Source organism: Streptacidiphilus alkalitolerans, assembly GCF_042511045.1.
Lineage (GTDB): Bacteria > Actinomycetota > Actinomycetes > Streptomycetales > Streptomycetaceae > Streptacidiphilus > Streptacidiphilus alkalitolerans.
This window is the reverse complement of record NZ_JBHEZX010000019.1, coordinates 57,420-113,771: the sequence shown is the minus strand read 5'-3', so window position 1 is coordinate 113,771 and position 56,352 is coordinate 57,420. Positions and strand designations below refer to the sequence as shown.

Annotated in this window: 49 protein-coding genes and 1 tRNA gene (1 of these 50 cut by a window edge); 27 read left to right on the top strand and 23 right to left on the bottom strand. The window is 71.4% G+C overall.

Going from position 1 to position 56,352, the window contains the following annotated elements; genetic code table 11:
- Positions 1-39: 39 nt before the first annotated feature.
- The 3 genes from ACEZDG_RS31885 to ACEZDG_RS31875 form a co-directional block, all read right to left on the bottom strand.
- Positions 40-1,503, bottom strand: a complete 1,464-nt coding sequence (locus ACEZDG_RS31885) for a DUF2079 domain-containing protein (protein ID WP_380516459.1) — start codon at positions 1,501-1,503, stop codon at positions 40-42.
- A gap of 124 nt (positions 1,504-1,627) precedes the next feature.
- Positions 1,628-4,060, bottom strand: coding sequence for an HAD-IC family P-type ATPase (locus ACEZDG_RS31880; protein WP_380516456.1), 2,433 nt, complete (start codon positions 4,058-4,060; stop codon positions 1,628-1,630).
- 118 nt (positions 4,061-4,178) lie between these two features.
- Entirely contained in the window at positions 4,179-4,469 is a 291-nt protein-coding gene (locus ACEZDG_RS31875) for a DUF2530 domain-containing protein (protein ID WP_380516453.1), read from the bottom strand.
- A 213-nt stretch (positions 4,470-4,682) separates the two neighbouring features.
- Here ACEZDG_RS31875 and ACEZDG_RS31870 point away from each other — a divergent pair, with 213 nt between their 5' ends.
- From ACEZDG_RS31870 to ACEZDG_RS31850, 5 genes are all read left to right on the top strand, one after another.
- Complete coding sequence (locus ACEZDG_RS31870) at positions 4,683-6,146, top strand: NCS2 family permease (protein ID WP_380516451.1); 1,464 nt, start codon at positions 4,683-4,685, stop codon at positions 6,144-6,146.
- Positions 6,147-7,194: 1,048 nt separating this feature from the next.
- Entirely contained in the window at positions 7,195-8,247 is a 1,053-nt protein-coding gene (locus tag ACEZDG_RS31865) for a hypothetical protein (protein ID WP_380516449.1), read from the top strand.
- 416 nt (positions 8,248-8,663) lie between these two features.
- On the top strand, positions 8,664-10,304 hold the full coding sequence (locus tag ACEZDG_RS31860; RefSeq protein WP_380516446.1) for an LPXTG cell wall anchor domain-containing protein: 1,641 nt from the start codon (positions 8,664-8,666) through the stop codon (positions 10,302-10,304).
- Between the two features lie 144 nt (positions 10,305-10,448).
- Positions 10,449-10,883 (top strand): MarR family winged helix-turn-helix transcriptional regulator, encoded by a 435-nt coding sequence (locus ACEZDG_RS31855; RefSeq protein WP_380516444.1) that lies wholly within the window; start codon positions 10,449-10,451, stop codon positions 10,881-10,883.
- A 158-nt stretch (positions 10,884-11,041) separates the two neighbouring features.
- The gene (locus ACEZDG_RS31850) at positions 11,042-12,430 is read left to right on the top strand and encodes an MFS transporter (protein ID WP_380516572.1); all 1,389 of its coding nucleotides are present in this window, start codon (positions 11,042-11,044) and stop codon (positions 12,428-12,430) included.
- A gap of 697 nt (positions 12,431-13,127) precedes the next feature.
- Here ACEZDG_RS31850 and ACEZDG_RS31845 read toward each other — a convergent pair.
- Positions 13,128-13,607 carry a GNAT family N-acetyltransferase gene (locus ACEZDG_RS31845; RefSeq protein WP_380516441.1) on the bottom strand — a complete coding sequence of 160 codons (480 nt, stop codon included), beginning with the start codon at positions 13,605-13,607 and terminating at the stop codon, positions 13,128-13,130.
- 97 nt (positions 13,608-13,704) lie between these two features.
- Between ACEZDG_RS31845 and thpR the strand changes: the two genes are divergently transcribed.
- Positions 13,705-14,289, top strand: a complete 585-nt coding sequence (gene thpR, locus ACEZDG_RS31840; RefSeq protein ID WP_380516439.1) for an RNA 2',3'-cyclic phosphodiesterase — start codon at positions 13,705-13,707, stop codon at positions 14,287-14,289.
- 101 nt (positions 14,290-14,390) lie between these two features.
- Here thpR and ACEZDG_RS31835 read toward each other — a convergent pair whose 3' ends face one another.
- Complete coding sequence (locus tag ACEZDG_RS31835; RefSeq protein ID WP_380516436.1) at positions 14,391-15,602, bottom strand: thiolase C-terminal domain-containing protein; 1,212 nt, start codon at positions 15,600-15,602, stop codon at positions 14,391-14,393.
- A gap of 168 nt (positions 15,603-15,770) precedes the next feature.
- Here ACEZDG_RS31835 and ACEZDG_RS31830 point away from each other — a divergent pair, with 168 nt between their 5' ends.
- Both ACEZDG_RS31830 and ACEZDG_RS31825 read left to right on the top strand, forming a co-directional pair.
- The gene (locus tag ACEZDG_RS31830) at positions 15,771-17,069 is read left to right on the top strand and encodes an acyl-CoA dehydrogenase family protein (protein ID WP_380516434.1); all 1,299 of its coding nucleotides are present in this window, start codon (positions 15,771-15,773) and stop codon (positions 17,067-17,069) included.
- 5 nt (positions 17,070-17,074) lie between these two features.
- On the top strand, positions 17,075-17,698 hold the full coding sequence (locus tag ACEZDG_RS31825; RefSeq protein ID WP_380516432.1) for a nitroreductase family deazaflavin-dependent oxidoreductase: 624 nt from the start codon (positions 17,075-17,077) through the stop codon (positions 17,696-17,698).
- A 131-nt stretch (positions 17,699-17,829) separates the two neighbouring features.
- Here ACEZDG_RS31825 and ACEZDG_RS31820 read toward each other — a convergent pair whose 3' ends face one another.
- Entirely contained in the window at positions 17,830-18,477 is a 648-nt protein-coding gene (locus ACEZDG_RS31820; protein WP_380516429.1) for a TetR/AcrR family transcriptional regulator, read from the bottom strand.
- Positions 18,478-18,535: 58 nt separating this feature from the next.
- On the bottom strand, positions 18,536-19,921 hold the full coding sequence (locus ACEZDG_RS31815) for a class I SAM-dependent methyltransferase (RefSeq protein ID WP_380516427.1): 1,386 nt from the start codon (positions 19,919-19,921) through the stop codon (positions 18,536-18,538).
- Positions 19,922-20,151: 230 nt separating this feature from the next.
- Here ACEZDG_RS31815 and ACEZDG_RS31810 point away from each other — a divergent pair, with 230 nt between their 5' ends.
- Positions 20,152-22,623, top strand: coding sequence for a serine/threonine-protein kinase (locus ACEZDG_RS31810; protein WP_380516424.1), 2,472 nt, complete (start codon positions 20,152-20,154; stop codon positions 22,621-22,623).
- 407 nt (positions 22,624-23,030) lie between these two features.
- Here the strand turns inward: ACEZDG_RS31810 and galE are convergent, their stop codons facing one another.
- Genes galE through ACEZDG_RS31795 form a run of 3 tightly spaced genes read right to left on the bottom strand, consistent with a single transcriptional unit; the run spans position 23,031 to position 25,701 of the window.
- Complete coding sequence (gene galE, locus ACEZDG_RS31805; RefSeq protein ID WP_380516421.1) at positions 23,031-24,020, bottom strand: UDP-glucose 4-epimerase GalE; 990 nt, start codon at positions 24,018-24,020, stop codon at positions 23,031-23,033.
- Positions 24,021-24,061: 41 nt separating this feature from the next.
- A complete protein-coding gene (locus ACEZDG_RS31800; protein ID WP_380516419.1) occupies positions 24,062-24,547 on the bottom strand; it encodes a Zn-ribbon domain-containing OB-fold protein in 486 nt (161 codons plus the stop codon).
- Positions 24,548-24,558: 11 nt separating this feature from the next.
- The gene (locus ACEZDG_RS31795; protein WP_380516417.1) at positions 24,559-25,701 is read right to left on the bottom strand and encodes a lipid-transfer protein; all 1,143 of its coding nucleotides are present in this window, start codon (positions 25,699-25,701) and stop codon (positions 24,559-24,561) included.
- Positions 25,702-25,850: 149 nt separating this feature from the next.
- On the opposite strand from ACEZDG_RS31795, the gene ACEZDG_RS31790 reads away from it, so the two are divergent.
- The 5 genes from ACEZDG_RS31790 to ACEZDG_RS31770 all read left to right on the top strand — a co-directional run bounded on the left by ACEZDG_RS31790 (position 25,851) and on the right by ACEZDG_RS31770 (position 32,557).
- Complete coding sequence (locus ACEZDG_RS31790) at positions 25,851-27,497, top strand: FadD3 family acyl-CoA ligase (protein ID WP_380516414.1); 1,647 nt, start codon at positions 25,851-25,853, stop codon at positions 27,495-27,497.
- A 74-nt stretch (positions 27,498-27,571) separates the two neighbouring features.
- Entirely contained in the window at positions 27,572-28,867 is a 1,296-nt protein-coding gene (locus tag ACEZDG_RS31785; protein ID WP_380516411.1) for a glycosyltransferase, read from the top strand.
- 168 nt (positions 28,868-29,035) lie between these two features.
- Positions 29,036-31,000 carry a phosphocholine-specific phospholipase C gene (locus ACEZDG_RS31780; RefSeq protein ID WP_380516409.1) on the top strand — a complete coding sequence of 655 codons (1,965 nt, stop codon included), beginning with the start codon at positions 29,036-29,038 and terminating at the stop codon, positions 30,998-31,000.
- A 385-nt stretch (positions 31,001-31,385) separates the two neighbouring features.
- The gene (locus tag ACEZDG_RS31775) at positions 31,386-32,357 is read left to right on the top strand and encodes a sigma-70 family RNA polymerase sigma factor (protein ID WP_380516407.1); all 972 of its coding nucleotides are present in this window, start codon (positions 31,386-31,388) and stop codon (positions 32,355-32,357) included.
- Positions 32,358-32,377: 20 nt separating this feature from the next.
- On the top strand, positions 32,378-32,557 hold the full coding sequence (locus tag ACEZDG_RS31770; protein WP_380516405.1) for a hypothetical protein: 180 nt from the start codon (positions 32,378-32,380) through the stop codon (positions 32,555-32,557).
- A 106-nt stretch (positions 32,558-32,663) separates the two neighbouring features.
- Here ACEZDG_RS31770 and mscL read toward each other — a convergent pair whose 3' ends face one another.
- The 5 genes from mscL to ACEZDG_RS31745 all read right to left on the bottom strand — a co-directional run bounded on the left by mscL (position 32,664) and on the right by ACEZDG_RS31745 (position 36,957).
- A complete protein-coding gene (mscL, locus tag ACEZDG_RS31765) occupies positions 32,664-33,089 on the bottom strand; it encodes a large conductance mechanosensitive channel protein MscL (protein WP_380516402.1) in 426 nt (141 codons plus the stop codon).
- Positions 33,090-33,285: 196 nt separating this feature from the next.
- The gene (locus ACEZDG_RS31760; RefSeq protein WP_380516399.1) at positions 33,286-33,873 is read right to left on the bottom strand and encodes a hypothetical protein; all 588 of its coding nucleotides are present in this window, start codon (positions 33,871-33,873) and stop codon (positions 33,286-33,288) included.
- Positions 33,874-34,095: 222 nt separating this feature from the next.
- Positions 34,096-34,947 carry an S-methyl-5'-thioadenosine phosphorylase gene (locus ACEZDG_RS31755; protein ID WP_380516397.1) on the bottom strand — a complete coding sequence of 284 codons (852 nt, stop codon included), beginning with the start codon at positions 34,945-34,947 and terminating at the stop codon, positions 34,096-34,098.
- An 18-nt stretch (positions 34,948-34,965) separates the two neighbouring features.
- Positions 34,966-35,322: an FmdB family zinc ribbon protein gene (locus ACEZDG_RS31750; RefSeq protein ID WP_380516394.1), complete on the bottom strand. Its 357-nt coding sequence runs from the start codon at positions 35,320-35,322 to the stop codon at positions 34,966-34,968.
- Between the two features lie 141 nt (positions 35,323-35,463).
- Entirely contained in the window at positions 35,464-36,957 is a 1,494-nt protein-coding gene (locus ACEZDG_RS31745) for a potassium/proton antiporter (protein ID WP_380516391.1), read from the bottom strand.
- Between the two features lie 198 nt (positions 36,958-37,155).
- Here ACEZDG_RS31745 and ACEZDG_RS31740 point away from each other — a divergent pair, with 198 nt between their 5' ends.
- Positions 37,156-39,939: a penicillin acylase family protein gene (locus tag ACEZDG_RS31740; protein ID WP_380516389.1), complete on the top strand. Its 2,784-nt coding sequence runs from the start codon at positions 37,156-37,158 to the stop codon at positions 39,937-39,939.
- 7 nt (positions 39,940-39,946) lie between these two features.
- Here the strand turns inward: ACEZDG_RS31740 and ACEZDG_RS31735 are convergent, their stop codons facing one another.
- Positions 39,947-40,558: a 5-formyltetrahydrofolate cyclo-ligase gene (locus ACEZDG_RS31735; protein ID WP_380516387.1), complete on the bottom strand. Its 612-nt coding sequence runs from the start codon at positions 40,556-40,558 to the stop codon at positions 39,947-39,949.
- A 73-nt stretch (positions 40,559-40,631) separates the two neighbouring features.
- Between ACEZDG_RS31735 and ACEZDG_RS31730 the strand changes: the two genes are divergently transcribed.
- The 8 genes from ACEZDG_RS31730 to ACEZDG_RS31695 all read left to right on the top strand — a co-directional run bounded on the left by ACEZDG_RS31730 (position 40,632) and on the right by ACEZDG_RS31695 (position 47,339).
- Positions 40,632-41,552 carry a GGDEF domain-containing protein gene (locus tag ACEZDG_RS31730; protein ID WP_380516384.1) on the top strand — a complete coding sequence of 307 codons (921 nt, stop codon included), beginning with the start codon at positions 40,632-40,634 and terminating at the stop codon, positions 41,550-41,552.
- Between the two features lie 31 nt (positions 41,553-41,583).
- A complete protein-coding gene (locus ACEZDG_RS31725; protein WP_380516382.1) occupies positions 41,584-42,552 on the top strand; it encodes a UTP--glucose-1-phosphate uridylyltransferase in 969 nt (322 codons plus the stop codon).
- 66 nt (positions 42,553-42,618) lie between these two features.
- Positions 42,619-44,040: a molybdotransferase-like divisome protein Glp gene (glp, locus tag ACEZDG_RS31720; RefSeq protein WP_380516379.1), complete on the top strand. Its 1,422-nt coding sequence runs from the start codon at positions 42,619-42,621 to the stop codon at positions 44,038-44,040.
- A gap of 95 nt (positions 44,041-44,135) precedes the next feature.
- Entirely contained in the window at positions 44,136-44,585 is a 450-nt protein-coding gene (moaC, locus tag ACEZDG_RS31715) for a cyclic pyranopterin monophosphate synthase MoaC (protein WP_380516569.1), read from the top strand.
- A 125-nt stretch (positions 44,586-44,710) separates the two neighbouring features.
- Entirely contained in the window at positions 44,711-45,199 is a 489-nt protein-coding gene (locus tag ACEZDG_RS31710; RefSeq protein ID WP_380516376.1) for a MogA/MoaB family molybdenum cofactor biosynthesis protein, read from the top strand.
- The gene (locus tag ACEZDG_RS31705; RefSeq protein WP_380516566.1) at positions 45,196-45,816 is read left to right on the top strand and encodes a GNAT family N-acetyltransferase; all 621 of its coding nucleotides are present in this window, start codon (positions 45,196-45,198) and stop codon (positions 45,814-45,816) included. Before ACEZDG_RS31710 ends, ACEZDG_RS31705 begins: the two co-directional genes overlap by 4 nt.
- A gap of 134 nt (positions 45,817-45,950) precedes the next feature.
- Entirely contained in the window at positions 45,951-47,195 is a 1,245-nt protein-coding gene (gene sepX, locus ACEZDG_RS31700) for a divisome protein SepX/GlpR (RefSeq protein ID WP_380516373.1), read from the top strand.
- A gap of 67 nt (positions 47,196-47,262) precedes the next feature.
- A tRNA-Ala gene (locus ACEZDG_RS31695) sits at positions 47,263-47,339 on the top strand.
- A 99-nt stretch (positions 47,340-47,438) separates the two neighbouring features.
- On the opposite strand, the gene ACEZDG_RS31690 is transcribed toward ACEZDG_RS31695, so the two are convergent.
- Together ACEZDG_RS31690 and ACEZDG_RS31685 are read right to left on the bottom strand one after the other, a co-directional pair.
- A complete protein-coding gene (locus tag ACEZDG_RS31690; protein WP_380516371.1) occupies positions 47,439-48,221 on the bottom strand; it encodes a class I SAM-dependent methyltransferase in 783 nt (260 codons plus the stop codon).
- Positions 48,222-48,264: 43 nt separating this feature from the next.
- Complete coding sequence (locus ACEZDG_RS31685) at positions 48,265-48,870, bottom strand: DUF4190 domain-containing protein (protein ID WP_380516368.1); 606 nt, start codon at positions 48,868-48,870, stop codon at positions 48,265-48,267.
- Positions 48,871-49,186: 316 nt separating this feature from the next.
- On the opposite strand from ACEZDG_RS31685, the gene ACEZDG_RS31680 reads away from it, so the two are divergent.
- Positions 49,187-50,605 carry a cation:proton antiporter gene (locus tag ACEZDG_RS31680; protein ID WP_380516365.1) on the top strand — a complete coding sequence of 473 codons (1,419 nt, stop codon included), beginning with the start codon at positions 49,187-49,189 and terminating at the stop codon, positions 50,603-50,605.
- Here the strand turns inward: ACEZDG_RS31680 and ACEZDG_RS31675 are convergent.
- The 5 genes from ACEZDG_RS31675 to ACEZDG_RS31655 form a co-directional block, all read right to left on the bottom strand.
- On the bottom strand, positions 50,589-51,140 hold the full coding sequence (locus ACEZDG_RS31675; protein WP_380516362.1) for an adenylate kinase: 552 nt from the start codon (positions 51,138-51,140) through the stop codon (positions 50,589-50,591). The two genes, ACEZDG_RS31680 and ACEZDG_RS31675, sit on opposite strands and share 17 nt — an antisense overlap.
- Before the next feature lie 217 nt (positions 51,141-51,357).
- Positions 51,358-52,068 (bottom strand): hypothetical protein, encoded by a 711-nt coding sequence (locus ACEZDG_RS31670; RefSeq protein ID WP_380516360.1) that lies wholly within the window; start codon positions 52,066-52,068, stop codon positions 51,358-51,360.
- 132 nt (positions 52,069-52,200) lie between these two features.
- Complete coding sequence (locus ACEZDG_RS31665) at positions 52,201-54,105, bottom strand: hypothetical protein (RefSeq protein WP_380516357.1); 1,905 nt, start codon at positions 54,103-54,105, stop codon at positions 52,201-52,203.
- Positions 54,106-54,228: 123 nt separating this feature from the next.
- Positions 54,229-54,447, bottom strand: a complete 219-nt coding sequence (locus tag ACEZDG_RS31660; protein WP_380516355.1) for a hypothetical protein — start codon at positions 54,445-54,447, stop codon at positions 54,229-54,231.
- Positions 54,448-54,531: 84 nt separating this feature from the next.
- Positions 54,532-54,747 (bottom strand): hypothetical protein, encoded by a 216-nt coding sequence (locus ACEZDG_RS31655; RefSeq protein ID WP_380516352.1) that lies wholly within the window; start codon positions 54,745-54,747, stop codon positions 54,532-54,534.
- Between the two features lie 281 nt (positions 54,748-55,028).
- On the opposite strand from ACEZDG_RS31655, the gene ACEZDG_RS31650 reads away from it, so the two are divergent.
- From ACEZDG_RS31650 to ACEZDG_RS31640, 3 genes are all read left to right on the top strand, one after another.
- Complete coding sequence (locus tag ACEZDG_RS31650; RefSeq protein ID WP_380516350.1) at positions 55,029-55,490, top strand: helix-turn-helix domain-containing protein; 462 nt, start codon at positions 55,029-55,031, stop codon at positions 55,488-55,490.
- Between the two features lie 177 nt (positions 55,491-55,667).
- The gene (locus tag ACEZDG_RS31645) at positions 55,668-55,928 is read left to right on the top strand and encodes a hypothetical protein (protein ID WP_380516347.1); all 261 of its coding nucleotides are present in this window, start codon (positions 55,668-55,670) and stop codon (positions 55,926-55,928) included.
- A gap of 99 nt (positions 55,929-56,027) precedes the next feature.
- Positions 56,028-56,352, top strand: the start of a protein-coding gene (locus tag ACEZDG_RS31640; RefSeq protein ID WP_380516345.1) for a response regulator transcription factor. 395 nt of this gene lie beyond the right edge of the window; the window shows 325 of its 720 coding nt (coding positions 1-325); it begins with the start codon at positions 56,028-56,030; its stop codon lies off the right edge, out of view.

Below are 56,352 nucleotides of genomic sequence, written 5' to 3'. Positions count from 1 at the left end.
GGTTCCAGGAGGCCCGGCGGGTTACGGGGGCCCGGCCGGTCAGCCGCTGACCAGCTGGGCCACCTGGAACTGCCCCTCGTTGAAGATCACCTTGTAGGTGGCGTTCGGGTACTCCTGCTTCGCGTACGCGGCCACGTCCGTGGGCGGGCTGGACCAGCCGTAGGAGAGGTCGAGCGCGAAGTACTGCGCGGGCTGGGTCGGCCCGGTGCCGACCCAGTACAGCTTGGTGCGGGTCGCCAGATGGTCCATCAGCGTGATGTTGGCCTCGACCGTCGCCCCGTCCGGGATGGTCGCCGCCGCGCGCTTCAGCATGGCCACCCGGTCGGCGGAGTTGAGCACCGACGGGTCGTTGGCGTTGGTGATCGGCAGCGCCCAGACCACGCAGAGGGTCACCGAGATCGCGATGACCGCCGGGAGCGCGGCCTTGGTGGCGTAGGAGCGGAGCCACTCGATCCGGCCGGCGTCGGCCCGCTGGATGCCGTCGATGACGGCCAGGAACAGGATCGGCATCAGCACCGCGTTGTAGTGCCAGTTCAGGTCCCAGTAGTACTCCACCGAGCCGGTGAAGCGCCAGAACATCGTCGGCAGCACCAGCAGGACCAGCGGCGAGCGCAGCGCCATGAACGCGGTGATGGCGAGCAGATAGCCGGCCGTGTGCAGCTTGATCACCGGTGTGACCATGGTGTTCAGGGTGTGCAGCGGGTCCCCGAACAGCGACTGCACGATCGAGCCGCCGGGCAGGTTCGCCGCGTAGTCGTAGTGGTCGTGGATGTTGAAGTGCGGGATGACCACGTTCAGGGTGAGCAGGAACATCAGCGGGCCGAACACCGTCAGCAGGATCCCGACCGTCCACTGCCGCTGCAGCAGCAGGACCACGCCGACGACGGCCACGGTCAGCCCCATGTCCTCCTTGACCAGGACCAGCGGCAGCGCCCAGAACGCCGCCGGGTACCAGCGCTTCAGCACCAGGTTGCGCATCACCATCGCCAGCAGCGGCACACCGAAGGCGATCTCGTGGAAGCCGGCGTCGGCGGCCCGCTGCAGTCCGAAGGACAGCCCGTAGGCGAAGCCGAAGGCCAGTCCCTTGGCCCGGGTGGTCACCTCGGCCACGGTCTTCGAGACGATGCCGACCGACCAGCCGAACAGCGCGGCCTGCCCGACCAGCAGCGTGACGGTGGAGGGGAACAGCAGGTAGAACGGGCCGAGCAGGGCGATGATCGGGCTGAAGTGGTCGCCCAGGATGTTGTAGCCGACGCCCTTGATGGTGACGATCGGCGCACGCAGGTGCGCGTACTGGTCCACTTCCTGGACGAAGATCGAGTTGTCCCAGGACATGGACGCGTAGTGGGTGTAGCGCATGATCGAGATCGTCGAGTAGACGAGCACGAACAGTGCGGCCAGCACCAGGTGCGGCCAGAGGGCACTACCGGGGACGAAGCGCCGGAACCGGGATTCGGCCGGAACGCCGATGTCCGCAGCGGGCGCATCGGTGTCGGTGGTCATGGTCTCCCCAGGGCGCGGCTCGAACGGATCTGCCCAGCACGGTACAGGGGATATCTGTGCCGCAAGGAGATCCGGGGCGGAATTTCCGACCTGACATGTCAGGTCGGGTGCTCAGGCCCGGTCCTCAGGCCTGCTCTCCGGTGGGACGCATCAGCCGCCAGGCGAGTTCCAGCACCAGCCCGGCGACCAGGGCGATGCCCACCGCCGTCCAGGGGTCGCGATAGCCGTGCAGGTCGAGCTGGAAGAAGTCCTGCAGCCAGGGGACGACCAGCACGATCCCGAATCCCGCGGCCATCCCGATCACCAGCACCACCCGCCACCAGGTGTACGGCCGCGCGATGATCGCCAGCACCCACAGCGCGACCAGGAACAGCGTCACCGTGGTGGAACTGGTGTCGGCGACCTGCCCGGTCGCATGGTCGGCCCGCGCCAGCAGATAGCAGGTGAACGAGGCCGTCCCGGCGATCAGCCCGGCCGGGATCGCGAAGCGCAGCACCCGCCGGACGAAGCCCTCCCTGGCCCGCTCGTTGTTGGGCGCCAGCGCCAGAAAGAAGCCGGGAATGCCGATGGTCAGCGCGCTCAGCACGGTGGAGTGCCGGGGCAGGAACGGGTACGGCACCCGACAGATGATCACCGCCAGCGCCAGCAGCACCGAGTAGACCGTCTTCACCAGGAACAGGTTGGCCACCCGCTCGATGTTGCCGATCACCCGGCGCCCCTCGGCGACCACCAGCGGCAGCGTGGAGAAGCTGTTGTCCAGCAGCACGATCTGGGCGACCGCGCGGGTGGCCTCGCTACCGGCACCCATGGCGACGCCGATGTCGGCGTCCTTGAGCGCGAGCACGTCGTTGACGCCGTCCCCGGTCATCGCGACATGGTGGCCGCGCGACTGCAGCGCGCCGACCATGTCGCGCTTCTGCTGCGGGGTGACCCGGCCGAAGACCGAGTGCTGCTCCACCACGTCGGCGAGCAGCTCCGGATCGGTCGGCAGGGTGCGGGCGTCCACCGGGTCGTCGGCGCCGGGCAGGCCCAGGGTGGCGGCGACCGCGCCGACCGAGACCGCGTTGTCGCCGGAGATGACCTTGGCGGAGACGTTCTGCTGGGCGAAGAAGGCGAGCGTCTGCCCCGCGTCCGGGCGCAGCCGCTGGCGCAGCACCACCAGGGCCACCGGGGCCAGGTCCAGCGCGGGGTCCGGCGCGTCCAGCGAGGTGCTGCTGCGTCCGAGCAGCAGCACCCGCAGGCCCTGCGCGCCCAGCTGGTCCACCTCGGCCAGGGCCGGGTGCCCGGCCGGGAGCAGCACGTCGGGCGCGCCCAGCAGCCAGGTCGCGTCCTCGCCGTCCGGCCCCTGCAGGGTCGCCCCGGACCACTTGCGGGCGGAGGAGAAGGGGGCCGCCTGGAGCACCCGTCGGCCCTGGCCGGGCGGGTAGGCGTCGATGATCGCCTGCAGGCTGGCATTGGGCCTGGCGTCCGCGGTCCCCAGCAGCCCCAGCACCTGCTCGACCAGCGCACGGTCGGCGTCGGCGCCGGCGCCGCTGCCGTCTTCCTCGCTGCTACCGTCCTCCGGGCCGGAGGACAGCACGCGCAGCTCGGCGATGTCCATGCCGCCCTCGGTGAGGGTGCCGGTCTTGTCCAGGCAGACGGTGTCCACCCGGGCCAGGCCCTCGATCGCGGGCAGCTCCTGCACCAGGCACTGCCGCCGCCCGAGCCGGACCACGCCGATGGCGAAGGCCATGGAGGTCAGCAGGACCAGTCCCTCCGGGACCATCGGGACGATCCCGGCGACCATCCGCCGCACCGCCTCCGGCACGTCCTGCTTGTTGACGTACAGCTGACTGAGGATCAGGCCGATCGCGGTGGGGATCAGCAGCCAGGTGATGTAGCGCAGGATCGTGTCGATGCCGCTGCGCAGCTCCGAGGAGACCAGGGTGAACCGGCTGGCCTCCTCGGCCAGCTGCGCGGCGTAGGCCTCGCGGCCGACCCTGGTGGTGGTGAAGGACCCGGAGCCGGCGACGACGAAGCTGCCGGAGAGGATCGGATCGCCGACCTGCTTGTGCACCGGGTCGGCCTCACCGGTGAGCAGCGACTCATCGATCTCCAGCCCCTCGGCCTCGCTGACCTGGCCGTCCACGGTGATCCGGTCGCCGGAGCCCAGCTCGACCAGGTCGCCGAGGACGATCTCGGCATTGGTCAGCTCCACGCTCCTGCCGTCCCGGCGGACCCGGGGGTGGGCCTCGCCGACCACGGCCAGGTTGTCCAGGGTGCGCTTGGCGCGCAGCTCCTGGACGATCCCGATGCCGGTGTTGGCGACGATGATGAAGCCGAAGAGGCTGTCCTGCAGCGGCCCGACCACCACGATCACGGCGAACAGGCAGCCGATGATGGCGTTGAACCGGGTCAGCACATTGGCCCGGACGATCTCGGTGGTGGAGCGGCTGGAGCGCACCGGTACGTCGTTGACCTCGCCGCGGGCCACCCGCTCGGCGACCTCCGCGCCGGTCAGACCGGTCGGTGCGGCTGTTGCGAGGTCGGCTGCGGCGGGTCCGGCCGGTGAGGTCATGCCCCCGAGCCTAGGCGGACGGCCGCCGCCGTGCTGCCGGGCTTACGCCGACGGGGTCCCGCCCGACGGAAACTCCCACGCCGTCAGACGCCTTGCGCCGACGGAATCTCCCACGCCGTCAGCTGCCCTGCGCGGTGGGGGTCTCGGTCGCTGCGGGGGCCTCGGCCGCGGCGGCCCTGGAGCGGGCGATCGCTTCCCGCCGGGCCCGGCAGTACCAGATGCCGATCAGCCCCAGCCCGAACCCGGCCAGGCAGGTCCACAGCCACTTGATGTCACCGTGCGCGGACAGCCGGCTGTGGAACGGGAGCAGCACCAGGAAGCCGACCAGCCACAGCACGGTGCCGCCGGTCACGATGGCGACATCGTTGGCCTCCATCGGAGGTGCGGCGGGCAGCTTGGTCGTCTTCACGGGGACAAGAGTACGGGGGGCGGTCAGGGGCGGCGGTCGACACCCCCGTTCGGTCGATCTTTGGATGTTCGCACAGTCTACGCGCGCAGATAGCCGATCCCGTTTATGCGATTCATACTGACCGTTCCGGATCGAGCGGCGAGCCTTCTTGACGTTTCGTGCTCGGACTTTGATCCATCGGTACGTCCAGCACTGTGCACAAAGGAACTACACATGTCATCCGTGGCCACGGCGAAGGCTGAGCCCTCCGAGCCCGGCGGCGGCTCCACCCCGCCCCGCAACGCCCTCGACCGCTACTTCCGGGTCTCGGAGCGCGGCTCCTCGTTCGCCCGGGAGATCCGTGGCGGTGCTGCCACCTTCTTTACGATGGCGTACATCATCGTGCTGAATCCGATCATCCTGTCCTCCGCCACGGACAAGTTCGGTCATCACCTGAATGGCGGTCAGCTGGTCACCGCCACGGTGATCACCGCGGCCTTCACCACCCTGCTGATGGGTGTCATTGGCAACATCCCGCTGGCGCTGGCGGCCGGCCTCGGCACCAACAGCATCGTCGCGCTGCAGCTGGCGCCCAAGATGAGCTGGCCGGACGCGATGGGCATGGTGGTCCTGGCCGGTCTCGCGATCATGCTGCTGGTCGCCACCGGGCTGCGCGAGCGGGTGATGAGCGCGGTCCCGCTGGGGCTGCGCAAGGCCATCGCCATCGGCATCGGCCTGTTCATCGCGCTGATCGGCCTGGTCGACGGCGGTTTTGTCACCCGGATCCCGGACGCCGCGCACACCACCGTCCCGCTGCAGCTGGGCAACGACGGCCACCTCAACGGCTGGCCGGTGCTGATCTTCATCGTCGCCGCGCTGCTCACCGTGGTGCTGATGGCCCGCAAGATCCCCGGCGCCATCCTGGTCAGCATCGTCGCCGCGACCGTGCTCGCCGTGGTGGTCGACAAGGTCGCGCACGTCCCGGCCGCGCAGTGGGGCCTGACCGTCCCGGAGATCCCGCACAGCATCGTGGCCACCCCGGACTTCGGCCTGATCGGCAAGGTCAGCCTGTTCGGCGGCTTCCACCAGGTCGGCATCCTCACCGGCATCCTGTTCGTCTTCACCGTGCTGCTGTCCTGCTTCTTCGACGCGATGGGCACCATCCTCGGCGTCAGCGACGAGGCCCACCTGCTGGACAAGGACGGCAACCTGCCCGGCATGAGCAAGGTGCTGATGGTGGACGGCATCGCCACCGCCGTCGGCGGCGCGACCTCCAGCTCCGCCAACACCTGCTTCGTCGAGTCCACCGCCGGCGTCGGCGAGGGCGCCCGCACCGGCCTGGCCAGCGTCGTCACCGGACTGTTCTTCGTGGTCGCACTGTTCCTCACCCCGCTGGCCACCATGGTCCCGACCCAGGCGGCCACCCCGGTCCTGGTCGTCGTCGGCTTCCTGATCCTGTCCAACAGCATCCGCGACATCGACTGGTCCGACTTCACCCTGGCCGTCCCGGCCTTCCTCACCATGGTGATCATGCCGTTCACCTACTCGATCACCACCGGGATTGGTATCGGGTTCATCACGTACGCGGTGCTGAGCGTGGCCACCGGCCAGTGGCGCCGGGTGGCGGTGCCGCTCTACGTGGTGGCGGCCGTGTTTGTCTTCTACTACCTGATGCCAGCGCTGGGGCTGGGTCAGTAGTAGCTGCGAGCGCTACAAAGACTCGGCCCCTGAACCCCTTCGTACGGGTTCAGGGGCCGCGTGCTGTGCGCTGGTGCTGGGCGGTGGGGTGGGCTTGGGGGCTCTCCTGGACTGCTCAGAGCGCGGGTATCGGCCCACGTCAGAAATGGCTCCCCCGAAGACCTGGTCAGACGCGCTGACTACCACGAGCAGCAGGACCGCTTCAATAGCGCCTCAATCCTTCGGGCTGAGGTGGCTGCGGATTGCGCCCGGGTCCTGAGAACTGACCGCCCCGACACCTTGACCAGCCGTGACAATCACGCAGGGTTCACCAAGCAAGCGAAGAAGCGGAAGTAGAGCTTCGTGCCGGGAGTGGGTGGAAACGAACGAACACTGCGGTGGAAGCGCGGTTCATCGGTGCTCGGGGTTGGTTGTCACGGTGGGCGGCCATCGCCGTCCGGCCGGGATCGGCCGGAGGCCGCTATGCCCGGCCGGGGCGGCAGGGGCCGCCCTTGAGTAAGTAAAGGTTGATTGCGACACGTGGTGTCATCGCACCTCGCCTACACCTTCTGCGCTGGTCCCTACCTTGAGAGCCCCTATGCAGGCTCCCCAGCATCTGGAGCATCGCTCTCCGACGCACCACCCGTGACTCCCGTCGTCCGCTGGCCTCGTCGGCTTCGCGTGATCACGAATCGTGCAACATGCGACTGTGCCAATGTCCTGCCTTCGCCTTGCGGTGATCACCGGGCGAAGAGTAAAGCCAGACAGTCGCAATCGGTCGTTTCATGTTCGATGAAAGCCTCCGAAGCCTAGGCACAGTCCCCTACAGTCTTGGGAGAGGTGCCCGGTCCATCCAAGGCGGGATCTTGTAGTCTGCCGTGCCCTGTCGTATGTCTAAAAGAACGACTGAGATAATGCGGTCTCTGCCCTCGGCACTAGCCGGAACATGCAGCGACAGTAAAATGAATCAAGTTTCCCATAGTCTTATTTTGGTGCGATGGCTATATTGGTCTGAGGCTTAAATTAACCCTGGATGGTAAATTATGGCAAGCCGGACTCGGGTTGCACTATGGACTGCCGTGATCGGCGCGGTGGGTGTCATTATCGCCGCAATAATTACCGGCGGATACGGCCTTATCGGGGCGCAGCATTCGGGCAACTCTATCAACCAAAATTCTACTGGCGGCTCAAACAATGCCTGCCAGAACAATTCGACTTGCAATGGACACTGACGATTGCGAGCGGGGGGGTTATGCACATAAAGAGAAGTATCGCCAGCATATTAATATTTTCTTGTATTGCATTGGGAGGCTGCACGACCGGTGGCTCCAAGGCGGACCAGAAATCCGGATCCGGAAACAATATAGCCTGTCAGGCGCACTCGGTGTGCAACAACGTGCCTGTTCCGACGGAGCAGTCAAAACCTTCGCAATCGGCTTCTGCTGTGACCGTGACGGACGAAAATGGAATCCACTGGGTAAGTGGCCAGTTCTCCTCCGGCGGTGGCCTTGTAATAAATAGCACGGTTAAGGAAGGATTTGCTGGCTGCCCCGGAGGGAGCGGCTATGTATACCCGACGGGCTCAGGAATAACCAAATCGATGCCACCAGCCACTGGGCCGAAGCGCGGCGGGAGCACCTGGGATCAAAACCCGAGTGCGTTTGGGGCGGTTCCTGCCAGCTCGGTTCGTATTGAGATCTATCTCACTGGCCCTTCGGATCATGCAGTTGTCATTACGGGCCTGCAATTCCATGTCCACTCGCGGAAGCCAGCGCCTGAGGGAACTTGGCTCTACTACCCCGGCGAGTGCGGTGGCAGCGTAAACTACCATTACGCCAAGGTGGACCTCGATACCGCCGCGCCTTATTTTCTCCCGTACAAACCACCATCCGATGAGAGCACGGACCAGCTCAGGTTTCCTTACACTGCTACGGCCAACGATCCAGAAACACTGCTGGTTGACCTCGTGACAGATCACACTGACTGCACCTGGGACGTGACACTGAGTTGGGTCGACGGTGGAATGAGCAAGACCGCGCTAATCGACGACAATGGCAAGCCGTTCGAGCTAACTTCGGTGACCGGCATGACTCAGAAGAGGTGGCCGGTGCCGACAGGCTGACATGCGCCCCTGGCTGACTTGTTCACTGACAAGCGTGACAAGTCACCATGCCGGGGCCCTGCTCTTATCCAGTGGCTGTGCTACTGCTGGCCGTGGGCGGTGGCGAGGATGGCGTATGCCTTGCCGGGGGTCACGTCCGGGTGCCTGATCAGAGGGGTGCCGACCATCCGTTCCAGGGGCAGGACCATGCGGTACAAGGCGCGAATGCCGCTGGGGTCGCAGCGGTGTTCGCCTTCTACTGCCTGATGCCGGCCCACGGGTTGGGTCAGTAGGGACGGATACCGTTTGGGTAACACTTCTCCGTGATTCGTCAACGAATGTCCGGATCCAGTGTTTCTGCACCCCGGCCGACCGGCCCCGGAATCCTTTCTGGTCCCTATGCTCCGCAGGGATATCCCTGTGAACGAAGGACCCTGATGGGACGCATACACATCCGGCGGTCGGCCGCCGCCGCGGTTGCCGTGCTCACGGCCACGACCGGTCTGTTCGTCGGCCTGACGGTCGCGCCGGCGACGGCGGCCGGAGCGCGTTTCCTGGTCGAGCCCGACTTCGGCCGCACGGTTCCGGTCCGGGCGGACGGCAACGGCGCGGCATACCGCCCGCTCGACGTGTACTTCGAAGCATTCGGCCATGAGCTGCTGGGTGTGAAGGTGGCGGTGGACGGTTCGGCCCTGAAGGGATTCGCCGAACTGGCGCTGCCGCGAGGCTGCGCCTACACCACGGACCACCTGCACGAGCTGTGCTCGCTCGGGGATTCGCCGTCGGGCTTCGGCACTTTCGCCGTGGGCGTCCGGGCGACGGTCGGTGCGGTGGCGGGCCGCCACGGCGACGTGCGGTTCAAGGTGACGGCCAGGAATGCGACCGAGCAGTCGTCCGGTGCGGCCGACAGCGTCGGCGTCACCGTGGGGGACGGTCCGGACCTCGCGATCAACGACCTGGGCGACGAGATCAAGGCCCCGGCCGGCTCGACCACCGCCCTGCCGCTCCAGGTGACCAACGTCGGCAGCAGCGACGCCAAGGGCGTCTCCGTGTTCGTGCACGACGAGTACCAGATCGCCACCGTCCCGGGCGACTTCAGCAATTGCTCCTACGAGACGTACGCCGGCGCCCGCCGCGGGGTGATCTGCACCTTCCCCGATGCCGTGGTGAAGCCGGGGGAGACCTTCGTCCTGTCCACCCCCCTCGCGGTGACCGTTCCCGCGGGCGGACACGCCGACGCGGTCTACTACGGCGTGGGAACGCTCGCTGACGGCGCGACCGGCGACGGGGACTGGGCCAAGGGCACCGGCGGCGTCCTGTCGCTGGTCAAGGCCGTCCGCCCGCAGGGCAAGGCGGCCGTGCCCGATCCCGGCACGGACATCGACGACCGGAACAACCGCTACACGACCGGCCTCGACACCGGGATCGTGGCGGATGCCTCCGGCGTCGGCGGCACGCTCAACGGGACCGTCGGCAAGGTCGGCAAGGCGATCGTCGGCGTCCGCAACACCGGGACCGTCACGCTCAGCACGCTGCGCCAGGTCGGCGATCCGGGCGAGGGCACGGCCGCGGTCTATGTGTCCTTCCCTGCCGAGGTGGCGGTCACCAGCGTTCCCAGCGCCTGCAAGACGGCGGAAGCCGGCCCCGAAGGCCTGGCCGCGTCCGGCGACGGTGTGCCGCACCCGTACGTGTGTGTGACCCGGCAGGTGCTCAAGCCCGGGCAGCAGATGGTCTTCACCTTCGGCATCAAGCCGCTCAAGGTTCTGAGCAGGGCCTACGCGGGTGTGGTGGTGCTGGCTGCCGAGGACAACGGCGCCAACTACGACAACAACGTGGCCAAGCTCTACATCAACGCTGCCAAGGCCGGAGCGAAGCCGACGACTCCGGCGCCCAGCTCCGGTTCCGGGGCGGCCACGGCGACTGCCTCCGCCTCGACCTCTTCCGGCGGCGGGTCGCTGGCGGCCACCGGTGGCGGCAGTGACACGACGCCGATGATGCTGGCCGGCGCGGCGGCGATCGTGCTCGGCGCGGGTGCGGTCGTGGTGGTCCGCCGGCGTCGGGTCGGCGAGCACGGCTGACGCCGTAGCCGTACGGCCTGCGTGGTTCCGGCCAGGGTGGCCGCTTCTTCCTCGGCTTCGAGGGGGAGCGGCCACCCTGCTGTGGTTTCCGGGGCCGGTGCAACTGATTTTACTTAGGCTGGGTAATGAGTTAGGCTAACAATCATGCCTGAGTTCTCCGAGAGCGACGCCGCCGCGGTCAGTACGCTGCGGTCCGCCGTGATGCGGCTCTCCCGGCGCCTGCGCAACCAGCGCGTCGAGGAGTCGCTGACGCCCACCGAGATGCAGGTGCTGGCGACCCTCGCCCGCTGCGGCAGCGCGTCGCCGGGCGAACTGGCCCGCAAGGAGCACGTCCAGCCGCCGTCGATGACCCGGATCATCGCGATGCTGGAGGAGAAGGGCCTGGTGCGGCGCGAGCCGCACCCCGACGACCGGCGCCAGGTCGTCGTCAGCAGTACCGAGCAGGCCGAGAGCATTCTCAACCAGAGCCGGGCCAAACGTGACGCCTGGCTCGCCGAGCTCGCCGGGGGACTCACCGAGGAGGAGTGGGCGCTGCTGCGCGCCGCCGCTCCGGTACTGGAGCGCCTCGCGCAACTGTGAGCCGCCAGAAGAACGCACAACCGATCCACCACAAGCCAGGGGACAAGCTATTGCCTGCACAAACCGGAGACACCACGCGCCGCAACCTTCCGAACGACACCACCAGCACCACCAGCACGGTCAGTCCCGCGACCGAGGCCGACACGGCCGACGCCCCGCTGCTGAACGACACCGTCGTCCCGTGTGACGACGACCCCGACGAACGCACCGGCGAATCCGCCGTCGAGCACGCGGGTGGGACCGAGCCCAAGCGGGGGATGTTCTCGGCCCTCGGCAACCGCAACTACCGCTACTTCTTCATCGGCCAGGTCGTCTCCAACTCCGGCACCTGGGTCCAGCGAATAGCGCAGGACTGGCTCGTCCTCAGCATCACCGGCAGCGCCTTCGCGGTCGGTGTGACCACCGCGATGCAGTTCCTGCCCATGCTCCTGTTCGGCCTGTTCGGCGGGGTCCTCGCCGACCGCTTCCCCAAGCGCCAGCTGCTGATGGCCACTCAGGCCGCGATGGGCCTGCTCGCCGCCGGCCTCGCCGTGCTGACCCTGACCGGCAACATCCAGGTCTGGCACATCTACCTGTTCGCCTTCATGCTCGGCATGGTCACCGTGGTCGACAACCCGACCCGGCAGACCTTCGTCTCGGAGATGGTCGGCAAGAAGGACCTCGGCAACGCGGTCAGCCTCAACGCCGCCAACTTCCAGACCGCCCGGCTGATCGGCCCGGCCGTGGCCGGTGTGCTGATGGCCGCGGTCGGCGCGGGGTACGCCTTCGCGGTGAACGCCGTCTCCTTCGGCGCGGTGATCCTCGGCCTGCTCGCGATGCGCGGCGCCGAACTCCACCGCACCCCGCGGATCCCGCGCGAGAAGGGGCAGTTGCGGGCCGGGCTGCACTATGTCGCCGGGCGCCCCGACCTGATCTGGCCGATCGTGCTGATCGGCTTCATCGGCACCTTCGGGTTCAACTTCGCGACCATCCTGTCCGCCTTCTCGTACTCGGTCTTCCACGTCGGCCCCGGCCTCTACGGGCTGCTGAACACCGCGATGGCGGTCGGCTCGCTGGTCGGCGCGCTGCTGGCGGCCCGCCGCAGCAGGCCCCGGCTGCGGCTGCTGGTCGGCGCGGCGCTGGCCTTCGGCATCCTGGAGTCGGTGGCGGCGCTCGCGCCCGACTACTGGACCTTCGCGGCGCTGCTGACCCTGGTCGGACTGTTCGGCGTGAGCCTGAACACGGCGGCGAACTCGCTGATCCAGCTGCGGACCGACCCGGCGATGCGGGGACGGGTGATGAGCCTGTTCATGATGGTCTTCACCGGCGGCACCCCGCTGGGCGCACCGCTGGTCGGCTGGATCACCGAGCAGTACGGGCCGCGGGTCGGCCTGCTCGCCTGCGGCCTGGTCTCCGGGGCGGCGGCGGCCGGGATCGGCCTGATCCTGGCCCGGATCGGCAACCTCAGGCTGCGGCTCGACCTGCACCGCGGGCCCGAGCACCAGCTGGTGACCTTCGTCCCGCGCCAGCGCACCGACCTGGACGTGAACGTCGCCGCAGCGGCCTGACGCCTCCGGCGGGGGTGCGGGTGCGCTGGCGCGCGGACGTGAGGCGGGCCGGGCGGGGCCGGGGCGGGCGGGGGTGGGCTGGGGTAGGCGGGGTGCGGCCCTGCCGGGCCTGCCCGCGCTATGCCCAGGCCCCTGCCGGGGGTGCGGCCCTGCCGGGGGTGCGGCCCTGCCGGGCCCGCCCGCGCTATGCCCAGGCCCCTGCCGGGGGTGCGGCCCTGCCGGGGGTGCGGCCCTGCCGGGCCCGCCCGCGCTATGCCCAGGCCCCTGCCGGGGTGCGGCCCTGCCGCGCCCTGCCCGTGCCACGCCCCGGCTCCTACCGGGCCCGCCCATGCCGAACCCGGGGTGTCTCAGCGAGCACCTGCCCGTCCGGGCCCTTACGGCGGCCGTCGGTCGAACCTGGAGTCTGCAAGGTCAGCTCCTCCAAGTGCCTGGGCATCCTGCCCGACCCGTCCGCGCCGTGCCCTGGGGGCCCTGCTCGGTCGGCCTCCGGCATGCCCTGGCTCAGCTGCGCCTGCTGCGCGTGCTCCGGCCAAGCCCTGGCCTTGCCGCCGTGCTTTCCAACTGCCCGCCTCCGTCTCCGCCTGCCCGCACCGTCCCCGCCTCCGGCCGTCCCCGCCTCCGCCCGCCCGCGCCGTCCCGCCTCCGGCCGCCTCCGCCGTCCGGACTGCGCGCCGCAGGCGGTCCGCGGGTCAGTCGGTCAGGCGAGGCGTTGGGCGAGGAGCATGCCGGGCCAGTCCGGTTCTCCCTTGCGGGAGACGGTGAATGGCTCCACCTCGGTGAAGCCCTGGCTGCGGTAATAGGCCCGCAGTTTGCCGTCGTCACCGGCGTAGCAGTCGACCCGCAGCAGGCCGAGCCCCTGCCGCCGCGCCTCCGCGCGGGCCTCGTCCAGCAGGGCACTGCCGACGCCGTGGTTCTTGAGGCGGCGTTCGGTCGCCAGCAGGGTCACGTACAGCTCGGGCTCGTCGGCCGGACGGACGTACGAGGCCGGGGTCCCGGACAGCGAGATCACTCCGGCGAGCTCGCCGTCCAGCACGGCGACCCGTGCCTCGCCGCGTTCGATCCGGCCTGCCGCCCGTCCCACCAGCGCGGGACGGGTGGACCAGGGCTCGGTGCCCCACTGGGCGGTGCGCCCCTGGGCGACCAGCCATTCGACGGTGCCGTCCAGAATCCTCAACACGGCCCGGAGGTCTCGGGCTTCAGCCTTTCGTATCTCCATACGATCTTTCTATCTGTCAGCCCTTCCGCTGCGGAAGGGCGTGGCTGAGACTGCCCCCATGAGACTCTTCGCCGCCGTCGTGCCGCCCCCGGCTGCGATCGGGGAACTGGCCGCCGCCGTCACCTCGCTGCAGACGCTGCCGCAGGCCGCCCCGCTGCGCTGGACCGCCGAGTCGACCTGGCACCTGACCCTCGCGTTCCTGGGCCAGGTCGACGCCGCTGACCTGGACGCCCTCGGCGGACGCCTCGCCGAGGCCGCCGCGACCGTCGACCGTACGAGTCGGCTGAGATTGGCCGGTGGCGGACGCTTCGGCGAACGCGCCCTGTGGGCCGGTGTCCAGGGCGACACCCACGCGCTCGGCCGCCTCGCCGAGGAGGTCGCGGCTGCTGCCAGGGCCACCGGCATCGCCGTGGACGAGCGTCCGTTCCGGGCCCACCTCACCCTCGCCCGCAGCGGCGCCTCCCGGGCCGGCGGCCCGGCCCCGGCGGGAACGGACCTGGCGCCGCTGGTCGCTGCGCTCGCGGACTTCTCCGGGACGGCCTGGCCGGCGGCCGAGCTGCTGCTGATGCGCAGTCACTTGGGCGTGGGCCCGGCGCACTACGAGACAGTGGGGAAGTGGCCGCTCGGAGCCACCCGAACCTAGGGCTACGCCCCCGGCCCACTCCAGGCCGGGGCCACGGCCTCACCCCCGCGCTGCACTCCCCGGTCGCACCCCGCCTCGGACACCGCCCCGCACCGTCGCCCTCAGCGTCCCAGCACCATCGTCGCTGAGGAGCAGAACCAGCCGCCGGTGCCGCTGACCAGGGCGAGCTCGGGGAGCGAGCCGTCGCGGCGGCGGACCTGGCGGTCCTCGGGGTACTCGCCGCGCAGCTGGCGGACGGCCTCGGTGATCAGGAAGAGCCCGCGCATCCCAGGGTGGCAGGCGCTGAGCCCGCCGCCGTCGGTGTTGACCGGCAGCTCGCCGTCCCGGAGCAGCCGTCCGTGCTTGGCGTCCACGAAGGGGCCGCCGTCCCCCTTGGCGCAGAAGCCCAGGTCCTCCAGGGCGACCAGCGGCATGTAGCTGAAGGCGTCGTAGAGCTCGGCGAGGTCGATGTCGGCGGGGGCGACCCCGGCCCGCCGGTAGGCGAGGCGGCCGGAGACGGCGGCGGGGGAGACGGTGAAGTCCTCCCACTCGGACATCAGGTTGTGGCTGAGGTGCTCGCCGGTGCCGAGCACCCAGACCGGGTCGTGCGGGGTGTCCGGCACGTACTCCTCGGCGGCGAACAGCACCGCGCAGCCGCCGTCGGAGCGGATGCAGCAGTGCAGCTTGGTGAAGGGGGAGGCGATCTCCGGCCCGGCCAGCACCTGCTCCACCGTCAGCGGGTCCCGGTACATCGCCTCCGGGTTGCTCGCCGCGTTGGCGCGGGCCTGGACGGCGACGCCCGCGAGCTGCTCCAGGGTGGTGCCGTACTCGTGCATGTGGCGGCGGGCGGCCATGGCGTACTTGGCGATCAGGGTGTGCCCGTACGGGGCCTCGAACTGCTGCGGGCCGCGTGCGCCGAGGGAGATCCCGGCGGTGCGGCGGCGGGCCTTGAGGTCGGCGCGGGCGGTGGAGCCGTAGACCAGCAGCACGGCGTTGGCGTGTCCGGCGGCTATCGCGTCGGCGGCGTGCGCGGCCATGACCTCCCAGGTGGAGCCGCCGACCGAGGTGGAGTCGGTCCAGGTGGGGCGCAGCCCGAGGTACTCGGAGACCTCGACCGGGGCGAGCAGCCCGAGGCCGGCCGAGGCCACGCCGTCGACGACCGAGCGCGGAAGTCCGGAGTCGGCGAGGGCGCGGCGCGCGGCCTGGGCGTGCAGCTGGAACGGGGTGGCGTCGTCCACCCGTCCGCAGGCGGAGTGGGCGACGCCGACGACGGCGACCCGGCGCCGGCGCGGCGAGTCTTCCGGTACCGGGGAGTGCAGCGACGGTGCGGGCACGGGCGGATCAACTCCCTTGGGGGACGTCGCGGGCAGGAATCCGTTCGAGAGCAAGAATCTGACGGTACATCAGATTTGCTGTGCTGTGCCCCTGTGCCCGACCGGCCGGTCCTTCTAGGATGACGGATCGTCAGATCGAAGCACAGGCTGCAGAAGGCTGGAGACGTCATGGATCCCGCACTCACCCCGGAACAGGACGCCGTCCGCCGCACCCTCCGCGAGGCACTGGCGAAGAACTGCGGCCCCGAGCAGGTGCGCGCCGCGGCGGCGGGCCCCGAGGGCTACGACCGGGCGCTGTGGCAGCAGCTGTCGGAGCAGCTCGGCCTGCCCGGCCTCGCCCTCCCGGCCGAGTACGGCGGCGCCGGCCTCGGCCCGGTCGAACTGGCCCTGGCCTGCGAGGAGACCGGGCGGGCGCTGCTGCCCTCCCCGCTGCTGGCCTCCTCGGTGCTGGCCGCCACGCTGATCGACCTGCTCGGCACCGACGAGCAGCGGGCCGCCCTGCTGCCCGGCCTCGCCTCCGGCGAGCGCACGGCGGCGCTGGTCCTCGCCGCCTCCCCGGCGTTCGCCCTTGGCCTGATCCCGGTCGACCGGGGCGACGGCCTCCCGGACGGGACGGCGGCCGGCGGCGGCCGGGCCGGAGGCATCCAGGCCCGCCCGGCCCCGGAGCAGCCGGACGCTTCCCGGACCCCGGCGGCCCCGGCGGCCCCGCAGGCCCCGCCGGCCGGCCCCGGCGCCGACTGGCTGCTCTACGGCGAGGCGGAGCAGGCGCTGGACGGGGCCCGCGCCGACCTGCTGGTCGTCGCCGCCCACACCGGCGGCTTCCCGCGCAGCCGCACCGTCCTCTTCCTGGTGCAGGGGGACGCACCTGAGGCCAGGCGGAGCAGGCTCGCGGCGATGGACCACACCCGCGCCCTCGGCCGGGTCGAACTGCGCGACGCCCCCGCCGTGCCGCTGGGCGACCCGGCCCGCGACGCCGGGCCGGCGCTGGCCCGGACCGGGCTGCTGGCGGCGGTGGCGATCGCCGCGGAGGCGGTCGGCGCGGCGGACCAGTGCCTGGCCAGGACCGTGGAGTATGTGCAGGTCAGGAAGCAGTTCGAGCGCGCGGTCGGCTCGTTCCAGGCGGTGAAGCACCGGCTCGCGGATGTCTATGTCGCGGTGGAGACCGCACGCTCGGCGGTCCACTACGCCGCCTGGGCGCTGGAGCAGGGCGAGGACGAGGGGACGGCGGTCCCGCTGGCGCTCGCCCATGCGCTGGACGCGCTGCGGACCGCCGCCGCCGAGGCGATCCAGCTGCACGGCGGCATCGCCATCACCTGGGAGCACGACGCCCACCTCTACTTCAAGCGGGCCGCCTCCGACGAGCTGCTGTTCGGGCCGCCGCACCTGCTGCGCACCCTCGCCGCCGAACGCGCGGCGCTGTTCTCCCGTCCGCGCGTGCGGAGCGGCCAGGTCTCCAGGAAGGGATGATCCCCATGGCTACGGCACACACCCCCCGTCCGCCCCGGTCCCGGCAGGAGGCCCTGGTCCAGAAGGTGTCCTCGACCGTGCTCTTCGCCCGGATCGCCCCGCACCTGCTGCCGCCGCTGGACAAGGCGGTGCACCGGCTCAGCGGCGGAAAGGTGATGATCAGCCAGTACATGCTGCCGTCGGTGTTCCTGACCACCACCGGACGCCGCAGCGGCGAGCCCCGGGTGGCGCCGCTGGCCTGCCTGCCGGAGCGCGGCGGCAGCTTCCTGGTGGTCGGCAGCAACTTCGGTCGCACCGACCATCCGGCCTGGACCGGCAACCTGCTGGCCGAACCCAGGGCGCTGGTCGAGCACCGGGGCCGTACGGTGCAGGTCACGGCGGTGCTGCTGGCCGGGGAGGAGCGAGAGCTCGCTTGGGCGGCGCTGCTCCGGATGTGGCCGCCGTACGCGGCCTACCAGGCCCGGATCGACCGGCAGATCCGGATCTTCCGGCTGACCCCCGCCGCCGTCGAAAGGCCCGCCGCCGCCGAGGGGCCCGGTGCCGCTGAGGGGCCCGCCGTCGAGGGCCCCGCCGTCGAAGGACCCGAGCCCGGGACAAGCGAAGGGCGGCCAGCTCCGGTGAAGGAGTGACCGCCCTTGAGGTGGACGTGGGTGCGGGACTCGAACCGGGATACCTCCCCCGAGGCAACCAGGAGGCTCAACCCGGCCGGACAGGCGGCCGGGGCCCGCGAACCCAGGACTGTGCTGCTGCCGTCCGACTGCTACTTCGGCGGTTTCTTCCCGGTCATGCCCAGGTAGACCAGGAGCGCCAGGCTGGGCTTGAGCTCCTTGGCCTTGACGCCCCAGGAGTCGAATCCCTTCTGGTGCTCGGCGACGGCGGCCAGCATGGCCACCAGGGAGCCGGCGACGGCCGGTGCACTGACCGACTTGTCCGCCTTCCCGGTGTCCTGCATGACCTTGAGGGAGTCCGTGAGCGAGTTGGTCACGGCGTTGAGGATCTTCATACGGATCTTGAAGAACCGCTTGTCCCCTTCCGCCGATCCCAGCGTCACCACGCGGAGAATGGCCTCGTTGTCGCGCCAGAAGTTGAGGAAGCCTTCCACAAGCTCCTCAGCCGTCTGGTAGCCGGACTTGCCGGCCCACGACTTCTCGGCGACCAGATCCTTGAGGGCGGCGCCTTCCCGGGCCATTCCGTCCGCGATCTCGAGGACAGCGCCCTCGACGTCGGGGAAGTACTGGTAGAACGTTGCGGGGGAGGTACCGGCCATCCGGGCGACGTCGATGACCTTGACGTCCCGGTAGGGCGATGTGCTGAGCATCTCGCTAAGGCATTCGAGCAGCTTCTGCCGCGTCGCTTGCCCGCGTCGCCCGGCGACACGCCCGTCGACGGTGCGAACTTGTCCTGTCATGCCGTCAGTTTACCGTGGCAAGATCTCCGCGCTATTCGGCGGTGTGCCAAATGGTCCGTCAGGCTGACGGGGCGCCGGTTCCGGGGGCCTGGTCCGGCCCTGAGACACCGGCAGACGGGGCCCCGGCCCGAGGGTCCGTCAGCCACTCGGCCCGGGTCGGCGGCAGCCCGCTGTCCCCCTCCGGACCGGTGCGCACGGCCAGGATCTGGTTCACCCCGATCCGGTTCTCCTCGAAGGCCAGCGCCGAGGCCGCCATGTAGAGCCGCCAGACCCGGGCCCGGCCCAGGGTGCTGAGCTTCACCGCCCGCTCCCAGTCCTGCTCCAGGTTGTCGACCCAGGCCCGCAGGGTCTGCGCGTAGTGCTCGCGCAGCGACTCCACGTCCCTGATCTCGAACCCCGCCTCCTCCAGCAGGCTGACGGTGTTCCCGATCGGCGAGAGGTCCCCGTCCGGGAAGACGTAGGCCGCGATGAAGGGGCTGATTCGGTAGGGCTCGCCGGGCAGGTTGGGGCGCCGGGCGATCTGGTGGTTCAGCAGCCGGCCGCCGGGGGCGAGCAGCCCGTAGAGGGTGGTCCCGTAGCGGCGGAACTGCTCCGAGCCGACGTGCTCGGCCATGCCGATGCTGGAGATCGCGTCGTACGGGCCGTCGTCCACCTCGCGGTAGTCCTGCAGCCTGACCGTCAGCCGGTCGCTCAGCCCGGCCTCGGCGATCCGCTCCCGTGCCCCCTGCGCCTGCTCGGCGGAGAGGGTGACGCCCACCCCCTCGACGCCGTAGTGCTGGGCGGCGTGCAGCAGCAGCGAGCCCCAGCCGCAGCCCACGTCCAGCAGCCGCATGCCGGGGCGCAGCCCGAGCTTGCGGCAGACCAGGTCGAGCTTGGCCTCCTGGGCCGCCTCCAGCGAGGTGGTCCCGGTCGGCCAGTAGGCGCAGGAGTAGACCATGGAGGGGCCGAGGACCAGCCGGTAGAAGTCGTTGCCGACGTCGTAGTGGTGGCTGATGGCGCTGCGGTCCCGGTGCAGCGAGTGCCGGGTGCCGGCCTGCCGGACCCGGGTGGCCTCCTCCGGCGGCAGCGGCGGCCGGGGGCCGATCACCCCGGTGCCGAGGGCGGTGCGCAGCAGCCGGCGCCCCTGCGGGCCGACCAGGTCCCGGGCGCTGGGGCGCAGCGTCACCGCGTGGGTCTGCGCGACCAGCCGGGCCAGCGCGCCCAGCAGGTCGTAGAGGTCGCTGGAGGGGTCCAGCTCAAGATCCCCGGAGACATAGGCCCGGGCCAGGCCCAGCTCGTCCGGGCGCCACAGCAGGTGCCGCAGCGCGCGCCGGTTGCGCAGCACCAGCAGCGGGGCGCCCGGAGGCCCTGCTTCCGCTCCGTCCCAGGTCCGGAGCCTGATCGGCAGCTCCGCCCCGAGAAGGTCCTCCAGTACAGGGACCAGTTGCTCGGCCGCACCAGCCATACCGTTCCTCCACCCTCGCCCGTCAAGGTCAATCTAACTCTCCTGCAACGTTCTTCCGGGCAGTCGGACACGTTGCCGGGCCGGTGTCCACTTCCGTGGGGTACTGGTGCGTACGGGATATCGAGCCTGATTTTGTCGGGCCTGGTTGGCCCTGGCACGGGTCGGCGTTGGACAATCAGGCCAGCGGGCCGCTGCGGCGGCCGCTGACGTACGCGGTACCAAACGGGGAGGTGGCTGACGACGTGGACCAGCTGACGGCGCACGATCCCAGGCGGATCGGCGCCTTCGAGGTGCTGGGGCGCCTCGGCGCGGGCGGAATGGGCCTGGTGTACCTGGCCAGGTCCTCCGCGGGCCGGCGCGTCGCGATCAAGACCGTGCGCGCGGAACTGGCCGAGGACCAGCTGTTCCGGGTCCGCTTCGCCCGTGAGATCGCGGCGGCCCGCACCGTCAGCGGCTTCTACACCGCCGCCGTGGTCGACGCGGACGCGGACGCGCCCGTGCCCTGGCTCGCCACCGCCTACATCCCGGCCCCCTCGCTGGAGGACCTGGTCGCCGAGTGCGGCCCGATGCCGGTGGACGCGGTGCGCTGGCTGATCGCCGGGATCGCCGAGGCGCTGCAGTCGATCCACGCCGCGGGTCTTGTCCACCGCGACCTCAAGCCCTCCAATGTGCTGGTCACCGAGGACGGTCCGCGGGTGATCGACTTCGGCATCGCCGCCGGGGTCTCGCACACCCGGCTGACCATGACCAACGTCGCCGTCGGCACCCCCGCCTACATGTCGCCCGAGCAGGCCAGGGACAGCCGCAGCGTGACCGGGGCCAGCGACGTCTTCTCGCTGGGCTCGCTGCTGGTGTACTCCGCGACCGGGCATGCGCCGTACCACGGGTCCAACCCGGTGGAGACGGTGTTCATGCTGCTCAGGGAGTCCCCGGACCTGTCCGGTCTGGCCCCCGACCTGGCTCCGCTGGTCAAGGCCTGCATGCGTCCGGCGCCCGAGCGGCGGCCGACCCCGGCCCAGATCCAGGCCGAGCTGGCCCCGCACCTGTTCTCCAACGGGGACGGTGGCGGCGACGACCGCGACTGGCTGCCGCCGGCGGCGCAGGAGCTGATCGACCGCAAGCGGGGGCGGAGACCCAGCGGCGGGCTGGTGGGCGCGGCCTCGGCGGCGTTCGCCCCCGCGCCCGCGCCGGTGCCTGCCCCCGGGCCCGGTCCGGCGCCGGTGTCCGCACCGTTCGACCCGCGGACCTCGCACCCGGGCCAGCCGCAGCCGCACGCCCCGGTCCACCCGCAGTCGCAGCCGCAGTCGCACGTCCAGCCGCAGCCGCATGCCCAGCCGCAGCCCTCGGCGCTGGACGACCATCTGCCGACCAAGCGGGTCTACCCGCCGGGCGGCGGCGCCCGCCGGCACGCCGGGGCGCCGGACGCCGAGGCCTCCGCACCGGTGGTGCAGCTGGTCGGCGGCTCCTCGGTCGGGCCCGGCGTCAAGGCGGCTCCGCCCGCCGACCCGGCCCAGGGCGACCCGGTGCCGCACCCCGGCACCGGCTGGGTGCGCCGGATCCCGGCGCAGCCGGAGGCCGCCGCGGTGCCGGTGCCGCCCACGTCGGGAGCCCGCTGGCGGCCGTGGCGGTTCCGGATGTCCAACGACGTGTGGGGTGTGCCGCAGGTCAGCGATGGTGTGCTCTATGTCACCAGCTTCGAGGTGCACGCCTTCACCATCTCCAGCGGTCGCCGCCGCTTCAAGACCCGCGATGTGGCCTGGGCGATGGCCGTCGCCGACGGCCAGGTGCACGCCGCCGACGGCCCCGCCCTGTTCACCCTCTCCGCGGACGAAGGCGCCGAGCGCTGGCGGGTCGCCCTGGACGGCTGGACCTACTCGCTGGACGCCGGAGCCGGCGCGGTGGTCGCGGGGACCCGCGGCGGCGGGGTCCAGGTCCGCTCGGCGATCGACGGCAGCCAGATGTGGCAGGCCGCGGACGCCCAGCAGGACTACGAGAGCCAGCAGTCCGGGCCCTGCGTGGTCGGCGAGTCGGTCTACTACTACGGCGGCGGACGGCTCCGCGCCGTCGACCTGACCACCGGGCGGCTGCGCTGGACCCACCCGGTCGGCGAGGACGTCCCGTCCCGTCCGGTGCTGCGGCACGGCCTGCTGCACCTCACCTCCGGCACCAGGATCCTGGCCCTGGACGAGGAGACCGGCGCGGAGCGCTGGCGCTTCGACGCCCCGGTGGTGCTGTTCACTCCGCCGACCCTGGACGAGCAGGGCGGCCTCTACGCCGCCGACTACCTCGGCGCGGTGTTCGCCCTGGACGCGGCCACCGGCGCGCAGCGCTGGCGGGCCCGTACCGGGGGCCGCCAGGGGGTGGACCCGGTGGTGGTCGAGGACGGCACGGTCCTGGTCGGCAGCGGTGACACGGTCTACGCCTTCGACGCCCGCCAGGGCGAGGAGCGGTGGCGCTACAGCGCCCGCGGCGACCTCACCGGCGCCCCGGCGGCGGCGGGCGGCCTGGTCCACCTCGGCAGCAGGGACCACTCCGTGCACACCCTGGACCTGCAGACCGGCCGGCTCCGTTGGAAGCTCGACACCGGCGGCGAGATCACCGGCTCCCCGGTCGCCGTCGACGGCCGGGTGTTCGCCTGCAGCAAGGACCGCTGCGTCTACGCCCTGGACGCCGCCCTCGGCACAGCCACCTCCACCGGCTGACGCCGGGCCCGGGGCGAGGGCCCGCGCCGGGACAGGGTTGGGAGCAGGGTCGGGAGCAGGGACCCGGCTCCGGGCAGGAGCAGGGCCGGGGCCAGGAGCTGAGTCGGGGCCAGGCCTGCGGCCGACCCGGAGACCGGCTCAGGGCCAGGGCCGGCGGGGGAAAGCCAGGACCCGGCTCAGGGCCTGGGGCCGGTCCGGGGGAAGGCCCGTGGCCGGGCCGGGGCAGGGTCAGAACCGGGAGCCGGGTCGGGGTCGGGGTCGGGAACCGGGGCCGGGGTCGGGAGCCGGTCCGCGGCCTGGGGCCGGTCCGGGGGAAGGCCGGTGGCCGGGCCAGGGCCAGAACCGGAAGCCGGTTCAGGGTCGGGGTCAGGGCCCGGGAGCCGGTCCCGGGCCGGCAGCCGGACGGCTCAGGCCGACGCCCCGCCGCCGCTGCCGTGGTGGTGCTGCCAGCCGGCCCAGGCGGAGGTGATCATCGCGTCGAGGTCGTACTCGGCCGTCCAGCCGAGTTCCTTGGCGATCAGGTCGGCGGAGGCCACCACCCGGGCCGGGTCGCCGGCCCGGCGGGCGACCACCTCGCCGGTCGCGTCGAGCCCGGTGACCCGGCCGATGGCGTCCAGCATCTCGCGGACCGAGACGCCCTCGCCGCGGCCGATGTTGAGGACCAGTTCGGTCCCCTCCCGGTCGGCTTCGAGCCGCCGCACCGCGGCCACATGCGCGGTGGCGACGTCGGCGATGTGGATGTAGTCGCGGACGCAGGTGCCGTCGGGGGTGGGGTAGTCCGCGCCGAAGACCAGCGGGGGCAGCCCGGCCGCCAGCCGCTGGAAGACCATCGGCACCAGGTTGAAGACGCCCGGATCGCCCAGCTCGGGGCTCGCCGCCCCGGCCACGTTGAAGTAGCGCAGCGACACCGTGCCCAGGCCGTGGGCCCGCCCGGTCGCCCGGACCAGCCACTCCCCGGCCAGTTTGGTCTCGCCGTAGGGGCTCATCGGCAGGCAGGGGGTGTCCTCGGTGACGATCTCCACGTCCGGCATGCCGTAGACCGCCGCGGAGGAGGACAGCAGGAAGCTCCGCACCCCCGCCTCGGCCGAGGCAGTCAGCACCACCCGCAGTCCCTCGACGTTCTCGTGGTAGTACCGCAGCGGCTGCGCGACCGACTCGCCGACCTGCTTCTTGCCCGCGATGTGCAGCACCCCGGTAACCTGATGCTCCGTCAATACCCGGTCCAGCAGCGGGCGGTCCAGCGTCGATCCGGTGACCAGCGGGACCCCGGCCGGGAGCCGGGAGGCGTCCCCCGTGCTGAGGTCGTCCAGCACGACGACGGCGCGCCCGTCCGCGGCCATGGCCCGTACGACATGCGCCCCGATGAAGCCTGCACCGCCTGTGATCAGCCAAGTCATACGCTCAGGCTAACGGCGGCCGGGCCCGGCCGACCGCGGGGTCACCCGTTCAGGAGAGCCCAGCGCGGAACTACCACCCCGGGGATCAGGGTCTGGTATACCGCCTGGACCGGTGCTCCGATCCGCAGCCGCGAGGCCGGGACCGCGTTCCAGGGGGCGTCGGGACGGCGGACCGAGGGGGTCAGCGTGCCGACCAGGCGGATCGCCGGATCGTCGTCCAGTTCGACCAGCGCGACCGGGTAGGGGGCCTGTTCCGCGTAGGCGGGGAGCAGCGGCGGGTGCGCGATGACGAAGGACCAGATCCGCCCGCGTCCGGAGGTGGGCTGCCAATCGTCGGCGAAGCTGTGGCAGCGCGGGCAGGCGGGCCGGGGCGGGAACCGCCGCAGTCCGCATTCGGCGCAGGCCTGCACCCGCAGCTCGCCGCGCAGCGCGTACTCCCAGAAGGGCTCGCCGTCGGCGTCGGGCCAGGGCAGCAGCAGGCCGTCGACCAGCCCGCCGGCCGCGTTCACGGTGTCGATCACGGACATGTCCGGTCCTCTCAGTTGCGCAGCAGCAGGGCCGAGGTGGGGACGCCCTCCCCGGCGGTGACCAGGCAGGTCGCGGCGTCCGGGACCTGGGAGGTGGAGCTGCCGCGAAGCTGCCGCACCCCCTCGTTGATCAGGTTGAAGCCGTGCACATAGCCCTCGGAGAGGCCGCCGCCCGCGGTGTTGATCGGGAGCCGGCCGCCGAGCTCCAGCGCGCCGCCCTCGGTGAAGGCCGCCCCCTCCCCGCGGGCGCAGAATCCGTAGCCCTCCAGCGAGAGCGGGATCAGCGGGGTGAAGGCGTCGTAGATCTGGGCGGTGTCCACATCCTGTGGACCGAGGTCGGCGGCCTTCCACAGCTGCCGGGCGGCGGTCCAGGCGGGGCCGGTCAACGGGTCGTCGTTCCAGTAGTTGACCATCCCGTGGTGCTGGGCCGGGAGGCCCTGCGCGGCGGAGTGGACATAGACCGGCTTCCGCCGGCAGTCCCTGGCCCGTTCGGCGCTGACCACGACGCAGGCCAGCGCCCCGTCCGTCTCCAGGCAGTTGTCGTAGAGGCAGAGCGGTTCGGAGATCCAGCGGGCGTCCATGTACATCTCCCGGGTCAGCGGGCGCTCGTACATCACTGCGTCGGGGTTCTGGTTGGCGCGGTTGCGGCAGGCCAGGGCGACGTTGAAGAGGTGGTCCCGGGTGGCCCCGTACTCGTGCATGTAGCGGCGGGCCAGCATGCCGATCTCGTCGGCCGGCCGCAGCAGCCCGAACGGACGGGTCCACTGGGCCGGGGTGGGCAGCTGCACCGAGGTGCTGGTCCACGGCCGGACGCCGGAGCCGCGCTTGCGGGAGCGCCAGGCGACGCCGACCGTGGCCTGGCCGGTGGCGACGGCCATGGCGAGGTGGGCGACGGTGGCGCAGGAGCCGCCGCCGCCGAAGCCGGTGCGGCTGAAGAAGGTGATGTCGCCGGCCCCGATGGACTTGGCGAGCTCGACCTCGTCGGTCTCCTCCATGGTGTAGGAGGCCAGGCCGTCGACCTCGGCGGGGTCGATCCCGGCGTCGTCGAGGGCGGCCAGCACGGCCCGGGCGGCGAGGGTCTTCTCGGGTTCGTCGAGGTGCTTGGCAAAGCGGGTCTGTCCGATGCCGACGATCGCCGTGCGGTCCTTGAGCATGGGTTCTCCCGACCGGTCCAGATCTGACGTCCCGTCAGAATAGGTGGCCGGAGGTCTGGCCGGAAGCCCGCTGCCGATCTAATCTGACGATGCGTCACAACGGTCTGAACGGCCGTACGTTGAAGTGACTTCGGTGGTCGGTGAAGCGGATGGTCGGGGAAGCGGAGGGTCCGGTGCGCGGAGATCTGGAGTGGGGCACCGTCCCCCTGCTGGTGCGCAGGGCGGCCGAGCGGTACGGCGACCGCGAGGCCGTGGTCGGCCCGCGTACCAGGATCAGCTACCGCGAGCTGGGGGTACGGGTCGAGCGCGCGGCGGCGGCGGTGATGGCGGCCGGGATCCGCCCCGGCGACCGGGTCGGGATCTGGGCGCCCAACACCCCGGACTACGTGGTCGCCGCGCTTGGCGCGCTCGCCGCGGGAGGCGTGCTGGTCCCGCTGGGCACCAGGCTCAAGGGGGCCGAGGCGGTCGACCTGCTCCGCCGCACCCGGGCCGCGCTGCTGTTCGTCACCGACGCCTTCCTGGGCGTCAGCTATGTCTCGGCGCTGCGCTCGGCGGCCGGCGGCGCGGGCCCGCACGGCAGCGGCCCGCTGCGCGACCTGCCCGACCTGCGCACGGCCGTCGTCCTCGGCGACCGGGATGAGGCGGGGGAGGGGTTCCAGCACTGGCGCGGCTTCCTCGCCGCCGCCGCGCAGCTCCCGGACCGCGCGGTGCGGGAGCGGGCCGACGCGGTCCGCCCGGAGGACCCGGCCGACATCATGTTCACCTCCGGCACCACCGGGCTCCCCAAGGGCGCGATCACCACCCACGCCCAGTCCCTGCGTGCCTTCGCCACCTGGGCCGAACTCGCCGGGCTGGTCGAGGGCGACCGCTATCTGGTGGTCAACCCGTTCACCCACACCTTCGGCTGGAAGGCCGGGGTGCTCGCCTCGCTGATGCGCGGCGCGGTGGTCCTGCCGCAGCCGGTGTTCGACGCCGGGGCGGTGCTCGCCAAGATCTCCAGCGAACAGGTCACCGTGCTGCCCGGCGCCCCCACCGTCTACCAGTCGCTGCTGGACCACCCGGGCCGGGCCGGGTACGACCTGCGCTCGCTGCGGCTGGCGGTCACCGGCGCGGCCGTGGTCCCGCTGGAGCTGGTCACCCGGATCCGCGAGGAGCTGGGCTTCCGCACCGTGCTCACCGCCTACGGACTCACCGAGTCCTGCGGACTGGTCACCATGGGCCGCCGCGGCGACGACCCCGGGCTGATCGCCGCCACCTCCGGCCGGGCCGTCCCCGGCGTCACCGTCCGGATCGCGGACGGGGAGTCCGGGTCGAACCTGGCCCAGCCCCCGGGCACCCCCGGCGAGGTGCAGGTGCGCGGCTACACCGTGATGCGCGAGTACTTCGAGGACCCGGCGGGCACCGAGGAGGCTTTCACCGACGACGGCTGGCTGCGGACCGGCGACATCGGCGTGCTGGACGCGGACGGCAACCTGCGGATCACCGACCGGCTCAAGGACATGTTCACGGTGGGCGGCTTCAACGCCTACCCGGCCGAGATCGAGCAGGTGCTGTCCCGGCATCCGCTGGTCGCGGACGTCGCCGTGGTGGGGATGGCCGACCCGAGGCTGGGCGAGGTCGGCAAGGCCTTCGTGGTCGCCTCCGGCAGTCTGGACGGGGCCGAGCTGATCGCCTGGTCGCGGCGGGAGATGGCCAACTACAAGGTGCCGCGCCAGGTCGAGTTCGTCACCGAGCTGCCGAGGAACGCCTCCGGCAAGGTGCTGAAAGGCATGCTGCGGGCCGGCACCGTGCAGTAGCCCCCGGCAGGCTTCTCACGCCTGCCCTATGCCTGGCACAGGCTCAGCACAGGCCGGTGCCGAACCGTGGAGGCATGAGCCAACCGACAGCGCTGGCAGGCGGTTCCGCCGCCCAGCCCCAGGCCCAGGCTGAGCCGCAGCCGCAGCCGCCGACCCAGACCAAGGTCCAGCCGCAGCCCCACGCGGGCGCGCAGGCGGCGCCCCTGGCCAGCACGGTGGAGATCGTCGTCCCGGTGTACAACGAGGAGCGGGTCCTGGCCGCGAGCGTCAGACGGCTGCACGCCTATCTCCTGGCGACCTTCCCCTACCGCTTCACCATCACCGTCGCGGACAACGCCAGCACCGACGCCACCTGGCAGGTCGCCTCCGAACTCAGCGCCGAGCTGCCGGGGGTACGGGCCGTCCACCTGGACCAGAAGGGCCGCGGACGCGCCCTGCGCCATGTCTGGAGCCGCAGCGAGGCCGATGTCGTCAGCTACATGGACGTGGACCTCTCCACCGGCCTGGACGCCTTCCTGCCGCTGGTCGCCCCGCTGCTGTCCGGGCACAGCGACCTCGCCATCGGCAGCCGACTGCACCGGGGCTCGGCCGTGGTCCGCGGCCCCAAGCGCGAGTTCATCTCCCGCACGTACAACCTGATGCTGCGCACCACCATGGCGGCCAGGTTCTCCGACGCCCAGTGCGGTTTCAAGGCCGCCAGGACGGACGTGGTCAAGGCCCTGCTCGACGCGGTCGAGGACCAGACCTGGTTCTTCGACACCGAGCTGCTGCTGCTCGCCGAGCGCAGCGGCCTGCGGATCCATGAGGTCCCGGTCGACTGGGTGGACGACCCGGACAGCCGGGTCGACATCGTCCGCACGGTCAGGGACGACCTCAAGGGCATGTGGCGGGTCGCCAGGAAGACGCTGAGCGGGGCCACCCGGCTGCCGGTGCCGCCCCGGGTCCAGCAGGCGCAGCTGCCGCCGGCGATGAAGTGGCAGCTCTCCAGCTTCGCGGTGATCGGGGTGGTCAGCACCCTCGCCTATCTGGCGTTGTATCTGATTCTCCGTCAACTGAGCCCGGCCGTGCTGGCCAACGGCATCGCCCTGTTCGCCACCGCGATCGCCAACACCGCCGCCAACCGTCGCTTCACCTTCGGGGTCACCGGAACCCGGGACGCGCTCAAGCACCAGGTCGAGGGCGGTATCGCCTTCCTGATCGGGCTGGTGCTGAGCACCGCCACCCTCGCCCTGGTCAGGGTCGCCGCCCCGGCGGCCTCGCACCTGGTCGAACTCGCGGCGCTGGTCGGCGCCAACGCCCTGTCCACCGTGGTCCGCTTCCTGCTGCTGCGGGTGTGGGTGTTCCATCCCGGACGGCACTCCGGCCGCTGAAGACCCTGAAGGCCCTGAGGATCCTGGCCATTGATAACAGAATGGTAACTGGTACGGACCAAACGTCCAGTCGTGTTCATGCCGACGCCACTCCACTCCGCACGGCGCGTCACCTCCCCGCCGGAAAGTTGCGAAAGCCCCCTCGCTTCCGTGCTTCCGGAGGAACTCATGCCTTCGCTCTCCCGCCGCACCTTCCTCGGTGCGAGCGCCGCCGCGACCGCCGCAGTCGGCGTCAACGCGCTGCCCGCGTCCGTGCTCCGAGCCGCCGCCGCGACGACGTCCGGATCCGGCTCGATCAACGACATCGCGCATGTGGTGATCTTCATGCAGGAGAACCGCTCCTTCGACCACTACTACGGCAAGCTCTCCGGCGTCCGCGGCTTCGGAGACACCTCGCTGCTGCGCTTCCCGAACGGCTCCGACGTGTTCCACCAGACCACCAGCGGTCCGAGCGGCGGCAGCGTGCTCCAGCCGTGGCACCTCGACACCGCCACCACCAACGCGCAGCGCATCGTGGACCTGGACCACTCCTGGTCCGGCACCCACTCGGCCTGGAACGGCGGCCTCTACAACAACTGGATCCCCGCCAAGACCAAGACCACGATGGGCTACTACGCCCGCGCCGACATCCCCTGGCAGTACGCGCTGGCCGACGCCTTCACCATCTGCGACCAGTACTTCTGCTCGGTGCAGGGCCCCACCAACCCCAACCGGCTCTACCAGTGGTCGGGTTGGATCGACCCCAACGGCACCGGCGGCGGCCCGGTCACCGACAACAGCGAGAAGGGCTACACCTGGACCACCTACCCGGAGCGGCTGCAGGCCGCCGGGCTCAGCTGGAAGGTCTACCAGGAGGCCGACAACTTCGACGACAACCCCCTGGCCTGGTTCACCCAGTTCAAGAACGCGGCCACCAGCTCGCCGCTGCACACCCGGGGCATGGTCCACTCGGCCGACTCGATCGCCGACTTCAAGGCCGACGTCCTGGCCGGGAACCTGCCCGCGGTCTCCTGGGTGGTCGCGCCGACGGCGAAGTCCGAGCACCCGGCCAACCCGCCGGCCTACGGCGCGAACTACGTCAACGGCATCCTGGACGCGCTCGCCTCGGTCCCGGCGGTCTGGGCCAAGACCGCGGTCTTCCTCAACTTCGACGAGAACGACGGCTTCTTCGATCATGTCGTCCCTCCGGTTCCGCCGACCGGGACGGCCGACGAGTTCATCAGCGGCAACCCGATCGGGCTCGGCCCGCGGGTGCCGATGACCGTGATCTCGCCCTGGAGCAGCGGCGGCAAGGTCTGCTCGCAGACCTTCGACCACACCTCGGTACTGCAGTTCGTGGAGCGTTGGAGCGGCGTCACCGAGCCCAACATCTCCGCCTGGCGCCGCCAGGTCTGCGGCGACCTCACCTCCGCCTTCAGCTTCTCCACCACTCCGACCGCCTTTCCGACCACGCTGCCCGACACCGCTGCCCTGGTCGCCGCCTGTGACGCCGAGAAGTCCCTCCCGGCGGCCACCGCGCCGTCCAGCTCCACCACCCCGGCCCAGGAGTCGGGGGACCGCCCGGCGCTGCCGGTGGGCTACCGCTTCGACACCACCTCCTGGACCGACACCTCCACCAACCGCTTCTGGTTCAAGACGGTCGGCCTCGGCTCCCTCGGCGCGGGGTTCGCCGCCTACACCGTCAACCACCGCACCTATGCCGACTGGCGCTACACCCTCCCGGCCGGCGGCAGCATCTCCGACTACTTCAGCGCCCTCACCTACGGCGGCGGCCTCTACGACGTGGACCTGCACGGGCCCGACGGCTACCTCCGCGGCTTCCAGGGCGACGTCCGGACGTGGACCAGCACCACCAAGGCGCACCCCGAGGCCTACGCCGTGGACGCCGGGGACGGCGCCACCCAGACCCTGCACCTGACCAACGCGGGCACGGTCGCCGCTGTCTTCACCATCGGCGCCAATGTCGCCCAGGGCGCGAGCGGCGGCAGCTCCCGCCAGGTCACCGTGGCCGCCGGCGGCAGCTGGACCGGCACCCTGACCAGCGTCGCGGGCCGTTACGACTACAGCGTCACGGCCAATGTCGGCGACGGCTTCCTCCGCCGCTTCGCCGGGCGCCAGTACGCCGGCAGCTGAGCTCCGGCGCCGCCTGCCCCGCTGCCTGTCGCACCGCCCGTCCTGCTGCCCGCCGTCCCGCCCGGCCCCGTGCCCGGGCGGGACGGCGGGCGGTCTGCTGTCCGCTGCCTGCTGTCTGCCGACGAGTCGCCGACGCGCGAGGAACCAAGGCCGAGCGGAGAATCGTTCCAGTCAGTGCAGGGCGCCGTAGCGGCCCCGTGCGATCCGTCTGTGACCGACCGGACACTCTGCGCAGGAATATTCTGCGAAATCGACCAGGGTACTGCAACGGAAGACGAAAATCCGCAGCTTGGGAATGATGTCCGGATTCTGGTCGTTACATCGTTATGAAAGGCAGCAAAGAACGGGTCAGCCAGGCCCGTCCCGCCTCCGAAGGGGAGTAAGCATGGCCACCCGTGCCGTCGTCCGCGACAAGGCGGATCGGACCCGCAACGCGCGTCCCACCGCAGGTGAGGCCGACCGCGACCTCGTCGGCATGTACCTCGACGAGATCGCCCGGACACCGTTGCTCGACGCCGCCCAGGAGGTCGAGCTCTCCACCCGTATCGAAGCGGGCGTCTTCGCCGAGCATCTGCTGGCGACCGGCGACACCGCGGCCGGGGCGAGCGAAGAGGAACTTCGTGCCATGGCCGAGGACGGCGCCCGCGCCAAGGACGTCTTCATCCGTTCCAACCTCCGTCTTGTGGTGGCGGTCGCCCGCCGTTACCCGCGCAGCGGGCTCCCGCTGCTCGACCTGATCCAGGAGGGCAACGCGGGCCTGGTCCGTGCCGTCGAGAAGTTCGACTTCGGCAAGGGCTTCAAGTTCTCCACGTATGCCACCTGGTGGATCCGTCAGGCGATCACCCGCTCGATCGCCGACCAGTCCCGCACCATCCGCCTCCCGGTCCACCTGGTCGAGGAGCTCGGCCGGATCCGCCGGGTCCAGCGGGAGAAGTCCAAGGAACTCGGCCGCGATGTCGAGCACTCCGAGGTCGCCGCGGAACTGGACACCACCGTCGAGCGGATCAAGGACGTGCTGGACTGGGCCCGTGACCCGGTCAGCCTGAACATGACCGTCGACGACGACGGCGAGACCCAGTTCGGCGACCTGGTCGAGGACACCGGTGCGACCTCCCCGGAGGACGCCGTCCTGGTCATGCTCCGCCGTGAGGAGCTGGAGGACCTGATCGGCCGTCTCGACCAGCGCACCGCCTCGATCATCCGCTCCCGCTACGGGATGGAGGACGGACGCGAGCGCACCCTCACCGAGGTCGGCAAGCAGCACGGCCTCACCCGTGAGCGGATCCGGCAGATAGAGAAGCACGCCCTGGCCGAGCTCCGGAAGATCGCCGACCACTCGGGCTTCGAAGCAGCATGAGCACTCCCTATGCTGCTGACATGGCAGACGACACCGACACCGACAGCACCGAGCAGAGGCCGGAGCGCCCGGCGCTGGTCTTCGACGATCCGCTGAGCCGCCCGAGCGCCGACGACTCGGACAGCGGCTGGGGCGGCGGCGAGTCCGACCGCGACGAGGCCTGGTACCGCCGTGAGACCCCGCCGCACCACGGCGGTTGATGCAAGAGGTATTGACGCAAGGGTGTTGGTACAAGAGCAGGGCCGGGGCTTCGTCGCCCCGGCCCTGCTGCGTTTGCTGCCGTAACTGCGTCTGCTGCGGGGTGGGTCAGGCCTGGCGGGCCAGCAGGTCGCGGATCTCGCCGAGCAGCCTGAGCTCGGTGATCTCGGCGGCTGCCAGGGCGTCCTCCTCCAGCTTCTTCCGCGCGGCGAAGCGCGCCATCAGCTTGCCGGCCGGGAGCACGATGAAGAAGTAGACCACCGCGGCGGTGATCACGAACTGGAGGATCGAGCCCAGGACCGAGCCCCAGGCGATCTGGATGCCGGTGGTGCCGCCGTGGCCGTCGGGCACGCAGGGGCCCTTGAGGCACGACTTGTAGTCATTGAGATCAGAGGTGCCGAAGGCGCCCACGATCGGGTTGATCACGCCATTGACCACTGAGTTGATGACGGTGGTGAACGCTGCGCCGATGACGACCGCGACCGCGAGGTCGAGGACGTTTCCGCGCAGCAGGAATGCCTTGAAGCCCTTCAACGGGTGACTTCCTTACTGCTGCCGTTGGTCGAGTGGGGGTGCTGCGGAACCTACGGCAGCGACTCGGCCGTTCGGCGCCTGCGGAGTTCACCCGTACGGCGCAGCGGGCGTTCGTCCCGCGCTCCGGCGGAATGCTCCTACCTGCGGCGATGGCGGGACTTCCGGGGCGGAGCGCAGGGTGGGGCGCGCTGCGGCTTCACCCGCAGGGTTCACCCGGCAGGAGGGGGCCGCACTGGTGTCCCGTGCTCGCCGCCGAGTGGACCGGGAGCGGCGCGGACAGCCGCAGCGTTCCCGCCGCGAGGGTGGTCGCCGCGACCATCAGCCCGGCCGCGATCGGCCCCGGCCTTCGGCGTACGGCGGCGGGCAGGCGGTGCCGGCCGCCGCCGGCCCGGATCGGTGGGAACAGCGCCACCGTCCGTCTGGCCGGTACCGCGAGCCCGTCACCGGGAAGGGCGGCGGGGTACGGGTCCAGCGCGGGGCGGGCGCCTACGGCGGGTTCAGGGGCGACGGCGGGGGCCGAGGTGACGGCGGGGGCCGAGGTGAAGGTGGGGACTGTGGCGACGGCGGGGGCCGGGGCAGGGGTTGGCTCTGTGATCTCCTCGTCCCAGGCCTTGTCGTCCCAGGCGTCCTCCGCGGTCCAGACCGGGGCCGCGGCCGGGGCCGGCTCCAGAACGGGGTCAGGAACGGGCACGGCGGCCGGGGCGTCCCGGCCGGGGCCGGGGCGGAGCGAGTGGGCACGATGCCGGTTCAACTGCCGGACCGGGCTGTCGATCATTGCGGACATGGCTGGTCACCACCTGCGGATGGGGGAGGGGAGTCGGCATCCGCGCCGACCGGAGCCGGTGCGGATGCCTTCACTCTGTCCCGTTCCGCAAGCCGGATCAGCCCCCTGGCCAGGCCCTGTGGACAAGTCGGGGGGTGTGGACAACTCCGCCACCCGCAGGAGTGACCTCCGCATCGCCGTACTGACCGCCGCCGCCACGGCCGGAGCCGGGGCGGGCCGGGGTCAGAAGCCCAGGCCGGTTTCCAGCCCGTCCAGGGCGTGCGAGCAGACGCAGTCCCGGTCCGCGGTGGCCGGCAGGCCCGCGACCGCGCCCTGGAGTACCCCGCGGAGCCGGTCGATGCTTCCGGCGAACACCCGCAGCACCTCGGTGTGGGTCACTCCCTCGCCGGCCTCCACACCCGCGTCCAGGTCGGTGACCAGGGCGATCGAGGTGTAGCAGAGCCCCAGCTCACGGGCCAGCACGGCTTCGGGGTGGCCGGTCATGCCGACCACCGACCAGCCCTGCGCCCCGTACCAGCGGGACTCGGCCCGGGTGGAGAAGCGCGGGCCCTCGATGACCACCAGGGTCCCGCCGTCCACCGGCTCCCAGTCCGCCGCCGCGGCGGCCTTGAGCGCGCTGGCGCGGCCGGTCGGGCAGTAGGGGTCGGCGGCGGAGACGTGCACCACCTCGGGCGTCAGCCCGTCGGTGCGCTGCTCGCCGTCGTAGAAGGTCTGCGGGCGGCCGGAGGTGCGGTCCACGAACTGGTCCGGCACCAGCAGCGTGCCGGGCCCGTAGGCGGGCCGCAGGCCGCCGGTGGCGCAGGGGCCGAGCACCTGGCGCACGCCGAGGGAGCGCAGCGCCCAGAGGTTGGCCCGGTAGTTGATCCGGTGCGGCGGGATCCGGTGCGCGCGGCCGTGCCGGGGCAGGAAGGCGACCTGCCGCCCGGCCATCGCGCCGACGAAGAGCGAGTCGCTCGGCGGCCCGTACGGGGTGTCCACGGAGACCTCGACGAGGTCGTCCACGAGCGCGTACAGGCCGGTGCCGCCGATGACGCCGATCTCGGCGGCGGGGGTGCTCTGCTGAGGGATGGTCATGTCCCGCAGCATACGAAGTCAGGCGCTCTTGCCCGATCCGCTGCTGGGCTTCGACGAGGACGAGGACGAGTTCGACGAAGAAGAAGACGACGACGAGGACGTCGAGGCAGGGGCCGGGGTCGACGACGACGTGGACGGCGCCGAGGACGAAGAGGACTCTCCGGCCGGCTTGGCCGCGCTCACCGTGCTGCTCGACGAGGAGCGGCTGTCGGTGCGGTAGAAGCCGCTGCCCTTGAAGACCACGCCGACGGCGGAGTAGATCTTGCGCAGCCTGCCGTCGCACTGGGGGCAGATCGTGAGTGCGTCGTCCGTGAACTTCTGGACGGCTTCGAGTCCGTTGCCGCACTCGGTGCACTGGTACTGGTACGTCGGCACTGTGTTTCCTCCTGGCACTCTCGCCTGATGAGTGCTAACGACGGTCCATGATGCGGTATTCCACGGCGATAGTCCACCGTGACCGCTGTGAGCTGTGACAACACTGTGCCTGCGGCAGGCCGTGAGCGAGCCCCGAGCCCGTCAGTACTCGCTCCTGCGGTCGAGCCATCCGGCCAGCTTGCCGGCCCGGTCGACCGCCCGCAGCCGCCGCTCGGCCCGGTCCCGGACCTGGTCGGTGGCGACCACCAGCAGGTCGTCGCCCGGGCGCAGCACGGTGGTCGGGCCCGGTACGAAGCTGGTCTCGTCGCGGACCACCAGGGTCACCGCCGCGCCCTTGGGCAGCCGCAGCTCGGCGACCTCGACGCCGGCCAGCCGGGATCCGGGCCCCAGCGAGAGCGACAGCAGGTGCCCGTGCAGCCGTTCCAGCGGCGCGGACTCGACGTCCAGCCGGTCCGCCTGGGCGGGGTTGCCGATACCCAGGGTGCGGGCCACCCAGGGCAGGGTCGGGCCCTGGACCAGGGTGAACACCACCACCAGCAGGAAGACGGTGTTGAACAGCTGGTCCGCCCCCGGCACGTCGGTGACCACCGGGATGGTGGCCAGCACGATGGGCACCGCCCCGCGCAGCCCGGCCCAGGACAGCAGGGCCTGCTCGCGCCAGGGGATCCGGAACGGGGTCAGCGTGACCAGCACCGAGGCCGGCCGGGCCAGGAACACCAGCACCAGTCCGACCACCAGCGCGGGGACGATCGCGTCGACCATGGTGTGCGGGTTGACCAGCAGGCCGAGCAGCACGAACATCCCGATCTGGGCGATCCAGGCCAGGCCCTCGGTGAAGCCGCGGGTGGCGGGGCCGTGCGGCAGCCGGGAGTTGCCGAGGATCAGCGCGCAGATGTAGACGGCGAGGAAGCCCGACCCGTGCAGCAGCGCCCCGCCGGCGTAGGCGAGCAGGGTCAGCGCGACCACGGCGATCGGGTAGAGCCCGGAGGAGGGCAGCGCGACCCGGCGCAGCGCCAGCGCGCCGAGCCGGCCCACGGCGAGCCCGGCCACCAGGCCGATGGCGAGCTGCATGACGATGGAGCCGAGCAGGAGGTACCAGCTGTCGATGGGTCCGGTGGTGGCGAAGGCGACCACCAGGATGACCACGGGGGCGTCGTTGAAGCCGGATTCGGCCTCCAGCAGGCCGCTGAGCCGGGACGGCAGCGGCACCCGGCGCAGCACCGAGAAGACGGCGGCGGCGTCGGTGGACGAGACCACCGCGCCGAGCAGCAGTGAGAGCCGCCAGTCGGCGCCGGTGAGCAGGTGCGCGCCCAGCGCGGTCACCACCACGCTGACGCCGGTGCCGACCGTGGCGAGCACCGCGGCGGCCGGGACGGACGGCCGGATCTCGGTCCAGGAGGTGCCGAGCCCGCCCTCGGCGAGGATCACCACCAGCGCCGCGTAGCCGAGGACCTGGGTGAGCGAGGCGTCGTCGAAGGCTATGCCGAGGCCGTCCTGGCCGAGCGCGACACCGATGCCGAGGTAGAGCAGCAGGCTGGGCAGTCCGCTGCGGGAGGCCAGTCGCACGGCGGCGACGGCGACCAGCAGGATGAGGGAGAAGGCGAGCAGCAGGGTGTCGAGATGGTGGACGGTCACTCAGGTGCACCTCGCGACAGGAGTCAGATGTGGCTCTGTTCAATGCGCTGTTCGTTGCTCAGTACAGTATTTTACCTTCCCTTGGTATTCCCGATGCGCCCGTACCGGTCGCAGCGGGTTCCGGTTCAGGTGTTAGCGTCGGCTCCGCCGCATCGCACCGCACGGCGGCGGACGAGCCCCTGCCCCACAAGGACCCTGATGCCCCGCACCAAGAAGTTCCGGCGGTTCCGACTGCTGGTGATCCTGCTCGCGCTGCTGCTGGTCGTCGGCGGAGCGGTCGGTGGATGGCTGGGGGTGAGGACGGTCAAGTCCTCGTTCCCGCAGACCACCGGCACCATCCAGCTCAAGGGCCTGTCCGGTCCGGTCACCGTGATCCGCGACGGCAAGGGCATCCCGCAGATCTACGCGAACACCCCCGCCGACCTCTTCATGGCCCAGGGCTTCGTCCAGGCGCAGGACAGGTTCTGGCAGATGGACGTGGACCGCCACATCACCTCGGGCACGCTGTCCTCGATGTTCGGCAAGTCCCAGGTGCAGACCGACACCTTCATCCAGACCATGGGCTGGCGCCAGGTCGCGCAGACCGAGTACGACACCAAGCTCAGCGCCACCACCAAGCAGTACCTGCAGGCGTTCTCGGCCGGCGTCAACACCTGGCTCGGCCAGCACCCCGGGGGCGCGGGGGCCTCCCTGGAGTACGGGCTGCTCGGCGTCGCGTACGGCGGCTACAAGCCGGCCCCGTGGACGCCGGTGGACTCGGTGTCCTGGCTGAAGGCCATGGCCTGGGACCTCAGCGGCAACATGCAGCAGGAGGTCGACCGCTCGCTGCTGTCGCAGAGCCTGAGCACCCAGCAGATCGCCCAGCTCTACCCGTCCTACCCGTACGCCACCAGCCCGACCATCCTGAAGACCGGGACGGTCGGCAGCGACGGGACCTACACCCCCGCGGCCGGCGACGGGACCTCGGGGCAGGGCACCGGTACCGGCGGCGGTGGCGGGACGACCGGGACCAACGCCTCCTACCGCAGCAGCGGCACGGTCCAGGGGCTGAACCAGGCCGCGACCCAGCTCGCCGCGAACATCGACAGCATCCCGGCGATGCTGGGCACACCGGGACAGGGCATCGGCTCCAACTCCTGGGTGGTGTCCGGGGAGCACACCACCACCGGTGAGCCGCTGCTGGCCAACGACCCGCACCTCGGCCCGGGGCTGCCATCCATCTGGTACCAGATGGGGCTGCACTGCAACACCGTCAGCGCGGCCTGCCCGTACGACGTGACCGGCTACACCTTCGCCGGGATGCCCGGGGTGGTGATCGGCCACAACCAGAGCATCTCCTGGGGCTTCACCAACCTCGGCGCCGACGTCCAGGACCTCTACCTGGAGCAGGTCACCAGCCCCGACACCTATCTGCTGGACGGCAAGCAGGTCGCCTTCAAGACCCGTACGGTGACGCTCAAGGTGGCCGGCGGCCCCGACCAGACGGTCACCGTGCGCAGCACCGCCGACGGTATGCCGATCATCTCCGACCACAGCACCGAGGAGCAGAACGTCGGCCAGGACGCCCCGGTGTCGGGCAACGCCCCGGCCCGCGGCGGGGGTTACGCCATCGCCCTGAAGTGGACCGCGCTGACGCCCAGCAACACCATGGACTCCGTGTTCGAGCTGGACCGGGCCACCGACTTCAAGGGGTTCCAGGCCGCGGCCAGGGACTTCGCGGTGCCCGCGCAGAACCTGATCTACGCCGACACCCAGGGCAACATCGGCTACCAGGCGCCGGGCCAGATCCCGATCCGCCCGGCGGGCGACGACGGGACCTATCCGCAGCCCGGCTGGAGCAGCGCCTACCAGTGGAAGAAGATGATTCCGCAGAAGTCGCTGCCGTACGTGGAGAACCCCGCGGCCGGCTACATCGTGACCGCCAACCAGGCGGTGGTCGACTCCAGTTACCCCTACGAGCTGACCGACGACTGGGACTACGGCGTCCGCTCCACCCAGATCAATGCCCTGATCAGGGCCAAGCTGGCGAACGGCGGGAAGATCTCGCCCGAGGACATGCAGTCGATGCAGCTGGACGACACCAGCGTGATGGCCAAGACCCTGGTGCCCAAGCTGCTGCAGGTGAAGCTGCCGGCCGCCTACGCCAAGCCCTACTACCAGGACGCGCTGCAACTGCTGCGGGACTGGAACGACAAGCAGGACTCCGGCTCGGCCGCGGCGGCGTACTACAACGCGGTCTGGAGCAACCTGCTGCACCTGGCCTTCGACGAGAAGTTCCCGGCGCAGGTCAGGGCCACCACGGACTGTGTGATGCAGCTGCCGCCGGCCAGCGCCAACCTCCCGGCGGACAGCCTGAACGGGCCGCCCAAGCCGGTCTCGGTCTGCGGCACCCGCAGCCCGGACCAGGCCCAACCGGACGGCGGCGACCAGTGGATGACGGTGGTGACCCAGCTGCTGAAGAACCCGGACAGCGACTGGTGGACCTATACCGACAGCCAGAACGCCCAGGTCAGGGGCCTGGACCAGCTACTGGTCAAGGCGATCGTGGACGCCCGCAACCAGCTGACCTCGCTGATGGGCAAGGACATCGGGACCTGGAGCTGGGGCCGGATCCACACCCTGACGCTGAAGGAGCAGACCCTCGGCACCGACAACTCCTCCATTGCCTCCGGGCTGGTGCACAAGCTGCTCAACCGCGGCCCGTACCAGCTGGACGGCGGCACCGCGGCGGTGGACGCCGCCGGCTGGAACGCCTCGGCCGGGTACCAGGTGGACTGGGTGCCGTCGATGCGGATGGTGGTGGACCTGTCCGACCTGGACGGCTCGCAGTGGATCAACGTCGGCGGGGCCTCGGGCCACGCCTATGACGCGCACTACAACGACCAGACCCAGCTGTGGGCCGACGGCCAGCTGCTGCCCTGGCCGTTCAGCGCGGCGGCGGTCAAGTCGGCGGCGGTGGACACCCTGGTGCTGAATCCCTGACCCTGCGTCAGCTCAATTCTGCAGCTTGGGCGGTGGCGTCGTTGAAGACATAGGTCTTCGACGGCGTCACCGCCGCGTCCACCCGCCGGTCGTGCGGTTCGGCGGGGACGCTCGGCAGTACCTCCTGGTCGTAGAGCAGGGTCACCAGCGGGGCCGCCGAGCCCGCCGCCGCCAGCCGTTCCAGCACCCGGTCGTAGCTGCCGCCGCCGCGGCCCAGCCGGACCCCGGCCGGGTCCACGGCCAAGCCCGGCAGCAGCACCAGGCCGGCCTCGCACACCGCCTGGACGCCGAGGCGCGCGCCCCCCGGCTCCCACAGCCCCCGGCCCGCCCGTACCAAGGTCTCCGCGCCCCCGTACACGCCCCAGTCCAGGTCGTTGTCCGGCAGCAGTACCGGCAGCAGCACCCGTACGCCCCGCGTGCGCAGCGCGTCCAGCAGCGCGCGGGTGCCCGGTTCCGCCCCCACCGAGACATAGCCCGCCACGACTGCGGGCAGCCGGTCCGGCAGCAGGGCGAGCGCCCGTTCGCCCAGGGCGAGGGCGGCCTGCTGCCGCTGCTCGGGTGACATCGCGGCGCGTGCGGCGAGAAGCCGTGACCTGAGCGCGGTCTTGTCGTTCACCATCAGATGGGCAACCCTTTCGGATCGGTTGCGAGCGGGGCCTGCCCAGTCTGCACGCAGCGAGAGAGGGCCTCCCATGTCGATGGATCTGTCGGCGGACCTGTCGGCGCTGCTCGCCGCCCTGCTGCTGGCGGCCCTGCTCGCGGTCGGGCTCACCGCCACCGCCCTGCGCCGGACCCGGCACACCGCCGCCGCGCACACCCTCAGCCTGCGGCAGGAACTGGAACGACTGCGCCGCAGCAGCGCCGAACTCGAACGCACCTCCTACACCGACGCGCTCACCGGGGTCTGGAACTACCGCTACCTCCAGCTCTCGCTGGACCGTGAGATCGCCCGCAGCGCCCGGCAGCCCCGGCCGGACGGCCAGGACCGGCTGGCGCTGCTGCTGCTGGAGATCGAGGGATTCGACGAGATCCGCCGCGAGCACGGCCACCAGCGCGGCGGCGCGGTACTGCGCGACCTGGCCCAGCGGCTGGCCATGGAGGTCCGCGAGGCCGATGTGTTCGGACGCTACGGCGGCGAGGAGTTCCTGATCCTGCTGCCCGACACCGACGCCGCCGGGGCCGAGCACGTGGCCGAGCGGCTGCGCTGGACCGTGCGCCGGCATCCGCTGGCGCTGCCCTCGGTCCCGGTGCTCCCGGTCCCGGACGCCGGCGCCGCCTCCGCTGTCGGAGGTTCTGCCGAGGAGGGCGCGGCGGCTCCGGTGAACGGGCTGAGCGCCGCCATCGGCATCTCGGTCCTGCCCAGGGACGGCGGGCACGCGGCGCTGCTGCTGCGCGCCGCCGACCGGGCGCTCGCCGCCGCTCGTACCCCGGCCGCCCCGGCCGCACCGGCGGTTTCGACCGCCCCGCCGGCCCCGGCGGCAACTCCCGTTGACACTGCTGCGGACCAACCCCAGGGCCACGTGAAGGTTTTGGAAACATCCACGTCGCAGCCGGTTTACGCACTGCTTGCCCAAGGGTGTGATCTGACCGCCAAAGAGCGGGAGGAGGCCTAGTCGGCAGCCCGGGAACAGTACAGTCTGCGGTATGACGAAAGCTCGTACGCGCCAGATCACCAAGGCCGTGATCCCCGCCGCCGGTCTGGGTACGCGATTCCTTCCCGCGACCAAGGCGACCCCGAAGGAAATGCTTCCTGTCGTGGACAAGCCGGCCATCCAGTACGTGGTGGAAGAGGCCGCGGCGGCCGGCCTGACCGATGTGCTGATGATCACCGGGCGCAACAAGCGCCCGCTGGAGGACCACTTCGACCGGGCCTACGAGCTCGAGGAGCAGCTGATCCGCAAGGGCGACCAGACCCGGCTGGACCGGGTCCGTGAGTCCAGCGACCTCGCCACCATGCACTACGTCCGCCAGGGCGACCCCAAGGGCCTCGGCCACGCGGTGCTCTGCGCCGAGCCGCACGTCGGTGACCAGCCCTTCGCGGTCCTGCTCGGCGACGACCTGATCGACCCGCGGGATCCGCTGCTCGCCAAGATGATCGAGGTCCAGCGCGAACTCGGCGGCAGCGTCGTCGCGCTGATCGAGGTCGACCCCTCGCAGGCCCACCTCTACGGCTGCGCCGCGATCAAGCCGGCCGAGTGGCACGGCAGCGTCGGCTCCGACGGTGAGATCGTCCGGATCACCGACCTGGTCGAGAAGCCCGCTCCCGGCGACGCGCCCAGCAGCTACGCCGTGATCGGCCGCTATGTGCTCGACCCGGCGGTCTTCGAGGTGCTGCAGGCGACCAAGCCCGGTGTCGGCGGCGAGATCCAGCTCACCGACGCGCTGCGGGTGCTGGCCCAGCGCACCCCCGGCCGCGGCGGCCCGGTGCACGGCGTCATCTTCACCGGCCGGCGCTACGACACCGGCGACCGCGGCGACTACCTGCGCGCGATCGTCCGGCTGGCCTGCGAGCGCGAGGACCTCGGCCCTGAGTTCCGCAGTTGGCTCAAGGAGTTCGTCGGCAAGGGCGAACTGGACCTCCTCGGCAACGACGAGGAGTCCGATCAGGCATGATCGGACGGGTACGGTCCGTCGGGAACGACCGTGCGGCGCGACGACGAGGCAGCAGGGGGCAGAACAGTGACGGACGGACCGACCACCGCAGGGCACCAGCACCAGCAGGACGCGCCGCACACGCACACCGCGGAGGGTGACCCCTGCGCCGCCGACAACGGCGCGGAACGGTACTGGACCGTTGACGAGCACCTCGCCGACGTCCTGACCAGGGTGCACCAGCTGCCTCCGCTGGACATGCAGCTGCTGGAGGCCCAGGGCTGCCTGACGGTCGAGCGGATCAGCGCCGGCGTGGACCTGCCGCCGTTCGACAACAGCTCCATGGACGGCTACGCGGTGCGGATCGCCGACGTCTCGGGGGCCACCGAGGAGTACCCCTCGGTGCTCACCGTGGTCGGCGATGTCGCGGCCGGCGCGGCGAACCTGCCGGTGGTGGGCCCGGGCCAGTGCGCCCGGATCATGACCGGCGCCCCGCTGCCCCCCGGCGCCGAGGCCGTGGTCCCGGTCGAGTGGACCGACGGCGGCAGCGGCGGCAGGACAGCCGCGGTGGGCATGAAGCCGCTGAGCAGCTCGCCCAAGGGCGCGTCCGGCGAGGTCAAGGTGTTCCGCCCGGCCGCCAACGGCGACTTCGTACGCCGCCGCGGCGACGACATCACCTCCGGCCAGGCGGTCCTCCCGGCCGGCACGGTGCTCGGCCCGGCGCAGATCGGACTGCTCGCCGCGATCGGCCTCGACACCGTCAAGGTCCGGCCGAGGCCCCGGGTCGTGGTGCTGTCCACCGGCAGTGAGCTGGTCGCGCCCGGCAGCAAGGTCGGCCCCGGCCAGATCAGCGACTCCAACAGCTTCGCGCTGACGGCCGCCGCCAAGGACGCCGGAGCCATCGCCTACCGGGTCGGCGGGGTCCCCGACGACGCCGAACGGCTGCGCGAGGTGATCGAGGATCAGCTGAGCCGGGCCGACCTGGTGGTCACCAGCGGCGGTGTCAGCGTCGGCGCCTACGACGTGGTCAAGGAGGCGCTGGCGGCCGAGGACGGCGGCACCCCGCCGCTGGGGAAGATCGACTTCCGCAAGCTGCGGATGCAGCCGGGCAAGCCGCAGGGCTTCGGGCTGCTGGACAACCGGGTCCCGCTGTTCGCCCTGCCGGGCAACCCGGTCAGCGCCTACCTCTCCTTCGAGCTGTTCGTGCGCCCCGCCATCCGGGCGATGATGGGCCTCGACGAGATCCACCGCCCGGTCGTCCGGGCCCGGCTCACCGCCGCGATGAAGTCCCCGGCCGGCCGCCGGCAGTTCGCCCGGGCCCGCTACGTCCTGGGCAAGCCGGGGGAGACCGGCAGCGTCACCCCGGTCGGCGGTGCGGGCTCGCACCTGGTCGGGCCGCTGGCCCAGGCCAACGCGCTGATCGTGCTGCCGGAGGACAGCACCTCGGCGGCCGAGGACGAGTTGGTCCAGGTGGTCCTGCTGGAGCCGTTGCCGGTCGTCGAGCGATAACCTGAGGCAGCACGGCAACGGCCCCAGGAGACGACACCTTGAGCAACGCGCAGAGTGACCGGTTGACCCACGTCGACGCGACGGGGGCGGCCCGCATGGTCGACGTCTCCGAGAAGGCCACCACCGTGAGGACCGCCCGTGCCACCGGGCGGGTCCTGGTGGCCCCCCGGGTGGTGGAACTGCTGCGCGGCGAGGGGGTGCCCAAGGGCGACGCGCTCGCGGTCGCCCGGATCGCCGGGATCATGGGGGCCAAGCGCACCCCCGACCTGATCCCGCTCTGCCACCCGATCGCCCTCTCCGGGGTGACCGTCGACCTGGTGGTCACCGACGAGGCGGTGGAGATCGCCGCGACGGTCCGCACCGCGGACCGGACCGGGGTGGAGATGGAGGCGCTCACCGCGGTCGCGGTGGCCGGGCTCACCGTGATCGACATGGTCAAGGCCGTGGACAAGGGCGCCCGGATCGACGCGGTCCAGGTCGAGTCCAAGACCGGCGGCAAGAGCGGCGACTGGCACCGTGAGGCGCTGGGCGGAGCCGCCCGGTGAGACCCGAAGCCGAACCTTCGAGACCTGGAGCCGCTGCGGCCGGTGGCGGAACCGGAGCCGAAGCCGCTGCAGGTGGGGCCGCTGCAGGTGGGGCCGCCTCGGCCGGGCGGGCGCTCGCGGTCACCGTGTCCAACCGCGCCTCGGCCGGCGTCTACGCCGACAAGGGCGGCCCGCTGCTGGTCGAGGGCCTGACCGCGATGGGCTTCCGGGTCGACGGACCGCAGGTCGTCCCGGACGGCGAGCCCGTCGCCGCCGCGCTGCGGGACGCCGTCGCCGCGGGCTACGACGTGGTCCTCACCACCGGCGGCACCGGCGTCACCCCGATGGACCTCACCCCGGAGATGACCGCCCAGGTGATCGACCGTCCGGTCCCCGGCATCGCCGAGGCGATCCGGGCCGAGGGACGCGCGGCCGGGGTGCCCACCGCCGCGCTCTCCCGCGGACTGTCCGGACTCGCCGGGCGGACCCTGATCGTCAACCTCCCCGGCTCCAGCGGCGGGGTGAAGGACGGCCTGGCCGTCCTCGCGCCGCTGCTCGCCCACGCCGTCGACCAGGTGAGGGGCGGCGACCACGCGCGCCCCGACCTGGATGCACCGTCAGGAGCAGAGCGCTGAACGCCTTCTGGCCGGTCGAGCTGCACGAGGGCCCGGTGGGCCTGCGTCCGATCCGGGTGCGCGACCGCAGGACCTGGCAGGAGGTCAGCGCCCGCAACCGGCACTGGCTGCACCGCTGGGAGGCCACCGTCCCGCCGGCCCAGCCGGGGAACAACTCGACGCCGCGGCCGACCTACCGACAGATGGTCAGCTTTCTGCGCTCCGAGGCGCAGGCGGGCCGGATGCTGCCGTTCGTGGTCACCTACCAGGGCGAACTGGTCGGCCAGCTCACCGTCGGCGGCATCACCTGGGGGTCGATGTGCTCGGCGAACGTCGGCTACTGGGTGGACGAGGCGGTCGCCGGACGCGGCATCATCCCGACCGCGGTGGCGATGGCGGCGGACCACTGCTTCCTGAACATGGGACTGCACCGGATCGAGGTCTGCATTCGTCCCGAGAACAGTCCCAGTCGGCGCGTGGTGGAGAAACTCGGCTTCCGCGAGGAGGGGATGCGCCCGCGCTATCTGCATATCGACGGCGGCTGGCGGGACCATCTGGTGTTCGCGCTGACGGCGGACGAGGTGCCGGAGGGCCTGCTGCGTCGGTGGCGCGGCAACAAGCAGCATTTGGAGCAGTGAATTCGTATGCTTGTTCGAAACTGCACTTTTCCTGTCGTTCAAAGCGACAAAAATAGGGTGAGATGAACACGATGGTGCGACACACCGGCCGGAATTGCCGCAAGGCACTCCCCTCCCCCCGTACGGTGTGAAGCGTGAGCAGTAGCGGCCTCATCTACGCGGTGATCGTGGGGGCCTGGGCTGCCTATCTGGTGCCGATGTGGCTCCGCAGGCAGGACGAGCTCAACGAGGCCCGCCCCACCGAACGCTTCAGCACCGCGATCCGACTGCTGTCCGGCCGCGCCGCGATGGAGCGGAAGGTCTCCCGCGGCATCGAGGACGACAGTGCGCAGGCGCAGGCGCAGGCGCAGTCGGCCCAGTCGCGTGCCCCGCTTACCGACGACGCCGGGGCGATTCCCGCGCCCGCGCGTGAGCGCTCCGCCGCGGCAGCGGGGGCAGTTGACGGCCCAGGTGCGGCGGCCAGGCCGACGGCAGCGTCGTCCGGACCCGGCGCGTCCGTCGGTCCCGACAGGCCGGCAGGCGTCTCCGGCCCCGGCTCTGCTGGCGTTGGCCCCGCCGGCGTTGGCTCCGGTACCGGCCAGGCGTCCAACACCGGGCGGCATCCCGACCCGCGTCGCCGCGCCACCCTGCTGGCCCGCCGCCGCCGGATGGTCATCCTGCTCTTCGCCATCTTCACCCTCGGCATGATCGCCGCGGCAGTCGGCGGCATCGGCCTGCTCTGGGTGCCCGCGATCCCGGCCGTGCTCTTCTCCGTCTACATCGGGCACCTGCGCCGCCAGGAGCGCCGCCGCTTCGAGGTCAAGCTCGACCGCCGCCGTGCCGCCGAGGCGGCCCAACGGCTCCGCGAGCGTGAGCGCGAACGCCGCCGTGCCGCTGCCGCGCCGGACACCGCCGCCGCACCGGCCCCCGCGCCGGCCACCCGTCCGTCCGCCGCTCGCCCCTCCGCCAATCGTCCGCCCGCCACCCGGCCGCCGGACTTCGCCCACCCGGCCGGGCGGACCGCCGCCGGTTCCGGCGTCCACCACGTCCAGGCCCTGGTCGAGGCCGCCGACAGCGACGACGCGGACGACGGCGACGACGACGCCGTCGAGCCGGGCGGCGGCTGGAACAGCGGCCCGGGGGAGCGCCCGGCCGACCCGGACGCCGAGTCCTGGGACCCGGTCCCGGTGCCGCTGCCCACCTATGTCACCGCGCCGGTCGCCCCCCGCAGCCCCGGCGGCGGCCTGGACCGGGGCGCCCCGGAGACCTGGAACCCGGGCCGCAGCAGCGCCGTCCCGCCGCCCGCCCCGACCGCCAAGCCCCGGCGTCCCCCGGCCACCCCGCTCTTCGACCAGTACGCCGACGACACCGCCCCCCACCCCCGCGCCGCCAACGAATGACCCGCCCCCACCAGCAGCAAAAGCGTGCCGAACCACCCCTGCGGACCTGATAGAGTTTTCTCTTGTTGGGGCTGTGGCGCAGTCCGGTAGCGCACCTCGTTCGCATCGAGGGGGTCAGGGGTTCGAATCCCCTCAGCTCCACCACCCAACAACCACTCTTGAGTTAGCTCGGGAATGGTTGACGAGATCCCGTCCGGTCCATGTGATCGGGCGGGATCTCGTGGTTTCGGGGGCAATGTGGGGCTAGTCGGCGTGCAGGACGAAGAACAGGAAGCTCAGGAAGCGCGGCTTCTCCGCGATCTCTTCGGGGAAGAGCTCGCGGGCGGCCGGGTCGGGCTCCGGTTCGCTGATGGCGGTGATCCGGAAGTCGGCTCCGGTGAATGCCTCGACCATCGCGTGCAGCGGCCGGTGCCAGAAACTCACCAGGGCGCTCTGGCCGCCCAGGGTCCACTCCTCGGTCCAGCGGGTGGTGCCGAAGTACCCGATCTTGCGGCCGGCCTCGCGATGCATGGCGGCGACCGCGAAGGGGTGGTCGACGGACGCGATCAGCCGACCACCGGGCTTGAGTACGCGTCGCAGCTCGGCCAGCGCTGGCCCCCAGTCCTCCAGGTAGTGCAGCACCAGGGACGCGACGACATCGTCGAACGTGTCGTCGGGGTAGGGCAGCGGGGCGCCGAGGTCGGCCTGCCGCAGGTCCGCGCCATCACCGAGCCGCCGCCGGGCCAGCGCCAGCATCCCGGCGCTCGCGTCGAAACCGCTCACGGTGGCGCCACGGTCGCGCAGCGCCGCGAACAAGGGCCCTGAGCCGCAGCCGGCGTCGAGGATCCGCCGCCCGGCCACGCCTCCGGCGAGGGCCAGTATCGCGGGCCGCTCGTAGTAGGCATTGAGGAGGTTGGTTTCGTTCTCGGCCGTGTACCCCTCGGCGATGCTGTCGTAGGCGTTGGCCTTCGGCGGATCCACAGCCACCGCTGACGACGAGGCGGTCCCGGTGGAGCTCGCGTGCTCCTGCTGCTGGTCAGAAGTCATGGGGCGAAAGACGTGTGCCGCGTCAGTTCGGTTCCTGGGCGGCTCAGGTGGTGTAGCAGATGACGCGGCGGGTGTCCTTGGCGAACGAGGTGTTCTGCGGGTAGATGAAGCCCAGGTTGGCGTCGGCCGGCAGGGCGTGGGCGGCGGGGGAGGTGGTGCAGGCGTCCTTGGCCGCCGCCTCCGGCTGGGCGCCGGTCAGGGGGAGGACGGGGGTGTCGTAGACCTGGGCGTCGTGGGTCTGGGTGCAGGGGACGAGCCGGACCATTTGCACCGAGTCGTCGGGCTGGGTGGGTGCCCAGGTGAAGCAGTCGCCGGTGTGGACGTCGAAGACGCTGGCGTACTGGGCCTTGTCCACCCCGCCGTCGGCGTTGCGGTCGACGGTCATGCCCGGCAGGGTGAACATGCTGTACAGGACCGAGGACCAGACCACCGAGGCGACGATTCCGAGTACGGCCAGGCCCCGTCCGCGCTGGCCGCTGCGGGTGGTCTGCACCAGCCCGGCGAGGCCGAAGCCCAGGCCCAGCGGCACGAGCGCGACCACCCCGCAGATCGCGGCCCAGCGGGACCACCTGTTGGTCTCCATCGGCGGTCCGTCGTCGCGCACCCGAGCGGTCCCGGCCGGGACCCCGCGCTGCTGTTGCTGTTGCATTCCACCCCTTCGGTTTCGAGAGGCGGAGGCTACCGGTTGTGGACGCCCACGTCATTCGGCGTCCATGGGGGGCGTGACATTGAGGTGACTTTGACGGGGCTTTGGCGAGGGAGAGCCTGGTTGTGATGATGTTGGATCGGTACCGTCAGTTGTCCTGAGAGGACGGCTGGCACAGGGTCAGCGCAGGTCGGCGCTTCGGAGGGTCGGGGCGTGGGCCGGGTTCGGAACGGCGCGCGGGTGCTTCTCGCACCTGTCATGGCAGCCCGCTCAACACCCGCCCGTACAACGCCGCCCGCCCCGAGTGATCGGAGACCCTGTGCCCACCTCGACTCTCGCCGCCCCTGTCGCCGCCCCCGTGGTGGCGCTGCCCGCGCACGGTTTGTTACTGCTGCTGCTCCAGGCCGGACTGCTGCTACTGGTCGCACTGGTTCTGGGCCGACTGGCCGCACGTGCCCATCTCCCGGCGGTGGCGGGGGAGTTGTGCGCGGGGGTGCTGCTGGGGCCGACGGTGCTCGGCCATCTCTCGCCCGCGCTCTTCGACCGGCTGCTGCCCGCTTCCGCGACCCAGTTCCACCTGCTGGACGCGGTGGGGCAGTTCGGGGTGATCCTGCTGGTCGGGGTCACCGGGATGGAGGTGGACCTCGCCCTGGTCCGCCGTCGCCGGGGCAGCACCCTCAGCATCGCGACGGCGGGGCTGCTGCTCCCGCTGCTGCTGGGAGTCGGACTCGGCAGTGTGCTGCCGGCCTCGCTGATCCCGCACTCCACCAGTCGGCCGGTGTTCGCGCTCTTCCTCGGTGTCGCCCTGTGTGTCAGCGCCATGCCGGTGATAGCCAAGACGCTCGCCGACATGAATCTGACCCACCGCAATGTCGGCCAACTGGTCCTGGCCGCCGCGATGGTGGACGACGTGGTCGGCTGGCTGCTGCTGTCCGTCGTCTCCGCGATCGCCGTCGGCACCAACCGGGCCGGCAGCATCCTCTGGTCCATCGGCTCGACGGTCATCGTGGTCACGGTGGTGCGGGTGCTGGGCGGGCCGCTGGTCCGCCGGGTGATGGCGCGGTTCGAGCGCCGGGGTGACGACGCCGGGACGATCTCCGCCAGCGTGGTGATCATGCTGCTGGGCGCGGCTGCCGCCCAGGCGCTGCATCTGGAGGCGATGTTCGGCGCGTTCCTGGCCGGGCTGCTGATCGGGGTCTGCGCCCCCGGCGTGCTCGCCAGGTTGGCCCCGCTGCGGCAGGTGGTGCTGGCGGTCCTCGCCCCGCTCTTCTTCGCCACCGCCGGACTGCGGATCGACCTGACCCTGCTCCGTTCCCCGGTGGTGCTCGGTACTGCCCTGCTGGTCCTGGCAGCGGCGGTGCTGGGCAAGTTCGGCGGGGTCTACCTGGGTTCGCGCGGCGGACGCCTCGGGCCGTGGGAGACGCTCGCGGTCGGAGCGGGGCTGAACTCGCGCGGTGTGATCCAGATCGTCATCGCCACGGCCGGGTTGAGCCTGGGGGTGCTGACCACGGCCACCTTCACCATCGTCATCCTGGTGGCGATCACCACGTCGGTGATGGCCGCGCCGCTGCTCCGGGTGGCGATGCAGCACATCGAGCACACCGCCGAGGAGGAGCTGCGGCTGAGCGAACGGCTGCTCCCGGAGCCGGCCGACAGCGCGGCAGGCCGCACGGCCACCAGCACCGCTGACCACTCGGCCGACAGCACGGCCGACCGCTCGGTCAGCCGCAGGGCCTGAGCAGGCCCAGCGTCTTCTCGGCGATGTCCGCCGCCGGTCCGGCGGCGTCGACCGTCAGCAGGATGTCGGCGTAGAACCGCAGCAGTGGGGCGGTCTGCGTGCGGTAGACCTGCTGGCGGTTCCGGATGGTCTCGGGGGTGTCGTCGGTACGGGCCCGGCTGAGCAGGCGTTCGGTGAGCACCTCGTCCGGCACGGTGTACTCCACGGCCGCGTCCAGGCGGTGGCCGTCCGCGGCCAGCAGCTCGGACAGGGTCCGGGCCTGCGGCAGGGTGCGCGGGAAGCCGTCCAGCAGGAAGCCCTGCCGTGCGTCGGGCTCGGCCAGCCGCTGGGCGACCATCTCGGTGGTGATGCGGTCGGGGACCAGGTCGCCGGTGTCCAGGTAGCGGCCGGCCTGTCGGCCGAGCGGGGTCTGTCCGTCGACGTGCTGACGGAACAGCACACCGGTGGAGATGTGGGGAACACCCAGTTCGCTGTGCAGCAGGGCGGCCTGGGTGCCTTTGCCCGCGCCCGGCGGTCCGATCAGGATGATGCGCATCAGTGGGGCTCGCTTCCCTGGTCGGTCGCCGCTGGGGGCAAGATGCTAGGGGCGCGGGGCGGTGACCTGCAAACGACGCGCCGCTGCCGTCGCGGCTTGAGCCAGAGCCACGACGGCAGCGGGGTTACCGGCAGCAGGGGGTGGTGCCGGTAGTCGGTGGTGACCGCGACCGCGGTCAGGTCGGTGTGAGTTGCCCCGACCGCGACCGCGACCGCGGTCAGCCGGTGTACATCCGGTGGACGGTCACCGTGGGGGTCCTGACGGCGAGGGCGTCGATACCCGGGCCCTTGGGGGCGGTGGCCGCGGCTGCCTGGAGAATGCTGGTGACCTGGGCGGCCAGCGCGTCGGCCTGGGTCTTCACCGTGGCGACCGGTGCCTTGGAGCGGCCCAGAGCGTCCAACCTGCGGTGGATGTCGGCGAGTTGCCGCAGCGCGGTCGGGCTCAGCCGGAAGGCCCGCGGGGTGGAGACGATGAACTGGTAGGCCCCGGCCAGGGTCTGGCAGCCCGCGCAGTGGTGGTTCGCCGCGTTGCTGCTGTTCACCGCGTTGAGGTGGATGTTCTCCCCGGCCATGGTGACGATCTGGAAGGACAGCGCCACCGAGCGGCAGGGCCTGGCGGCGGTGCAGCCCGCCGAGTCGGCCTCGGCCAGGTTGTGGGCTGCCGCCGCGAAGACGGTGCCCTCCTGGTGCACGGTGAAGGAGTCGTCGAAGCGGACCCGGTTGCCGGGGTTGGCCAGCGCGTGGGCGCTGTCGTTGGCGATGGCCACGCCGTGGCCGGTCCCGGCGGTGGAGCCGGGCCCCGCGGCCTGGGCGGTGGTGGCAGCGGTCGCCATGGCGGTGAGGCCGGCGGTGGCGAGCAGCCCGAAGCGGACGGCCTTGCGGCCCACGCCGACCCTGGCGGCTGCTCTGCGGTGGTGGTTGAGGTTCATTCGGTCTCCTGAGGAATGTTCTTGACGCTGGATCAGCACGCCGGATCAGCGGAGCAGCCGACACCGGATCAGCGGAGCAGCCGACACCGGATCAGCGCGGACGGCGCCGGGACCAGTGCGGATGCGGGCGGTTCACGGCGTTGCCGTGCCCGGTGTGGGGGCATCCGTGCCGGGCGGCAGCGGCGAGCTGGGCGGTTCGGTGGTCGGCGGGGGAGTCGCCGAGGCGGTTGTGCTGGGCGCGGCGCTGGTGGGCGGCACGCTCGGCGGTCGCGAGGACGAGACCGGCGGCGGGACGGGCACATGGCCCGGCGAGGAGGCCGCCGGCTGCCCGGGCCCGGCGGAGGCCGGGGCGGACACCGCGCCGCTCGGCGCCGGGGTGAGGCCGGGGCCGGGGACGGCGCCCGGGCCGCCACCGTTCGTCGCCGGATTGCCGGTTCCGCCGGCCGCCGGGCCCGGGCTGCCGCTGGTGCCCGCGCTCGGCTGCGGTCGTGGCGCCGGGGCCGTGGTGGCCGGCGGTGCGGTCACCCCTGGTTGGAGTACCGGGACGATCGGCGCGGTCGGCGGCAGCGGCTTGGGCGTCATTCCGACGGCCCAGGCGCAGCCGAGCCCGGTGACCGTGGCCAGCCCCAGGACGCAGAGTCCGAGCCGCAGGCCGCGGTTGCCGCTGGTGGCCCGCAGCGCGGTCCGCAGCAGTCGGCCGCCGAGCCGGATCGAGAGGTAGGTCATTCCGGCGAGCGGGCAGATCAGCATGGCGCTGCCGAGCACCCCGACCAGTCCGGCGGCCAGGTGGCCCTCGGCGAAGGCCGAGCCGGTGCCGGCGAGCTGCGCGGTCAGTGAGCGGATGCCGGTGCTGAGGATCCGCGGCAGGTTCCACAGCGCGTAGCCGAGGTCGCCCAGCAGCAGCGGCACCATGGTGAGGACCCAGGTGGTGACGATGATCCGGGCCGAGCGCTTGAGGTCGGCGACCTCCGCGCGGACCGGCCGTCCCCGGTGCAGCACCGAGTCCAGCATGCTGAGCAGGATCGGTTTGATCTTGCCGAACAGGTCGGGCACGCCTGCCAGGTCGCCCAGGATGTAGTAGCCGTCCAGGCGGACGGCCGGCATCAGCTGCTCCAGCACCTCGAAGTGGCCCAGGTACACGGCGCTGAGGAAGAAGGGCTGGCCGGTGAGGAAGTAGCAGCCGCCCATGGCGAGCATGAAGACGACGTTGAAGTAGACGCCGCCGAGGTCGGTCCTGATCCGTCCGGCCCGGCCGATCCGGTAGACGTCGGTGACGTCGGTGTACATCGACGGCCAGATCAGGAACAGCCCGCAGCCGATGCAGCCGGGACGGGCGCCGCCGTAGCGGCAGGCGGAGGCGTGTCCGAACTCGTGGAACACCACCGACGCCACCGTCAGCGCGAACACCACCAGCAGCAGCACCGGCTGGTTGAGCACTTCCAGCACCGGGGTCATCGCACCGTAGAAGCCGAACAGCCAGACGTCCATGGCGACCATGGAGCCCAGGACCAGGACCACCATCAGCGGCCGGTGCAGCCAGGCCAGCGAGCGGCCGATCCGGTTGACCCGGGCCTCGTTGAACATCACCTTGTGGCCCTTGAGGGCCAGCAGCAGGTCGGACCGCGGGGCCTCGGTGACCTCGTCGTCCTCCTGGTCGTACGGGACGGTGACGCCGAGCGGCTGGAGCTTCCGCTCGACCAGGTAGGCGATGTTCTCCTCGCTCACCTCCCGGCCGTAGAGCCCGCTGACCCGGTGCGAGATGCGCTCGGTGTCGCTGACGCCGTCGATGCACCCGGCGACCAGGTGGAGCAGCCGGGAGAGCTGCACCACCTGGCCGTCCCCGCGGCGGGCGATGTACTTGGCCTCGGTGAAGCCCGAGCCCTGGTACTCGCCGTGCAGGCGCAGTCCGGCGGCCAGCCGGGGAACCGGGAAGGCCGCGGCGCCGAGCACCTCGGTGGACTGCTCGAACTGCAGGTACGTGGTGGCGAAGCCCCCCGGACCGGGGACGAGTGCCCCCGGTTCCACGCTCACGGTCATGCTGTGTCCTCCCCCTGGCGCGGGCCGCGCCCTCCCCTGGCGCGGCCCGCGCCCCCTGATACCTCGGAACTGCGGTGGTGCGTGTGGTGGTGCCTACTGCGGTACTGCGGTGGTGCCCTGCTGCTACTGGTGGATGCTGATCGACTGCGAGGCGTCGGAGCCGGCCGCGGCGCCGATCGAGCCCCAGTTGCCGGCCAGCGACTGGTTGCTCGCCTCGACGTTGGCGACGTGCTTGGTGACGTTGACGGTCTTGGTGAAGCTGAACTTCACCTTGCTCAGGGCCTCGCGGCCGGGGAGCAGCTCGGCGGACTCGGCGTCGAGCTCATTCATGTTCATGCTCATGGTGGTGGTGCCTTTCGTGAGGGTCCTGCGTACGGGTACGGGGTCAAGCGGGTGTGAGTACTGCGGGTACCGCGGTCCTGCTGACTACTGGCTGATGCTGATCGACTGGCTGGCGCTGGAGGAGGCGACCGCGCCCAGCGAGCCCCAGTTGCCGGCCGAGGAGGTGTTGGCCGCCTCGACGTTGGCCACGTGCTTGGTGACGTTGACGGTCTTGGTGAAGCTGAACTTCACCTTGCTCAGGGCCTCGCGGCCGGGCAGCAGCTCCGCGGACTCGGCGTCCAGCTCGTGCAGGTCAAGCATGGTCAATTCCCCCTAAGGAATGGACAGTTGACGGACAGAAGGAAGATGGGATCCCCCCCACTTCCGTCCAATCCGGTCGGACGTTCTGTCCAACGAGATTGGACACTAGTTGCCGCCGATCGGATCCCGCAAGCGATTCGGGCGCAACGTTCTGCAACGGACTGGTAACAGAGAGAAACTGCCAGGTGAGAGCCCCTGAACCGGTTTCGGCGGCGGTGATCGCCGTAGAATCGGACCGTCGCAGGCAGCCGAAGGGGCCGCCGACAGGAGGCGTCAGCCAGGTGTCCAACGCCCTGCAGCAGTTGATGAGAGAGCGCTTGGACCGGCAGGGCTGGTCCTACGGCGAGGCCGCGCGCCGCGGCGGCATCCCGCGTTCCACCGTGCACCACCTCGCCACCACCGAACGGCTCGTCAGAATGCCGCAGCCGGCCACCCTGGAGGGCCTGGCCCGCGCGCTCGACCTGCCGCTGGACGCGATCCGCCGCGCGGCGGCCGAGGCCTGCGGGATCCACCTGTACGCGGCGGGGCCGGCCGCCGGCGCGGACGGCGCCGCCGGGGGGCCGGGCCCGGGCGGCGGGTCGGATCCCGAGGTGGATGTGCTGATCGCCAGCCTGCAGAAGCTCTCGGTGGACGACCGCCGCCATGTCGCCGCGCTGGTCGAGTCGCTGCTCGACCGCCGCGGCGGACCGGCGGCGGACGGCGGGGCGAACGGGCGGGGTGTCACTCCGGAAACGGACAACTAGCACGCAGCGAGTGGCAGTTCCGGTTCCCTGAATGTCCGGAGATGACCGGATCGGACGAATATCGGCACAGCCGCCGACCCCTGCCCGTTTATGCGGCTAGCGTCTGCTGGTGAGAGGGGCGGGTGAGCCGCACGCCGCCTCCCGAGCAAGAAGTGCGGGCACTGCCCAGGGGGATATGTGCTGGTCGTTCAAGGAGGTCCCACCACCGCCGTCGTCCGGGGCAGCAGCGGCGAGTCCGTGGTGCTGCTGTCCGGTGAGCTGCCCACCGAGCTCACCGACGCCAACCTCGCCGAGGTCTTCGACCTCGCCGCGGCGGTGCTCGACGGCGCGGAGATGCTGCTGTTCCGCCGCTGCCTGGCCGCGCTGCGCCGCGGTGACCTCGCCGGCACCCGGCGGATCGAGATCGAGGGCGCCGTGCTCACCGTCTACGGCGGCTGAGCGCGCACGGGCAAAGCGCAGTGGGTGAAGCGCAGTGGGTGAGGCGCCGGACCTGCGCCCTCTTACCCCGCTCTCACGACTTCCGTGGACAATCGGACTGTGACGTCGACAGTACTGCTGGCCGAGGACGACCGGGCCATTCGTGATTCCGTAGTGCGCCTGCTGACCCTGGAGGGCTACCAGGTGACAGCGGTCGCCGACGGCATCCAGGCGCTGGCCGCGATCCACCGCGAGCGCCCGGACGTCATCGTCCTCGACGTGATGATGCCCGGCATCGACGGGCTCGCCGTCTGCAGCGTGCTGCGCGCCGAGAACGACCGGACGCCGATCCTGATGCTCACCGCCAGGGTCGAGACCTCCGACCGGGTGGCCGGCCTCGACGCCGGCGCCGACGACTACATGGTCAAGCCGTTCGAGGCGGACG

What these genes read in the sequence shown, in the direction of transcription:
- ACEZDG_RS31785 (WP_380516411.1), top strand. Translation starts at nt 27,572, where the DNA reads ATGAGCCAACCGACAGCGCTGGCAGGCGGTTCCGCCGCCCAGCCCCAG.
- ACEZDG_RS31780 (WP_380516409.1), top strand. Translation starts at nt 29,036, where the DNA reads ATGCCTTCGCTCTCCCGCCGCACCTTCCTCGGTGCGAGCGCCGCCGCG.
- ACEZDG_RS31665 (WP_380516357.1), bottom strand. Translation starts at nt 54,105, where the DNA reads ATGACCGTGAGCGTGGAACCGGGGGCACTCGTCCCCGGTCCGGGGGGC.
- ACEZDG_RS31740 (WP_380516389.1), top strand. Translation starts at nt 37,156, where the DNA reads ATGCCCCGCACCAAGAAGTTCCGGCGGTTCCGACTGCTGGTGATCCTG.
- ACEZDG_RS31730 (WP_380516384.1), top strand. Translation starts at nt 40,632, where the DNA reads ATGTCGATGGATCTGTCGGCGGACCTGTCGGCGCTGCTCGCCGCCCTG.
- ACEZDG_RS31760 (WP_380516399.1), bottom strand. Translation starts at nt 33,873, where the DNA reads ATGTCCGCAATGATCGACAGCCCGGTCCGGCAGTTGAACCGGCATCGT.
- ACEZDG_RS31815 (WP_380516427.1), bottom strand. Translation starts at nt 19,921, where the DNA reads ATGGCTGGTGCGGCCGAGCAACTGGTCCCTGTACTGGAGGACCTTCTC.
- ACEZDG_RS31870 (WP_380516451.1), top strand. Translation starts at nt 4,683, where the DNA reads ATGTCATCCGTGGCCACGGCGAAGGCTGAGCCCTCCGAGCCCGGCGGC.
- ACEZDG_RS31690 (WP_380516371.1), bottom strand. Translation starts at nt 48,221, where the DNA reads ATGACTTCTGACCAGCAGCAGGAGCACGCGAGCTCCACCGGGACCGCC.
- ACEZDG_RS31670 (WP_380516360.1), bottom strand. Translation starts at nt 52,068, where the DNA reads ATGAACCTCAACCACCACCGCAGAGCAGCCGCCAGGGTCGGCGTGGGC.
- thpR (WP_380516439.1), top strand. Translation starts at nt 13,705, where the DNA reads ATGAGACTCTTCGCCGCCGTCGTGCCGCCCCCGGCTGCGATCGGGGAA.
- ACEZDG_RS31725 (WP_380516382.1), top strand. Translation starts at nt 41,584, where the DNA reads ATGACGAAAGCTCGTACGCGCCAGATCACCAAGGCCGTGATCCCCGCC.
- ACEZDG_RS31660 (WP_380516355.1), bottom strand. Translation starts at nt 54,447, where the DNA reads ATGAGCATGAACATGAATGAGCTCGACGCCGAGTCCGCCGAGCTGCTC.
- ACEZDG_RS31825 (WP_380516432.1), top strand. Translation starts at nt 17,075, where the DNA reads ATGGCTACGGCACACACCCCCCGTCCGCCCCGGTCCCGGCAGGAGGCC.
- ACEZDG_RS31865 (WP_380516449.1), top strand. Translation starts at nt 7,195, where the DNA reads ATGGACTGCCGTGATCGGCGCGGTGGGTGTCATTATCGCCGCAATAAT.
- ACEZDG_RS31795 (WP_380516417.1), bottom strand. Translation starts at nt 25,701, where the DNA reads ATGCTCAAGGACCGCACGGCGATCGTCGGCATCGGACAGACCCGCTTT.
- ACEZDG_RS31830 (WP_380516434.1), top strand. Translation starts at nt 15,771, where the DNA reads ATGGATCCCGCACTCACCCCGGAACAGGACGCCGTCCGCCGCACCCTC.
- ACEZDG_RS31800 (WP_380516419.1), bottom strand. Translation starts at nt 24,547, where the DNA reads ATGTCCGTGATCGACACCGTGAACGCGGCCGGCGGGCTGGTCGACGGC.
- ACEZDG_RS31685 (WP_380516368.1), bottom strand. Translation starts at nt 48,870, where the DNA reads ATGCAACAGCAACAGCAGCGCGGGGTCCCGGCCGGGACCGCTCGGGTG.
- ACEZDG_RS31675 (WP_380516362.1), bottom strand. Translation starts at nt 51,140, where the DNA reads ATGCGCATCATCCTGATCGGACCGCCGGGCGCGGGCAAAGGCACCCAG.
- ACEZDG_RS31770 (WP_380516405.1), top strand. Translation starts at nt 32,378, where the DNA reads ATGGCAGACGACACCGACACCGACAGCACCGAGCAGAGGCCGGAGCGC.
- ACEZDG_RS31855 (WP_380516444.1), top strand. Translation starts at nt 10,449, where the DNA reads ATGCCTGAGTTCTCCGAGAGCGACGCCGCCGCGGTCAGTACGCTGCGG.
- ACEZDG_RS31885 (WP_380516459.1), bottom strand. Translation starts at nt 1,503, where the DNA reads ATGACCACCGACACCGATGCGCCCGCTGCGGACATCGGCGTTCCGGCC.
- ACEZDG_RS31755 (WP_380516397.1), bottom strand. Translation starts at nt 34,947, where the DNA reads ATGACCATCCCTCAGCAGAGCACCCCCGCCGCCGAGATCGGCGTCATC.
- ACEZDG_RS31735 (WP_380516387.1), bottom strand. Translation starts at nt 40,558, where the DNA reads ATGGTGAACGACAAGACCGCGCTCAGGTCACGGCTTCTCGCCGCACGC.
- ACEZDG_RS31880 (WP_380516456.1), bottom strand. Translation starts at nt 4,060, where the DNA reads ATGACCTCACCGGCCGGACCCGCCGCAGCCGACCTCGCAACAGCCGCA.
- moaC (WP_380516569.1), top strand. Translation starts at nt 44,136, where the DNA reads ATGGTCGACGTCTCCGAGAAGGCCACCACCGTGAGGACCGCCCGTGCC.
- ACEZDG_RS31790 (WP_380516414.1), top strand. Translation starts at nt 25,851, where the DNA reads ATGGTCGGGGAAGCGGAGGGTCCGGTGCGCGGAGATCTGGAGTGGGGC.
- ACEZDG_RS31820 (WP_380516429.1), bottom strand. Translation starts at nt 18,477, where the DNA reads ATGACAGGACAAGTTCGCACCGTCGACGGGCGTGTCGCCGGGCGACGC.
- ACEZDG_RS31655 (WP_380516352.1), bottom strand. Translation starts at nt 54,747, where the DNA reads ATGCTTGACCTGCACGAGCTGGACGCCGAGTCCGCGGAGCTGCTGCCC.
- ACEZDG_RS31775 (WP_380516407.1), top strand. Translation starts at nt 31,386, where the DNA reads ATGGCCACCCGTGCCGTCGTCCGCGACAAGGCGGATCGGACCCGCAAC.
- ACEZDG_RS31860 (WP_380516446.1), top strand. Translation starts at nt 8,664, where the DNA reads ATGGGACGCATACACATCCGGCGGTCGGCCGCCGCCGCGGTTGCCGTG.
- galE (WP_380516421.1), bottom strand. Translation starts at nt 24,020, where the DNA reads ATGACTTGGCTGATCACAGGCGGTGCAGGCTTCATCGGGGCGCATGTC.